This window comes from Buttiauxella sp. JUb87 (assembly GCF_004361975.1).
In the GTDB taxonomy this organism is placed as follows: domain Bacteria; phylum Pseudomonadota; class Gammaproteobacteria; order Enterobacterales; family Enterobacteriaceae; genus Buttiauxella; species Buttiauxella ferragutiae.
The window spans coordinates 57,672-115,342 of record NZ_SNVY01000005.1; the positions used below are offsets into that span (position 1 = coordinate 57,672).

General features: G+C 50.3%; 45 protein-coding genes, 1 pseudogene and 1 riboswitch (2 of these 47 cut by a window edge). Of the genes and pseudogenes, 26 read left to right on the forward strand and 20 right to left on the reverse strand.

Features of this window, described 5'->3' with window-relative positions; translation table 11 throughout:
- The 6 genes from EC843_RS17435 to EC843_RS17460 form a co-directional block, all read left to right on the forward strand.
- Positions 1 to 434, forward strand: partial view of a PTS fructose transporter subunit IIC gene (locus EC843_RS17435; protein WP_064540138.1) — the end only. The gene continues 688 nt to the left of window position 1, outside the view; only the last 434 of its 1,122 coding nucleotides appear in the window; its start codon lies off the left edge, out of view; it ends in the stop codon at positions 432 to 434.
- A gap of 136 nt (positions 435 to 570) precedes the next feature.
- Positions 571 to 3,159: a glycoside hydrolase family 38 C-terminal domain-containing protein gene (locus tag EC843_RS17440; RefSeq protein ID WP_133522723.1), complete on the forward strand. Its 2,589-nt coding sequence runs from the start codon at positions 571 to 573 to the stop codon at positions 3,157 to 3,159.
- A gap of 12 nt (positions 3,160 to 3,171) precedes the next feature.
- Positions 3,172 to 5,652 carry a phosphoenolpyruvate--protein phosphotransferase gene (gene ptsP, locus EC843_RS17445; RefSeq protein ID WP_133522724.1) on the forward strand — a complete coding sequence of 827 codons (2,481 nt, stop codon included), beginning with the start codon at positions 3,172 to 3,174 and terminating at the stop codon, positions 5,650 to 5,652.
- A 396-nt stretch (positions 5,653 to 6,048) separates the two neighbouring features.
- Positions 6,049 to 7,674, forward strand: coding sequence for a PTS transporter subunit EIIC (locus EC843_RS17450; protein ID WP_133522725.1), 1,626 nt, complete (start codon positions 6,049 to 6,051; stop codon positions 7,672 to 7,674).
- 12 nt (positions 7,675 to 7,686) lie between these two features.
- Positions 7,687 to 8,922, forward strand: coding sequence for a CehA/McbA family metallohydrolase (locus tag EC843_RS17455; RefSeq protein ID WP_133522726.1), 1,236 nt, complete (start codon positions 7,687 to 7,689; stop codon positions 8,920 to 8,922).
- Between the two features lie 12 nt (positions 8,923 to 8,934).
- Positions 8,935 to 11,535: a glycoside hydrolase family 38 C-terminal domain-containing protein gene (locus tag EC843_RS17460; protein ID WP_133522727.1), complete on the forward strand. Its 2,601-nt coding sequence runs from the start codon at positions 8,935 to 8,937 to the stop codon at positions 11,533 to 11,535.
- A 2-nt stretch (positions 11,536 to 11,537) separates the two neighbouring features.
- Here the strand turns inward: EC843_RS17460 and EC843_RS17465 are convergent, their stop codons facing one another.
- Positions 11,538 to 12,761, reverse strand: coding sequence for a multifunctional CCA addition/repair protein (locus EC843_RS17465; protein WP_121814340.1), 1,224 nt, complete (start codon positions 12,759 to 12,761; stop codon positions 11,538 to 11,540).
- Between the two features lie 67 nt (positions 12,762 to 12,828).
- Complete coding sequence (locus EC843_RS17470; RefSeq protein ID WP_064540122.1) at positions 12,829 to 13,449, reverse strand: TIGR04211 family SH3 domain-containing protein; 621 nt, start codon at positions 13,447 to 13,449, stop codon at positions 12,829 to 12,831.
- Positions 13,450 to 13,692: 243 nt separating this feature from the next.
- Between EC843_RS17470 and EC843_RS17475 the strand changes: the two genes are divergently transcribed.
- Genes EC843_RS17475 through hldE form a run of 3 tightly spaced genes read left to right on the forward strand, consistent with a single transcriptional unit; the run spans position 13,693 to position 19,371 of the window.
- Positions 13,693 to 14,991 (forward strand): inorganic triphosphatase, encoded by a 1,299-nt coding sequence (locus EC843_RS17475; RefSeq protein WP_064540120.1) that lies wholly within the window; start codon positions 13,693 to 13,695, stop codon positions 14,989 to 14,991.
- Between the two features lie 47 nt (positions 14,992 to 15,038).
- On the forward strand, positions 15,039 to 17,888 hold the full coding sequence (gene glnE, locus EC843_RS17480) for a bifunctional [glutamate--ammonia ligase]-adenylyl-L-tyrosine phosphorylase/[glutamate--ammonia-ligase] adenylyltransferase (protein WP_133522764.1): 2,850 nt from the start codon (positions 15,039 to 15,041) through the stop codon (positions 17,886 to 17,888).
- 55 nt (positions 17,889 to 17,943) lie between these two features.
- Positions 17,944 to 19,371 (forward strand): bifunctional D-glycero-beta-D-manno-heptose-7-phosphate kinase/D-glycero-beta-D-manno-heptose 1-phosphate adenylyltransferase HldE, encoded by a 1,428-nt coding sequence (hldE, locus tag EC843_RS17485; RefSeq protein ID WP_133522728.1) that lies wholly within the window; start codon positions 17,944 to 17,946, stop codon positions 19,369 to 19,371.
- A gap of 51 nt (positions 19,372 to 19,422) precedes the next feature.
- On the opposite strand, the gene EC843_RS17490 is transcribed toward hldE, so the two are convergent.
- Positions 19,423 to 20,328, reverse strand: a complete 906-nt coding sequence (locus EC843_RS17490; protein WP_133522729.1) for a prohibitin family protein — start codon at positions 20,326 to 20,328, stop codon at positions 19,423 to 19,425.
- Between the two features lie 318 nt (positions 20,329 to 20,646).
- Complete coding sequence (ubiK, locus tag EC843_RS17495; RefSeq protein WP_064540114.1) at positions 20,647 to 20,931, reverse strand: ubiquinone biosynthesis accessory factor UbiK; 285 nt, start codon at positions 20,929 to 20,931, stop codon at positions 20,647 to 20,649.
- Between the two features lie 134 nt (positions 20,932 to 21,065).
- Positions 21,066 to 21,213: riboswitch (FMN riboswitch) on the forward strand.
- A 98-nt stretch (positions 21,214 to 21,311) separates the two neighbouring features.
- Between ubiK and ribB the strand changes: the two genes are divergently transcribed.
- Positions 21,312 to 21,965, forward strand: coding sequence for a 3,4-dihydroxy-2-butanone-4-phosphate synthase (gene ribB, locus EC843_RS17500; RefSeq protein ID WP_121814337.1), 654 nt, complete (start codon positions 21,312 to 21,314; stop codon positions 21,963 to 21,965).
- A gap of 36 nt (positions 21,966 to 22,001) precedes the next feature.
- On the opposite strand, the gene zupT is transcribed toward ribB, so the two are convergent.
- The gene (gene zupT, locus EC843_RS17505) at positions 22,002 to 22,769 is read right to left on the reverse strand and encodes a zinc transporter ZupT (protein WP_064540110.1); all 768 of its coding nucleotides are present in this window, start codon (positions 22,767 to 22,769) and stop codon (positions 22,002 to 22,004) included.
- A gap of 198 nt (positions 22,770 to 22,967) precedes the next feature.
- Between zupT and ygiD the strand changes: the two genes are divergently transcribed.
- Positions 22,968 to 23,756, forward strand: coding sequence for a 4,5-DOPA dioxygenase extradiol (gene ygiD / locus EC843_RS17510; protein ID WP_064540108.1), 789 nt, complete (start codon positions 22,968 to 22,970; stop codon positions 23,754 to 23,756).
- Between the two features lie 38 nt (positions 23,757 to 23,794).
- Here the strand turns inward: ygiD and EC843_RS17515 are convergent, their stop codons facing one another.
- The 3 genes from EC843_RS17515 to tolC all read right to left on the reverse strand — a co-directional run bounded on the left by EC843_RS17515 (position 23,795) and on the right by tolC (position 27,280).
- Complete coding sequence (locus EC843_RS17515) at positions 23,795 to 24,955, reverse strand: glutathionylspermidine synthase family protein (protein WP_064540106.1); 1,161 nt, start codon at positions 24,953 to 24,955, stop codon at positions 23,795 to 23,797.
- 6 nt (positions 24,956 to 24,961) lie between these two features.
- On the reverse strand, positions 24,962 to 25,636 hold the full coding sequence (locus tag EC843_RS17520) for a DUF1190 family protein (RefSeq protein WP_064540103.1): 675 nt from the start codon (positions 25,634 to 25,636) through the stop codon (positions 24,962 to 24,964).
- 159 nt (positions 25,637 to 25,795) lie between these two features.
- Complete coding sequence (gene tolC / locus EC843_RS17525; RefSeq protein ID WP_064540101.1) at positions 25,796 to 27,280, reverse strand: outer membrane channel protein TolC; 1,485 nt, start codon at positions 27,278 to 27,280, stop codon at positions 25,796 to 25,798.
- 212 nt (positions 27,281 to 27,492) lie between these two features.
- Here tolC and nudF point away from each other — a divergent pair, with 212 nt between their 5' ends.
- The 5 genes from nudF to parE are packed head-to-tail and all read left to right on the forward strand — an operon-like array spanning position 27,493 to position 31,918.
- Complete coding sequence (gene nudF / locus EC843_RS17530) at positions 27,493 to 28,125, forward strand: ADP-ribose diphosphatase (RefSeq protein WP_064540100.1); 633 nt, start codon at positions 27,493 to 27,495, stop codon at positions 28,123 to 28,125.
- A 2-nt stretch (positions 28,126 to 28,127) separates the two neighbouring features.
- Positions 28,128 to 28,550, forward strand: a complete 423-nt coding sequence (locus tag EC843_RS17535; RefSeq protein WP_064540098.1) for a DUF1249 family protein — start codon at positions 28,128 to 28,130, stop codon at positions 28,548 to 28,550.
- Positions 28,551 to 28,575: 25 nt separating this feature from the next.
- On the forward strand, positions 28,576 to 29,403 hold the full coding sequence (cpdA, locus tag EC843_RS17540; protein WP_064540096.1) for a 3',5'-cyclic-AMP phosphodiesterase: 828 nt from the start codon (positions 28,576 to 28,578) through the stop codon (positions 29,401 to 29,403).
- Positions 29,403 to 29,978, forward strand: coding sequence for an esterase YqiA (gene yqiA / locus EC843_RS17545; protein WP_064540094.1), 576 nt, complete (start codon positions 29,403 to 29,405; stop codon positions 29,976 to 29,978). Before cpdA ends, yqiA begins: the two co-directional genes overlap by 1 nt.
- Before the next feature lie 44 nt (positions 29,979 to 30,022).
- Positions 30,023 to 31,918 (forward strand): DNA topoisomerase IV subunit B, encoded by a 1,896-nt coding sequence (gene parE / locus EC843_RS17550; RefSeq protein ID WP_064540092.1) that lies wholly within the window; start codon positions 30,023 to 30,025, stop codon positions 31,916 to 31,918.
- Between the two features lie 64 nt (positions 31,919 to 31,982).
- On the opposite strand, the gene EC843_RS17555 is transcribed toward parE, so the two are convergent.
- The 6 genes from EC843_RS17555 to qseB form a co-directional block, all read right to left on the reverse strand.
- On the reverse strand, positions 31,983 to 36,242 hold the full coding sequence (locus EC843_RS17555; RefSeq protein WP_166642074.1) for an autotransporter outer membrane beta-barrel domain-containing protein: 4,260 nt from the start codon (positions 36,240 to 36,242) through the stop codon (positions 31,983 to 31,985).
- Between the two features lie 281 nt (positions 36,243 to 36,523).
- Positions 36,524 to 37,444 carry a LysR family transcriptional regulator gene (locus EC843_RS17560; protein WP_064540088.1) on the reverse strand — a complete coding sequence of 307 codons (921 nt, stop codon included), beginning with the start codon at positions 37,442 to 37,444 and terminating at the stop codon, positions 36,524 to 36,526.
- Positions 37,445 to 37,565: 121 nt separating this feature from the next.
- A complete protein-coding gene (locus EC843_RS17565; RefSeq protein ID WP_064540086.1) occupies positions 37,566 to 37,883 on the reverse strand; it encodes a putative quinol monooxygenase in 318 nt (105 codons plus the stop codon).
- A gap of 31 nt (positions 37,884 to 37,914) precedes the next feature.
- A complete protein-coding gene (locus tag EC843_RS17570; protein ID WP_064540084.1) occupies positions 37,915 to 38,496 on the reverse strand; it encodes an NAD(P)H-dependent oxidoreductase in 582 nt (193 codons plus the stop codon).
- 120 nt (positions 38,497 to 38,616) lie between these two features.
- Positions 38,617 to 39,972 carry a quorum sensing histidine kinase QseC gene (qseC, locus tag EC843_RS17575; protein ID WP_064540082.1) on the reverse strand — a complete coding sequence of 452 codons (1,356 nt, stop codon included), beginning with the start codon at positions 39,970 to 39,972 and terminating at the stop codon, positions 38,617 to 38,619.
- The gene (gene qseB / locus EC843_RS17580; protein ID WP_133522731.1) at positions 39,969 to 40,628 is read right to left on the reverse strand and encodes a quorum sensing response regulator transcription factor QseB; all 660 of its coding nucleotides are present in this window, start codon (positions 40,626 to 40,628) and stop codon (positions 39,969 to 39,971) included. Before qseB ends, qseC begins: the two co-directional genes overlap by 4 nt.
- A gap of 193 nt (positions 40,629 to 40,821) precedes the next feature.
- Here qseB and EC843_RS17585 point away from each other — a divergent pair, with 193 nt between their 5' ends.
- The 5 genes and pseudogenes from EC843_RS17585 to EC843_RS17605 form a co-directional block, all read left to right on the forward strand.
- Entirely contained in the window at positions 40,822 to 41,226 is a 405-nt protein-coding gene (locus EC843_RS17585; RefSeq protein WP_133522732.1) for a NirD/YgiW/YdeI family stress tolerance protein, read from the forward strand.
- A gap of 161 nt (positions 41,227 to 41,387) precedes the next feature.
- Entirely contained in the window at positions 41,388 to 43,658 is a 2,271-nt protein-coding gene (gene parC / locus EC843_RS17590) for a DNA topoisomerase IV subunit A (protein ID WP_064540076.1), read from the forward strand.
- A 149-nt stretch (positions 43,659 to 43,807) separates the two neighbouring features.
- Positions 43,808 to 44,563: a 1-acylglycerol-3-phosphate O-acyltransferase gene (locus EC843_RS17595; protein WP_064540258.1), complete on the forward strand. Its 756-nt coding sequence runs from the start codon at positions 43,808 to 43,810 to the stop codon at positions 44,561 to 44,563.
- Between the two features lie 202 nt (positions 44,564 to 44,765).
- Entirely contained in the window at positions 44,766 to 46,178 is a 1,413-nt protein-coding gene (ftsP, locus tag EC843_RS17600; RefSeq protein ID WP_133522733.1) for a cell division protein FtsP, read from the forward strand.
- A 307-nt stretch (positions 46,179 to 46,485) separates the two neighbouring features.
- Positions 46,486 to 48,718, forward strand: a pseudogene (locus EC843_RS17605) (YgiQ family radical SAM protein); the annotation flags it as partial.
- 215 nt (positions 48,719 to 48,933) lie between these two features.
- Here EC843_RS17605 and dkgA read toward each other — a convergent pair.
- Positions 48,934 to 49,761, reverse strand: a complete 828-nt coding sequence (gene dkgA, locus EC843_RS17610; RefSeq protein WP_064540070.1) for a 2,5-didehydrogluconate reductase DkgA — start codon at positions 49,759 to 49,761, stop codon at positions 48,934 to 48,936.
- A gap of 130 nt (positions 49,762 to 49,891) precedes the next feature.
- Complete coding sequence (gene yqhD / locus EC843_RS17615) at positions 49,892 to 51,055, reverse strand: alcohol dehydrogenase (RefSeq protein WP_064540068.1); 1,164 nt, start codon at positions 51,053 to 51,055, stop codon at positions 49,892 to 49,894.
- Between the two features lie 190 nt (positions 51,056 to 51,245).
- On the opposite strand from yqhD, the gene EC843_RS17620 reads away from it, so the two are divergent.
- Positions 51,246 to 52,136 carry an AraC family transcriptional regulator gene (locus EC843_RS17620; RefSeq protein ID WP_064540065.1) on the forward strand — a complete coding sequence of 297 codons (891 nt, stop codon included), beginning with the start codon at positions 51,246 to 51,248 and terminating at the stop codon, positions 52,134 to 52,136.
- A 58-nt stretch (positions 52,137 to 52,194) separates the two neighbouring features.
- Here the strand turns inward: EC843_RS17620 and EC843_RS17625 are convergent, their stop codons facing one another.
- Positions 52,195 to 52,854: a DedA family protein gene (locus tag EC843_RS17625; RefSeq protein WP_064540063.1), complete on the reverse strand. Its 660-nt coding sequence runs from the start codon at positions 52,852 to 52,854 to the stop codon at positions 52,195 to 52,197.
- Between the two features lie 180 nt (positions 52,855 to 53,034).
- Positions 53,035 to 54,222: a cystathionine beta-lyase gene (metC, locus tag EC843_RS17630; RefSeq protein WP_064540061.1), complete on the reverse strand. Its 1,188-nt coding sequence runs from the start codon at positions 54,220 to 54,222 to the stop codon at positions 53,035 to 53,037.
- A gap of 188 nt (positions 54,223 to 54,410) precedes the next feature.
- Between metC and exbB the strand changes: the two genes are divergently transcribed.
- The 3 genes from exbB to fucR all read left to right on the forward strand — a co-directional run bounded on the left by exbB (position 54,411) and on the right by fucR (position 56,486).
- Complete coding sequence (gene exbB / locus EC843_RS17635) at positions 54,411 to 55,145, forward strand: tol-pal system-associated acyl-CoA thioesterase (protein ID WP_064540058.1); 735 nt, start codon at positions 54,411 to 54,413, stop codon at positions 55,143 to 55,145.
- Positions 55,146 to 55,149: 4 nt separating this feature from the next.
- Positions 55,150 to 55,575, forward strand: a complete 426-nt coding sequence (gene exbD, locus EC843_RS17640) for a TonB system transport protein ExbD (protein ID WP_064540055.1) — start codon at positions 55,150 to 55,152, stop codon at positions 55,573 to 55,575.
- 173 nt (positions 55,576 to 55,748) lie between these two features.
- Positions 55,749 to 56,486 (forward strand): L-fucose operon activator, encoded by a 738-nt coding sequence (fucR, locus tag EC843_RS17645; RefSeq protein WP_064540053.1) that lies wholly within the window; start codon positions 55,749 to 55,751, stop codon positions 56,484 to 56,486.
- On the opposite strand, the gene EC843_RS17650 is transcribed toward fucR, so the two are convergent.
- Entirely contained in the window at positions 56,465 to 56,851 is a 387-nt protein-coding gene (locus tag EC843_RS17650) for a hypothetical protein (protein ID WP_064540051.1), read from the reverse strand. The genes fucR and EC843_RS17650 overlap by 22 nt on opposite strands.
- A gap of 5 nt (positions 56,852 to 56,856) precedes the next feature.
- Complete coding sequence (locus tag EC843_RS17655) at positions 56,857 to 57,255, reverse strand: hypothetical protein (RefSeq protein ID WP_064540049.1); 399 nt, start codon at positions 57,253 to 57,255, stop codon at positions 56,857 to 56,859.
- Between the two features lie 103 nt (positions 57,256 to 57,358).
- Here EC843_RS17655 and EC843_RS17660 point away from each other — a divergent pair, with 103 nt between their 5' ends.
- Positions 57,359 to 57,671 carry the 5' portion of an RNA helicase gene (locus EC843_RS17660; protein WP_133522735.1) on the forward strand. The gene runs 191 nt beyond the window's last position, so only the first 313 of its 504 coding nucleotides appear in the window; the start codon lies at positions 57,359 to 57,361; its stop codon lies beyond the right edge, outside the window.

The following is a 57,671-nucleotide window of genomic DNA, read 5'->3' on the forward strand; positions in this document are numbered from 1 at the left end:
ACGACCCCAACACCGCGGCACAAGTGGCGATAATTATCCCGCCGATTGGCCTTGGCGTCGCAACTCTTATCTGGAAGCATCGCTTCCCAGAATCTCTGCAAGAAGCGGGCAAAGCCTCAACGTTAATGGGCTTGATTGGTGTTTCAGAAGGGGCGATCCCTTTCGCCTTAGCCAATCCAAAGATCATCATTATCAACGTGGTCGGTACAGCGACAGGGGCGGCGATGGCGGTTGGTTTAGGGGCGGTAAACCATGCGCCAATTTCCGGATTTTACGGTTGGTTAGCCGTTGATGGCTGGCCGGTTTACATCCTGTCTATTGCCGTAGGTTCAGCAATTGTCGCAATGGGTTCGCTGCTGGTGTTCAGTCAGTCGACACCTTCGGGCAATAAAGTAGAAAAAGCAGCTGCACCTAAATTTAAAGTGAGCCGTTAGCTTTTTATTTAATGGTTTGCTGATAGCGCAGTAATAAATATCAATGAGACTCATCAGTCTCAGGGTTTCCTGTATTTAAAATAAAGTCATGGCAGCTGGATTAAATATGCAGTCATTGTCATGATGAGGTTGAAATATGAAAATTGTTCATCTGGTACAGCATACCCATTGGGATCGCGAGTGGTATTTCACTGAGAACGATTCAAAAGCGGTACTTTATTATTTTATGGACGATCTTTTTCAGCGTCTGGAAGAAGATAAAACCTTAGGGCCATTTGTTCTCGATGGGCAAACGGTGGTTATAGAAGATTACTTGAGTGTTGCGCCTCATCAGGAAACCCGGTTACGACAGTTAATAGAGCAGGGGCGTATTGTGATTGGCCCGTGGTATACACAGAGCGATTTTCTGGTGGTTGGTGCGGAATCAATAACCCGAAACTTATTGCTCGGCCACGCCGACTGCCAGTGTTTCGGTGGCACAATGCCAATCGGTTATGTGCCTGATTCTTTTGGGCAAAGTGCACAACTGCCGATGTTTTTGCAGCAATTTGCGATCGACTACGCCGTTATCTGGCGCGGCTGGAGCGAACACAATGTCGCGCATAGCGAATTTAGCTGGCAGGCCGCCGATGGCAGCAAAGTCACCACCGCCGTGTTGCCGTGGGGCTATGGTTGCGCCAAATGGCTGCCTGACAATCCCCAAACGGCCCAAAAAACGCTGGAACCGATACTGGAAAAACAGACGCGTTTCTCCCTCACCGACCACGTTTTGCTGCCCAACGGTAACGACCAGTCGCCGTTTGAATATCGTGTTCCGGCAATGCTCCAGCAGCTTAACCCACAGCAGGATGACTACCGCTTTGTGCGCAGTAGTTTCAGCCAGTTTTTCCAGGCGCTGGAAAGCACCAACGTGACTCTGCCGGTTTATCAGGGCGAACTTCTCAGCCCGAAATATATGCGTATTCATCGCGGTATTTTCTCGACCCGCATCGACATCAAGCAACTTAACGCCCGCCTGGAACGGACGCTGAGCCAGCATCTGGAGCCGTTGCTGGCAGTCAACTGGCGACTGGGCCTGCCGTATCCGCAACATGCCGTCGATAATATCTGGCGTGAAGCGATGAAATCCCACGCCCACGACAGCATCGGTGGCTGCAATTCAGATCGGGTTAACGCGATGGTCAAAAATCGCCTTGAATCGGGTCTGGAAATGGCGAACCAGTTGATTGACCTGAATATGAAGATGCTGGCTGAAGGGATTACAGCGCAGCAAGATGGCAAGAAAATCATCATCTTCAATGCGCACCCGCAAATGAGTGCCGGGCTGCTCGAGCTGACAATATTCACACCGGAACAAGATTTCCGCGTGGTCGACAGCGAAGGCAAAGAGTGTCGCTGGCAGATTGTCGAAGAAGGCCGCCAGGATATGTCGATTATCGTTCAGGAGTTATCAAACAGCACCGAAACTACCTGGTATCGAAAATGTTGTTTGTTGCTGGAGGTCGCCAATATTCCTGCCTGTGGCTATCAAACGTTGTATCTGCAAGAGGGTATTAACGCAGGCTTTGAGCAGCAGGCTAAATCGATAAACAAACTGGAAAACGCCTGGCTGCGGCTGGAAGTTGACGAGCTAGGCATTTTGACGTTAACCGACAAGCACAGTCAGCAGAGCTATCACAATATTCTGCAACTGGTTGATGGCGGCGATGCAGGCGATAACTACAACTATTCGCCGCCGTTTGATGACTGGCTAATCAACAGTAATGGCTTCCTGGCGTCAATCAGCGGCACACAAGGGGCGCTGCAAAGTGCGCTGACGCTAAGCTGGAAAATAGCGGTGCCGCAGGATCTGGCGGCTCGCCGTGAACAGCGTGCGGATGCCGCACTCGATATCACCATGACTATCACGCTTGCCGACAGCAACGCCTGGCTGGATGTGGCAATTAGCGTCAATAACACGGTGCGCGACCACCGCTTGCAAGTGCTACTGCCGACTGCGGCTCAAAGTCATATTCATTTTGCCGATCAGCCGTTTGGCTTGATTGAACGCCAAAACTTGCCGTCGGAAATGGCGGTCTGGCAGGACGAGCAATGGACCGAAGCGCCGGTGGCGCTCTACCCGATGCAAAGCCAGGTGATGATGTATGACGCGCAGCGGGGATTGTGCGCTGTGACCGAAGGGTTGCGTGAATATCAAATTCCGCAAAACAGACAAGATGTTATCGCGGTGACTTTGCTGCGCAGCGTCGGTTGGCTCGGGCAGGCCAATATGCCTTACCGTCCAGGGCGGGCGTCCGGTATGGTTTTGCCTTCGCCTGATTCGCAAATACAGGGCATGCACTACTTCAAACTCAGTGTACTGGCGATGAATCACGGTGCGGATAACGCATTCTGGCGCAACGTTGAACGCGCGCGCGGCAACCTTCATGCGTGGCTGGCTACTGGCTGGTCGCGTTTTCGCACTAATCCTCATGGCCGCACTTTCCCGCCTCATTTCAGCGTCTTAAGTTGGGATACCGAACTGCATTTCAGCGTGCTGAAAAAAGCTCAGCATCGCGATGCGCTGGTGGTGCGTGGCTGGAATCCCTCAGCTCAACCGCTGCAGCGTGGCGTGCCTGAAACCCACGGCGAAATCATGCCAGCAACGCTTGCGGAAACCGCACTGGAAGCTCAGCCAGACACGGTGCCAACGTGCGCGCCGGCGACTTTTGTCATCACATTTTAGGGCGGGAAACACATGTTAACCCTCAACTTTATTTGTACTTTGCCTAACGGCATCCATGCTCGCCCGGCAAGCGAAATAGAACAGCGCACACAACCTTTTTCGGCGTCGATTACGCTTATCAACTTCAGCAAAAAGACCCAGGCCGATGCGAAAAGCGTACTGGGCATGATTGGTGCCGATATTACTAACGGCGACTCGTGCCAGTTTCTGATTGAAGGTGGCGATCAACAGGCAGCCTTTGAGGTGTTGCAGGCTTTTATGCGTGATGAGTTTGCCGATTGCGATGAGCCGCTGGCTTTCTCACTGGAAACCCACTCACAGCCGTTGCCGGTATTTATAGAACATGCGGGCGCGGACTATGTGCGTGGTAACGGAGTGAGTAAGGGAATCGGACGCGGTGTGCCGGTGCATATTAATTGCGTCGATCTCCATGAATTGTCGCGCCATGAACCTGCCGCTGACCTCGTACATCAGCATCAGCAACTGTCTGATGCCTGGGTTTTAACGAAGAATATGTTAGCCGAGTCGGATAGCGGTGCTGCGCAGGTGTTAGCCGCACAGCTTAAATTGCTGAGCGATCCAGCATTTAAATCCTGCTTGCTGTCACATACCTCGGCGCGCAATGCGTTGCAGGCCATCGCATTGACGGTGCAAACACTGAGCGAGTCTTTGCTGAAAAGCAGCAGCCAATATTTGCGTGAAAGGGTGATCGACATTCGCGATCTTTGCCAGAGCATTGCCGCAAATGTGCTGGGGCGGCCACTTGAAATTCAACTGACGCTCACCGAAGACAGCATCGTGATATGTAGCGGCGTACTGACGCCAGGGCAGTTCCTGCGGCTGCGCAACCCACATCTGCAAGGCATAGTGATGGGCGATGGCGGTGAAACGTCCCACACCGTGATTCTGGCGCGGTCATTTGGTGTGCCGTTGTTGTGCGGAGTGACGCAATCTGAGGCACTCGTGCGTAGCGCCAGCATGATGATTCTCGACAGCCGCCATGGTGTGCTGGTGGCCAATCCCAATGCCGCAATGGAAAGCTGGTATCGGCTGGAAACCGAAAAGCAGCAGGCGATTACGGCACGCAGTGCATCGCTGTGCGGGCAACAAGTTACGACGGTGGATGGCACATCGGTGAGCGTGCTGGCGAATATTGCCCTGGCTGTTGAAGCGCAGGAGGTGTTTAGCAAAGGCGCGGATGGCGTCGGCTTGTTCCGCACCGAAATGCTCTTCTGTGAACGCAGTCTGCCACCTGATGAAGAAGAACAATATCAGGCGTATAGCGAAGTGTTGCGTGCGGCGAAAGGCAAAAAAATCACCATTCGTACACTGGATATCGGCGGCGATAAACCTTGTGATTTTCTCGATTTACCCAAAGAAGAGAACCCATTCCTCGGCTATCGCGCAGTGCGCATGTATCCGCAATTTCATGAAATATTCACCACACAAGCGCGAGCTTTACTCAGATCGAGCGCGGTTGGCCCGCTAAATATTATGGTACCGATGGTGGCCACGCTTCAGGAAATTCAGTGGTTACACAGCCAGTTCCAGCACGTCGCGCACACCTTGCAGCAAGAAGATATCTCCGTCGGTGAATGGCATCTCGGTATTATGGTTGAGGTGCCATCTACGCTTTATTTACTGGAAAAAGCCGCGAAATACCTCGATTTTGTCTCTATTGGTAGCAATGACCTTACACAGTACTTCCTGGCGTGCGATCGCGGTAATCCACAGGTGCGTCACCTTTACGATTATCGCAACCCGACGTTTTTGGCACTTATGCGTGATATTACGCAACGTGCGCAGGCCGCCGGGCTGGCGATTAGCTTGTGTGGCGAAATGGCCGCAGATAAGCAAATGTTGCCGCTGCTGATTGGAATGGGATTAACGCAGTTAAGCATGGCGGTGGGAGCTATCACGCCGTGTAAGGAAGCGCTAACTTCGCTGGATATTGCGCAATGCCAACAACTCCTTGAAACAGCGATTGCCAGTGAGAGCGGCGAACAAGTGCTGGAACTTGTTGAGCAATTCATGCGAGCACAGTCGCAAAAAACGGTGCTGGCGGCGGAGTTGGTGTTGCTGGATAAAAGTGTGTCCAGCAAAGAAGAAGCCATCAAATTACTGACTGATAACCTTGAAGTGCAGCAGCGTGTCGTTTCCGGAGCACTAGTGGAAAGGGCTATCTGGGATCGCGAAGCCGTGTTTTCTACCGCACTCGGATTTTCAGTGGCGATTCCACATTGCAAATCAGCGCATGTATTGCACAGCAGTATTTCGCTTTTGCGGTTAAATGCGCCATTGAATTGGGGCGAAGATGTTGATGTGAAGCTGGTCATTATGCTGACAGTGAGCGAACAGGAACAAGATAATCACATGAAGATTTTCTCGCGCCTGGCTCGCAAATTGATGCACAGCGAATTCCGCGAACCGCTTCACACGTTGTCGAATGCTGCCGCGATCACCGAACTTTTAGCTATTGAACTGGCACTTTAACGGACTATAGCGAAATGAGCCTGTCCCATTAGACTATTTGTTTCATGAATGTATTTTGAAGTGTAATGGGATTATTTATCTCTGTTTTTTGTAGAGTAGATAACATAAGGAAATAATAAATCTTGCTAGGGTGGTTACTGTAATTACCCTGGATTTATTAATTGAGTGGTTTTATTTTATGGATGTAACAGGAAGTAATGGATATTGTTTGTTTCTAAATCTAAATGAGAGCAAAGATAACTTCACTATGACAGGGTTAATTAATCTGTGACTCCTGTCTTTTTTCTTTTTAACACAATGCATTATTTATATCCGTCATGATTCAACTGATTGGGTGCAGTCAGTGTAGGTGCCGCAGCGAATCTGTCTGATATATATGAATAAGAGGGATCTTCAATGAAGCAGCAGATGCAAATGGTCGGGCAGGCTATGTTAGTCCCTATTTCTATTATCACGATTGGTTCTATGTTAATGGGTTTTGGTAGCGCTTTTACAAATAAAGAGGTGATAGCAGCGCTACATCTGTCCTCCTTTATTTATGAGGGGTCTTTGCCATTTATTGGTTTCACAATTATGAAAGCGATGGGCGATGTGGTTTTCACTAATTTACCGCTTTTTTTTGCCTGTGGTGTCTCTTTTGGTTTGGCCAAAAAAGAGAAGGGCTGGGCCGCGTTTTCCGGTGTGGTTGGGTTTATGGCGATGCACTATGTCATAAGCACCATCCTCGGTTTAAACGGTTTATCCCCACAGACGACCAGTGCGAGTTATTTTCAACAAGTAGGCTTTGAGCAGGTGAGTGCAGTCCAAAAGGCTTCGATATATACCAACGAGCTTGGCATGTTTACCTATCGAATGAGTATTTTTGGTGGCCTGCTTATCGGGTTAGTCACCTCTTATTTGCATAACCGTCTTTATAACGTGAAGCTGCCCATCGTGCTGTCTTTTTTTGCCGGAACACGCACCGTGCCTATTGTGGCGCTGTTAACCGGTTCAATGTTGGGCATTGTTTTTTACTTTATCTGGCCTCCGATAGGCGGTGTGCTTGCCCAGTTCAGCAAATTGATCTGGAATTCCGGGTTGTTCGGGACATTCCTTTGGGCGGTGGTCGATAAATCGTTACTGCCAATTGGTTTACATCATCTGGTCACCACGCCGATTCGCTTAACCGAATTGGGCGGGTCAATGGAGATCTGCGGCAAGTTGGTTAGCGGGACCACGAATATTTATATGGCTCAACTCGCTTGCGAGGAAACAACTGAACTATTAGTGAGAGGTTTTCAGTCTGGTCGTTCCGTGATTCATTTTGGTGCTTTACCCGGCGCAGGTTTAGCTATCTATCAGTGTGCTAAATATAAACATAAAAAAGCGGTGGCGGGTTTACTGATTCCGGTATTAACGGCCATGGTTCTTTTTGGCGTGACGGAACCGATTGAATATACCTTTTTATTTGTCGCACCGTGGTTGTTTTACCTGGTGCATGTGCCATTAACTGGACTTGCCTTTGTGCTGACTGAGATGGCAGGTGTTTCCATTTATGGTGGAAGTATTAAAGATATTTTACCGGTGCTGCTACAGCCTTCAAAACTTAATTGTTGGGGCTATCTCTGGCTGATACCCCTGTTCTTTTGTATTTATTACGTGCTATTCAGGTTTCTCATTTTGAAATTTAATGTCATGACACCAGGTCGTGAGCCTGACGATGAAGAAAATACAGCAGAAGAAATAAAATTGTATACCAAGGCCGACTATAAAAATAAGCAACAAAGTACGCAGGGCGACATGCTAGCCCATCAAATCATTGAAGCCTTTGGCGGTGCGGAAAATATTGTTGCTTTTGATAACTGTATTTCTCGCTTACGGGTCGAAGTCAAAGATCCCGAAAAAGTGGCCGCTGATAATTACTGGAAGAAAAAATTACAGGCAAAAGGCGTCGTCCGCGTGGGTGATAAGGGCTACCAGATTATTTATGGCGCTGAGGTGGTAATGATTGCTGGCGATTGTAAAGAATTATTGGATTGTTAAGGGAAAAATATCATGACGATTCAGAAACCCACCGACACAGAATATATCGAACTCTTGCCGTTACATCTGACCGTATATCCAAAAGATCAGCAGCAGATCCAGCAAATTTCCTTTTGTGTGCCGGAAGGAATCGAACGACTGGAAGTTCGCTATCGCTATAGCCCCGGGAACACAGTTGATCTGGGAATGATGGCGAATGGAACGGTGCATGGCTGGAGTGGGGGGGCAAGAGATGCTGTGCGACTTAGCGAATGCTATGCAACACCGGGTTATCAACGAAGAGCCATTGCGCCAGGAAACTGGCACATCCTGCTTGGCCTGCATCACGTAACCAATACCTGCGATATTCATGTTGATATCACTTTTCACAAGAAACACTGGCGCTGGTTTAAAGGCGATACACACATTCATTCCCTGCACAGCGACGGGAAATTGAGTGTCGGGGAACTGGTTGAGCGAGCGCAGGCGTATGGCTATCACTACCTGTTTTTTACCGATCACAATACGTGCTCTCAAAACCGAGAAATTAGCGCCATCAACAGTGAGCTTTGCCTGATACCGGGAATGGAACTGACGACCACTCGCGGGCATGTCAACCTGGTAGGTTGCGATCGCCCGGTTCAGAATTTCATCCCCTGCGACAGTGAATCCGCTGTCTTTGCGCGCATCCACGAAGCGCGTCAAAACGGTGCGCGCATTGGTATCAATCATCCTTTTTGCCAGCATTGCCCGTGGCTGAGTGAAATCAAAGAGTTTGACTGGCTGGAAATTTGGAACGGTGAATGGGATAGCTGTACGCAAAATGAACAGGCCTTTCAGTTCTGGTATCAACAGCTTTGTGACGGGAAATTTTGTGTTGCGGTAGCCGGAAGTGATTTCCACCGTGAAAAAGGTCTGGCGCTTGCACATACCTGGGTGCGGGCCGAATGTTGCGAACGTGAAGCCATTCTCAGTGCATTACAGGCTGGCCGAGCATGGTTTCAGTGCGATGACACGGTGCTCGAAGAGTTTAGTGTCAGCGGGGCAGGGATTGGCGAGTCCACTTCCGGGCGGCAACTGGTGGTGAAACTTAAGACCGAGCCTGCGAACGAAATTCTGATCTATAGCAGCAGGGGCATCACAACGCTGGAAAGTGACAACGGAAATCTCTGCTGGTCCGGGGATTGTGAGGCGGAAGATTTTGTTTTCCTGCGTATTAATCGCGAGGGTCATGCTCGTTTAATTACCAACCCTGTCTGGCTTAGATAAAAGGAATATCCAATGAAAAAGAAGGATCGTCGCGTTATTCATGCTGTGTCGCATACCCACTGGGATCGCGAATGGTATTTCACTACCATCGATACCCAGGTGCTGGCAGTAAAAGCATTTACCGAACTGGTGGAGGCGTTAGAGGGGAACGAGCACTTTGACTACCATCTTGATGCACAAAGCTCCTTGCTGGTTGATTATTTGCAGATCAAACCGGAGATGACCGCACGGGTCAGGAAACTGGTGGCAGCCAAGCGTTTGCTGGTCGGGCCGTGGTACACCCAGCCGGATTTGTTTGCTATTAGCACCGAGTCAATGTTCCGCAACTTGCGGATTGGTATCTACCATGCAAAGCAAGCTGGCTACTGCATGGATGTCCTTTATTTGCCTGACACTTTTGGCGCGCATGCTCAAATTCCACAGCTCGCTAGCGCATTTGGTCTGAATAATATTTTGATCCGCAGAGGTTATGACCGCGATTTGATGGGGCCGCCAGAGTTGATGTGGCAGGCCGCCAATGGCGAGCAAGTTAAAACGGTCGTGATGCCTTACGGTTACATGCTGGGGCATCCTGAACGTGGGGCGCGATACCGCAATTTTGATATTAACCATTTTCATGTTGAAACCTTCCCGCTGCTGGAACGCATGAAACAGCTAAGCGATAGCGAACATCTGCTTTGCCCGATCGGTGGCGATCAGGTGAGCTGCGACAAGGATTTTGAAAAGCTGGTGGCGCAGGTGGGTTGTCACTCGGAGGATGACTGGCGGGTCAGTAACTACGAGGCTTTTATGGCCGCCATTGAGCCTGATTCATTGACGGTATACCAGGGGGAGTTTCGCAGCCCGCGTATGGCTCGGGTACACAAAAGTATCGGTTCTTCGCGTTATGACATTAAAAAGGCGAACTATGAGGCTGAGGCCTGTTTAATCACCCTTGTCGAACCGATGATTGCCCTGGCGCGGGCGAATGGTTTTCGCGTGCCGGATGAGATGCTCGAAAAAGCGTGGCGGCTGCTTCTGGAATCTCACGCCCATGATAGTGCGGGTGGGTGTAATAGTGACGAAACCAATCGTGATGTTGTGCATCGTTGCCGCCAAGCGCAGCAGATTGGTGAAGCACTTTATAATTTGTGCGCGCGCTTGCTGTTGCAAAATCATGATCGCCAGAATACCTACCGTTTTTTACTCACCAATGGTACCAGTAGCCCGCGCATTTACAGCCGCGACCAGGTGTTAATCTCGGCCAGCCCCGCATTTTCCATTCTCGACAACGAAGGTGCCAGCGTACCGTTTGTCTTGCTGGATCAGCAGAAGATCAATCGCCCACGTCATGTGCTGTTAACGCCAGATGGTGAAGTCGAAACCTTGAGCGACGAGTTTTATTATCTCAATCACATTGATATTCCTGATGTTGCCGTCCCGCCAATGGGTATGGCTCAGTTCAGGCTGGAGAGCGCCACGGCAGATTCAATGATCCCTATGCGGCCGCTAACTCAGAGCGCTATTGAAAACAGTCGCTACAAACTCACCTGGCGGGACGGAAATCTTGACCTGCTTGATAAATTCAGCGGCGACACCATTGAGCGGTTAATACGGCTGGCGGATATCGCGAACGATGGCGATTTATATGATTTCTCTCCGCTTGCTGGAGATGAAGAAAGGCTGTTTGACCAGTTTGAATGGCTCGGTGCCAGTCAGTGCGAACGCAAGCAGGAGCTGCGGTTATCTGCCACATTGCAACTGCCCGAAGCGATCAATTCGCAGCGAACAGAGAGAGTTTCGCAGCAGCGGCCAGTCGCCATTGAGCTGGTTGTGACACTGGAAGACGACGTAATACGCTTTGCGCTGGCGGTTGATAATCAGGTGCGCGAGCATCGTATGCAGGTACTGATTAACACCGGTAAGGCGATCACTTCCGTGAAAGCCGACATGCCGTTCGGCTGGATTGAGCGGCATAACCAGAACATCACCTCAGCTTCAGGCTATACAGAAATGCCAGTGGATACGGAGCCTTTTATGCACTGGCTCAGCGCCCACGAGGATTACCACGTGTATGCCCGTGGTCTGAAAGAGTACGAATATAGCGGGTCAGATCTGCGATTGACGTTGTTCAGAGGGGCGGGTTTTGTGGGGAAAGACGATCTGCTATATCGGCCAGGGCGCGCTTCCGGGCATGTGCTTGCGGCACCGGAGGCGAATTTGACCGGTTGGCTACATTTCGAATTTGCGCTTAGCCTTGGGAAAAGAAGTGCCGCTGCGGTGGTTATCAGCCAGCAAAAGTACAGTTTCAATGCTTTGCTCTGGCAGTGGCAGGAGGAAGAGAAGCACCTTCACCGGCTGGATAATTTCGATATGGAAATAACCCAAAAGCCGGTCACCGTCTGGAGCCTGATTGATGAGATTCCTCAAGGGCTGGTGTGGAGCGGAACAGACGTGTTGTATGGTAAAACCCTGCTACGGTTCTGTAATCCCGCTGCGCAACCGATAGACATTCCGCAAAGCTGGAAGTCATTGTTGTGTAACGCACTGGGAGAACCGATTAACAAGGACAGGCTCACGGCTTTTGATCATCTGACGCTACGCCTGGCGAACACCGAGGCTCAAAGCTGTTAGCGCTAGAGTGTCATTTTCCATGCCTGAATAGCGGCAATACGGCGACGCGTTAACTCATCGCGGATCGCCGGGCCGCTAAAACCAGCATCAATGACCTCTTTGTTGGTGACGCTTTGTGCTGCAACCCAGGCCGCACGCAGCAATCTGCCCTGAGGATAGTCATTGGCTTCAAAACCTGTGCGCCCGCGGGCATCAGCTTCGCTGGTTAAAGCGACTTGCTCAATGCGCTGCGGTTTGCGCCAGGCATCAATGGCATCGAATAACTTGATGATGGTTTTTGGCTGTAAAATAGCGAAGGTGTGAATCAGGTCGTGGTATTCAGCGACCAGTTTGGCAAGGTCGCGAATTTCATTAGGCACACGCATTCGCTGGCACATTCGTTCGACGAGTTTTACCCCCGCCGGGCCATGCCCGTGATGACGCGGCCAGAACTCTTTTGGCGTCAGCCCTTTCCCCAGATCGTGGCATAAGGTGGCAAAGCGTACGTCGACTTCAGGGCTGAGTTGCGCGGCAATCGCCAGCGTCATCAAAACGTGAATGCCAGTGTCGATTTCCGGGTGCCATTTTTCTGGCGCAGGGACACCAAACAGCGCATCAATTTCTGGAAACAGAATTTTCAGTGCGCCGCATTTGCGCAGTACATCGAAATACACTTGTGGATTGCGGGTGGTGAGCGCATTTTCTGTTTCTTTCCAGACGCGTTCCGGTGTCAGATGCTCAAGCTCGCCATTGGCGGCCATCGACGACATCAATGCCATGGTTTCAGGAGCAATCTGGAAATTTAGGTGAGCGTAACGTGCAGCAAAACGCGCGACGCGTAAAACACGTAGTGGGTCTTCATTAAAAGCGGGAGAGACATGGCGCAGCAGGCGTTTTTCGATATCGGCACGCCCGTTATATGGGTCGATAAACTCGCCGTGTTCGTCCTGTGCAATGGCGTTGATGGTGAGATCACGGCGCAGTAAATCTTGCTCAAGCGTGACATCAGGCGCGGCGTAGCAGGTAAAACCTGTGTAACCCTGGCCTGATTTTCGCTCGGTGCGCGCTAATGCGTACTCTTCACGCGATTGGGGATGCAGAAACACCGGGAAATCTTTGCCCACCTGCTGATAACCCGCATCGAGCATTTCTTGTGGAGTTGCCCCCACAACCACCCAATCTTTATCTTTGACCGGTAATCTCAACAACCCATCGCGTACTGCACCACCGACCAGATAAATCTTCACGCTTCAATGCCCCTGCATCTGTTAACCAATTACGATAATACCTAAGTGTAGGATACAGGGATGGCGATCAGTTCATCCAGCGATCTTTCTTCTTCCGGCTTGGAATCATGTGTGGCAGTAACAGGCCAAGCAGCAAGCCGAAACCTGCAACACCGCCGCCGTACATAAACCATTGCATGATGATGGCGCGTTGCTTGTCGTCCAATTGAACATTCGCGGCTTCAACTTTTTTCTTCGCGACGATCAATTGGTTTTTAAGTTCTTGATTTTCATCTTTTAGACCGCTGATAACGCTGTCGCTCTGCGCGACTTTCTGCTGCATATCAGCAGTACGCTGATTCCAGGTGGTGTCGATATTAGTCAACTTGTCCGTCAGCGTTTTAACCTGGTTTTCCAGGTCTGGCACTCGAATACGCAGGCTTGGCGTGGTGCTCAGTTGCGCCAGAGGAATCCAGGATGTACGGCCATTGCTATCGCGCACCTGACCGTATTTGCTTTCTTCATTGCTCTGCAACAGAGTCACTTCTTCCCCGGCATTGACGGTGCCAAGTAAGCGATAATTGTCCCCAGGGCCACTACGTACCCAGGTATTTAGTTCGTCCGATACGTAACGTTTTTCTTCGGCATGAGCCACAACGGAAACGCTAAGAGAAAGCAAAGTAAGGCAAATTAGGCGGAATTTGTGCATGATTTCGTCGTTATTGTCATAAATAGTGGAACGATAGTAGTGGCATCAGTCTGACGGTGCAATCCGTAAACCTGAATGAGAATCATCCTGGTGTTAATTTGACCACTTACTCGCGATTAGTGGCCCGTCGAAATACGCGCCACTCATGGTAATTTGGTGAAAAATATTATCTACTGACCACCAGTTAAAGATTAAGTTCGCCGGGTGTAAACCCGATGTGACCCAAATAAAAGTAAAAAGACGATGACCCAAGAAATCGAGCTCAAATTTATTGTTAATCCAGCTGAACTGGATTCCATTCGTAACACTTTAAATTCGCTGGAAAGCCAGCACAGCGAACCTCGCCAGTTGCTCAATATCTACTATGAAACTGCCGATAACCAACTGCGCCGTCATGATATGGGGCTGCGTATCCGTGGCGATAACGGCCACTATGAAATGACGATGAAAATCGCGGGACGTGTCATTGGCGGGCTGCATCAACGCCCGGAATACAACGTTGAGCTGACATCACCGGAACTGGCACTTGCGCTGTTGCCGGCAGAAGTCTGGCCGGAAGGTATTTCCCCTGACGAAATTCAGTCACAGCTTAATCCTTTATTCAGCACTGATTTTGCCCGTGAAAAATGGGTCGTTACGCACGGTAACAGCCGTATCGAACTGGCGCTGGATTTAGGTGAAGTGAAAGCGGGCGAACAGGTTGAACCTTTATGTGAGCTGGAGCTTGAGCTGCTGGAAGGCGAAACGGCGGATGTGCTGGCTTTTGCTAAACAACTGGTTGCACAACCGGGTATACGGCAGGGTAGCTTGAGCAAAGCCGCGCGTGGATACCATCTGGCACAGGGAAATGTGGACCGCGAAATTAAGCCGTTAACCGTATTGCGAGTGCCACCGAAAGCAACAGTAGAGCAAGGTCTGGAAGGATCTCTGGAGCTGGCGCTTTCCCACTGGCAATACCACGAAGAACTGTGGTTGCGTGGCAACGGCAAAGCGAAAGCTCAGGTGCTGGAGGCGGTTGGCCTTGTGCGACACGCACTGGCGCTGTTCGGCGGCATCGTTCCACGCAAAGCAAGTACAGAACTGCGTGAATTGCTGGCAACCTACGAAGCGATGCTTCCACAAGAACTGAAAGCAACTGAACTGGCATTCAGCGAACAAAGCAGCCAGGCCAAACTGGCGCTAACTGAATGGCTGGTTGGGCGTCAGTGGCAGAAATTTAGCGACGACAAAGCCAATGTCAAACTGGCCGGTTCGTTTAAGCGCTTTGCGGATACCCATCTTTCGCGTCATGCCGCAGAACTGAAAGAAACTTTCCAGCGTCCATTGGGCGATAGCTATGCTGATCAGTTGCCGCGTCTGGCACGTGAAACTGGCTCCATTCGCCTGCTGGCAGGCGTTTATGACGATGCGAAAACGCAACCGTGGCTGGATAATTGGCAAGGGTTGCGTCATGCCATTGTGACTCGCCAACAAGTCGAAATTGAACATTACCGTAATGAAGCGATCTCGCAGGCTCCTTTCTGGTTGCATAGCGGGAAGTAACTTTACCCATTATTTAGAGCATATCGTTTGTAAGGGACACACCCATGATGTCGCAAGCGCCACTTTTACAGCAGCATATGCAGGCGGCGCTGGCGCGTCTGCCACAGGATATTGACCGCCAGACGCTAAGCCAGGAGGCTCAAGCTGTGTTGGCGTTTAGTGATTTTGTTTGTGACAGCATGGCGGCTTATCCCGCATGGATAGCGGAGCTTGAGCAATCACCTCCGCTGGCCGACGAATGGCAGCACTATGCCGCCTGGTTGCAGCAAGAGTTACACGGTGTCGATAGCGAACCCGCGTTAATGACCGCCCTGCGCCAGTTCCGCCGCCGTATCATGGTGAGAATTGCCTGGGCGCAAACACTGCAACAAGTCCCTACCGAAAGCTCTCTCCAGCAATTGAGTGTATTGGCCGAAACGTTAATTATTGCCGCTCGTGACTGGTTGTATGCCGCGTGCTGCCGCGAGTGGGGCATACCCTGTAATCAGGCTGGAGTCGCACAGCCGCTGATGATTCTCGGCATGGGTAAACTGGGTGGGGGGGAACTTAATTTTTCCTCCGATATCGACCTGATTTTTGCCTGGCCAGAAAACGGCTCGACACAGGGCGGACGGCGGGAACTCGATAACGCACAGTTCTTTACTCGCCTGGGTCAGCGGCTGATTAAAGTCCTCGACCAGCCAACACAAGACGGCTTTGTTTACCGTGTTGACATGCGCCTGCGTCCGTTTGGCGACAGTGGCCCGTTGGTGGTGAGCTATGCCGCACTGGAAGATTATTACCAGGAGCAAGGCCGCGACTGGGAACGCTACGCGATGGTTAAAGCCCGAATTATGGGCGATAACGACGACGTCTGGAGCCAGGAGCTGCGCAACATGCTGCGGCCTTTTGTTTTCCGTCGCTACATTGATTTCAGCGTCATTCAGTCGCTGCGCAATATGAAAGGGATGATTGCCCGCGAAGTGCGACGCCGTGGGCTGACCGATAACATTAAACTTGGCGCGGGTGGCATTCGCGAAACCGAGTTTATCGTCCAGGTCTTCCAGCTGATTCGCGGTGGCCGTGAGCCTGCTTTACAGTCCCGTTCATTATTGCCGACCCTTGAAGTTATCCAGCAATTACATCTGCTGCCCGAATCTGATGCGGTTAAATTGAATGCGGCCTATTTATATCTGCGTCGCCTCGAAAATCTGTTGCAGAGCATCAATGACGAGCAGACTCAAACCTTGCCTGGTGATGATTTAAATCAGGCTCGCTTGGCGTGGGGCATGAACGCGCAGAATTGGGATTCCCTGCAAGAAACCCTGCAACAGCATATGAATGCCGTGCGGCAAGTATTTAACGAATTGATTGGCGACGATGAACCGGAACCCGGTGAAGATAAGCTCGCCGAAGCGTGGCGCGAACTGTGGCAGGATGCGCTGGATGCTGATGCCAATACGCCAGTGCTGGAGCATTTAACGCCGGAAGCGCGTAGCGAAGTGTTACGTCTGGTGAGTGATTTCCGCCAGGACACTGATAAGCGCACCATTGGCCCGCGTGGCCGCCAGGTGCTGGATCAGCTCATGCCGCGTTTGCTGTGTGAAGCTTGTTCGCGCCACGACGCGCCACTGCCATTATCACGCCTGACGCCGCTGCTGCTCGGCATTGTCACGCGTACCACCTATCTTGAGCTGCTGACGGAATATCCTGGAGCACTGAAGCATTTGATCACGTTGTGTGCGGCATCACCGATGATTGCCAGCCAATTAGCGCGTTATCCGTTGCTGCTCGATGAACTACTCGACCCGAACACGCTTTATCAACCGACCGCGACGGACGCTTATCGTGACGAGCTACGCCAGTATTTACTGCGCGTGCCTGAAGACGATGAAGAGCAGCAACTGGAAGCATTGCGTCAGTTTAAGCAGGCTCAGCTGTTACGTGTGGCGGCGGCTGACATTACCGGTACATTGCCGGTGATGAAAGTCAGTGACCATCTGACCTGGCTTGCTGAAGCGATGATTGACGCGGTTGTTCAGCAGGCCTGGGCGCAAATGGTCTTGCGATACGGCCGGCCAAAACACTTACAGAACCGTGAAGGGCGTGGTTTCGCGGTCGTCGGCTACGGCAAACTAGGTGGCTGGGAACTGGGTTATAGCTCTGATTTGGACCTGGTATTCCTGCATGACTGCCCGTCGGATGTGATGACGGATGGTGAGCGTGAAATCGATGGCCGCCAGTTCTATTTGCGCCTCGCACAGCGTGTGATGCACTTGTTCAGCACCCGGACGTCATCAGGCATTTTGTATGAAGTGGATGCGCGTTTACGCCCGTCTGGTGCGGCTGGCATGCTGGTAACGACTGCCGAAGCCTTTGCTGATTATCAGCAAAATGAAGCCTGGACCTGGGAGCATCAGGCTCTGGTTCGCGCGCGTATTGTGTATGGTGACCCGCAGTTGCAGCGGGAGTTTGATGCCATCCGCCGCAATATTTTGTGCCTTGGGCGTGAAAGCGAAAAACTACAAACTGAAGTACGAGAAATGCGTGAAAAAATGCGTGCGCATTTGGGTGGGAAAAATATCGAACGCTTTGATATTAAAGCTGATGAAGGTGGTATCACCGATATCGAATTTATCACTCAATACCTGGTTTTACGTTATGCGGCGCAGGCCCCAAAACTGACACGTTGGTCAGACAATGTGCGCATTCTGGAATTAATGGCGCAAAACGACATCATGAGTGATGACGAAGCGAAAGCGCTGACGCATGCTTATGTCACGTTGCGCGATGAACTCCATCACCTGGCATTGCAGGAACTGCCCGGGAATGTGGCAATGGATACTTTCACTCAAGAACGCGAGCAGGTACTAAAAAGCTGGCAAACGTGGCTGAGTGAGCCGCAAACATGCGCTTAACACTAATTGTGATATTATCCGCGACAAAATTTTATCCCTCTCTGGAGAGTCAGGAATGAAAGTAACGCTGCCCGAATACAGCCGTGCAGGCGTCATGGTAGTTGGTGATGTGATGCTGGATCGCTACTGGTATGGCCCTACAAGCCGCATTTCCCCGGAAGCTCCGGTGCCAGTGGTGAAAGTCGACAACATTGAAGAACGGCCTGGTGGTGCGGCAAACGTGGCAATGAACATTGCCTCGTTAGGCGCAAATTCTCGCCTGGTTGGCCTGACAGGGATCGATGATGCCGCGCGTGCGCTCAGCCAAACGCTGGCTGGCGTGAACGTTAAATGCGATTTTGTTTCCGTGCCGACACACCCGACAATCACCAAACTGCGTGTACTTTCCCGTAACCAGCAACTGATTCGCCTCGACTTTGAAGAAGGCTTCGAAGGTGTTGACCCAGAACCAATTCATGAACGCATTAGCCAGGCTTTGCCGCATATTGGCGCGCTGGTGCTGTCTGACTATGCAAAAGGTGCCTTGGCAAGTGTTCAGCACATGATTCGCCTTGCGCGAGCAGCCAAAGTGCCAGTGCTTATCGATCCAAAAGGTACTGACTTTAATCGCTATCGTGGTGCAACACTGCTGACGCCAAATCTCTCTGAATTTGAAGCGGTTGTTGGTAAGTGCAAGAATGACGAAGAGCTGGTGGAGCGCGGCATGAAACTTATCGCGGAATACGATTTTTCCGCGTTGCTGATCACCCGTTCTGAACATGGCATGACGCTGTTACAGCCGGGTATCGAGCCATTCCATCTGCCGACTCAGGCGCAAGAAGTTTACGATGTGACCGGTGCTGGTGATACGGTAATTGGCGTGTTGGCGGCAACCCTTGCCGCAGGCAACACCCTGGAAGAAGCGTGCTACTTTGCGAATGCAGCCGCAGGCGTGGTGGTCGGTAAACTGGGTACTTCTACCGTTTCCCCAATTGAACTGGAAAATGCTGTGCGTGGCCGTGCCGATTCAGGTTTTGGTGTAATGACCGAAGCTGAACTGAAAGTAGCGGTGGCGACGGCGCGCAAACGTGGTGAGAAAGTCGTCATGACCAATGGTGTGTTCGACATTCTTCACGCCGGCCATGTTTCGTATCTGGCCAACGCCCGTAAGTTGGGTGATCGCCTGATTGTTGCAGTAAATAGTGATGCTTCAACTAAACGCCTGAAAGGGGAGACCCGTCCGGTGAATCCGCAGGATCAACGTATGATCGTGTTGGGTGCACTGGAAGCCGTGGATTGGGTAGTGCTGTTTGAAGAAGACACACCACAACGCTTAATTGGGCAGATTTTGCCAGATTTGTTGGTTAAAGGCGGTGATTACAAACCGGATGATATTGCCGGGAGTAAAGAAGTCTGGGCCAATGGCGGTGAAGTGATGGTGCTGAACTTTGAAGATGGGTGTTCAACCACCAACATTATTAAGAAGATTCAGGAAAATAGTTAAATAAATTGCCAGCCTTGCATAGAGCATGGGCTGGCAATTTTAACTGCAATATTAATGGCCTGATTTACCTGGCGTGGTATCAATAAACGGTAACGTGCCAGAAGGTAATACGGTTGTTGGTAATACACCGTTCCAGCGTTCGGCTTTGGTCAGTTCAATCAGGTTTTGATTACTGGCTAACGCGTCGGCGCGAGCTTTAATTGCTTCGGCTTCTGCCTGGCCGCGCAAACGAGTCGCTTCGGCTTCTGCTTTGGCGTTGGCTAATTGGGCATCAGCTTCTGCCTGAGCCTGAGTGACACGGATTTGGGCCTGAACCTGTTCGGTCGCCAATTCTTGTTCCCGTGTTTTAACCTGAACTTCAGCCGTCATTCTGGCCTCTACCGCTTTTTCATACGCATCACTGAAATCGATATTTTCCACCTGAACGCTATCAATAATAATCGGACCAATAACATTTTTCTTAATAGCGTTGGAAATATCGTTAACCAATTGCAAGCGGTGCTGTACAGCATCAACCGCAGTATAACCGCCAAAGACATTCTCAACCTGAGTAGGGACCTGGCGGCTGATTAGACGATCATTGAGAGAAGATACATTTTGATACTGGCTATAGACTTTCGTGACATCCGATGGTGGAACATGCCAGGAAACGGAAACTTTAAGTGTCGCAGATTGCTGGTCTTTACTGTAAGCCTGTAATGAATCATAAACGGTGACCTGGCTTTGAACGGAAATGATTTTTACGCTTTCAATAAACGGGATTTTGAACGACAAGCCTGGGTCAATAGCTTCGACTACCGCGCCGTTACGTAATAAAACACCACGTTCCGTTTCATCAATGGTGTACCACGACCCTAATAGTGAGCCTAAAATAACGAAGGCCGCCACTGCACCACCTACTATTTTTATTTTCGAGCCAGTTCCATTTTTTAAATCAGGAATAAGTTGGTTTATCATTTTAACTTCCACTGTAGATGGGCTGAATATGGCATGATGAAATGCTTTTTTGTGTACTAATTTAAGTGTTGATGCAGGTGTGGAAATGTATGAAAAATAAAACCTTAAATCAATGAGTGATGAAAATAGCTATTTCAGATGTGGAGGTTATTGTTTTTTAAAACAATACGTTGCTTTTTTTGTATGTTTTAATAAGTATTATTTCGGATTATTCGGAGGTGAAATATCTGACAATAAAATCTAAAGATATTTATTTAATATATGTAGGCAGGGCGATATATTAAGACTCTCCTGCGAACAGGAGAGTAGTGTTATTCATTATTCTTGCGATTCTGTCGGCGGAGTCACAACAGGCGCCTGAACGCTACGATTTTCCAGTTCGGTTAAACGTTGTTCCAGCAAAGCCAGTTTTTCTCTGGTGCGTAACAGTACTTGAGTCTGTACATCAAACTCTTCACGGCTAACGAGATCCAGACGGGTTAATTGAGATTGCAGAACCTGGCGTACTTTTTTCTCAACATCATCCCCGAACTCACGAATCCCTTTCGGCATTGACTCGTGGACCTGGCGTGCGATCTGTTCAATTTTTTTCGGGTCAATCATAGTGGCTTCCATAATCTTACGGGATTGTCTTGCGCGATTAACACTAATTGTAATGCCTGTGAGGCCGGTTAGAAACCCGAAATGTTCTAAGGTTTGGCGTTGCCAGAGAAAATCATCGGCGTTATAGTAAGTCTGCTTATTCTCAGGGCGGGGTGTAACTCCCCACCGGCGGTAAATCAGTGAACGCTGAAAGCCCGCGAGCGCTCCAGAGCAATCTGGAGGTCAGCAGATCCGGTGTAATTCCGGAGCCGACGGTTATAGTCCGGATGGGAGAGAGTAACGACTAAGCTCAAGCTTTAGTAAGCTTGCACACGTTATTTTTTTAGCTCCTAAGACTGCCCTGATTCTGGTAACCATAATTTTAATGAGGTTTTTTTACCATGAATCAGACGCTCCTTTCTGCATTTGGCACTCCTTCCCAGCGCGTGGAACATGCTCTTGAAGCATTACGTGAAGGTCGTGGGGTAATGGTTCTTGACGATGAAGATCGCGAGAACGAAGGCGACATGATTTTCCCAGCCGAAACCATGACCGTTGAGCAAATGGCTCTGACCATTCGCCACGGTAGCGGTATTGTTTGCCTGTGCCTGACTGAAGAACGCCGTAAACAACTCGAATTGCCAATGATGGTTGAGAACAACACCAGTGCTTATGGCACAGGGTTTACTGTGACTATCGAAGCCGCAAAAGGCGTGACCACCGGTGTTTCTGCCGCAGACCGTATTACCACGGTGCGTGCCGCGATTGCTGATGGCGCAACACCAAGTGACCTGAACCGCCCGGGCCACGTGTTCCCGTTGCGCGCTCAACCGGGTGGCGTGTTAACCCGTGGTGGCCACACAGAAGCCACTATCGATTTGGTGACACTGGCAGGCTTCAAACCTGCAGGTGTGTTGTGTGAATTGACCAACGATGATGGCACCATGGCGCGCGCGCCTGAATGCATCACCTTTGCACGTGAACACAATATGGCTGTGGTGACAATTGAAGATCTGGTGGAATACCGTCAGACTCACGAACGCAAAGCCAGCTAAAATGCAAAAAGCCCGGTGATTAAACCGGGCTTCTCCTCAACCAATGCCGCTGGTTTGCAGCAGCGTCAGACTAAACCCCATCACCGCCATACCGCAAAGCACGCCATAACTTGGGTTGTTATGGGGATCAATTTCTTTGGCAAGCGGCATCAGTTCATCAACCGATAACGCCACCATAATCCCTGCGACGGCAGCCATGATAGCCGCCATGATGACTGGCGACACCATTGTGCCCAGAATCAGCCAGGCCAGCACACCACCAAGAATTTCGGCAAGACCCGAAATCCCTGCCCAGAAAATAGCTTTGCGTTTCGATCCCGTTGCCGCGTACACCGGGCCTGCAACCGCTAATCCTTCTGGGATGTTGTGCAACGCAACGGCGAGCGCAATTCCCATCCCTAACTCCAGGTTACTGCTTGCCGTCACAAATGTCGCAACACCTTCCGGGAAGTTATGCAGACTAATGCCGAGGGTCAGTAGCAACGCGGTACGCCGTAAATTGCGAGGCTGCGGTTTACTGTCCATTAAATCTTGCGGATGTGCATGGGGTAGGGCGCGGTCAAGAGCGAAATAGCCTAACAAACCCAACATAAACATGCCGTAACCTAAAACGGGTGACATTCCTTGTGTGTGAAGTGCTGCGGGTAACATCTCCATTAACGAGATAAGCAGCATAATTCCCGCTGCAAAACCGAGAGAAAATGCCAGCACACGGTTTGAAGGTTTCTGGCCGATAACGCCAAGAAAGGCACCTATAAAAGTGGCTCCCCCTGCTAACAGGGTCAGAATCAAGGGTACTGACATTCATTGCTCCTTTTGATAATGATTCTCATTTATATTAATGGGCGGTGTGATAAAAATCGAGAGCCAGATGGGAAGCTTTACACATCGCTTACATTCAAATTTCCTGAAGATCTTCATCATGCTTATCTGAGTTCTTCATTGTGCAAAAGCGCGTACTGTAGTTTTCATAAACTGAATGACCTGATTAAAGGACACACCATGACAACTCAACGAATGCCTGCGCTATTCCTCGGACACGGTAGCCCAATGAACGTGCTGGAAGATAATCACTATACCCAAGCCTGGCGTCATTTGGGAGAAACCTTGCCGCGGCCAAAAGCTATTGTGGTGGTCTCAGCGCATTGGTTCACTAAAGGCACGGGTGTCACCGCGATGGAAACACCAAAAACTATTCATGACTTCGGTGGTTTCCCACAAGCGTTATATGACACGCATTACCCGGCACCGGGTTCGCCTGAACTGGCGCAGCAGTTAGTTGATCTTCTGGCACCTGTCCCAGTAATGCAGGATAAAGAAGCCTGGGGGTTTGACCATGGCTCCTGGGGTGTATTGATCAAGATGTACCCCAATGCTGATATCCCGATGGTGCAACTGAGTATCGACAGCACGAAACCAGCAGCCTGGCATTTCGAGATGGGTCGAAAACTGGCAACACTGCGCGATCAAGGCATCATGCTGATTGCCAGTGGCAACGTGGTTCATAACCTGAGAACCGCACGCTGGCACGGCGAAAACACACCATATCCATGGGCCGAGTCGTTTAACCAATACGTTAAAGACAACCTCACATGGCTTGGGCCGGTCGCTGAGCACCCGCTGGTGAACTTCTTAGATCATGAAGGCGGATCGTTATCTAACCCAACGCCGGATCACTACCTGCCGTTGTTGTATGTTCTGGGAGCGTGGGATGGTAAAGAGCCGATTACGTTACCTGTAGACGGCATAGAGATGGGATCGTTGAGTATGCTTTCGGTACAAATCGGCTGATATGTTTCTCCCTCTCCTTTAGGAAGAGGGAGAAACAATTATTCTACGAACACATGCGGATAGAAGCGTGAAAGATCCTGGGTGATTAACTCGCGATCTTCACGAATACCAATACCTGCAGGTTGATCGTTGATAAGCCAACTGCCGATCAGCACATAACTGTCGCCAAATTTTGGTAACTGATAGAACTGCTGGACGATCATCCCTTCTTCACCGTAAGGGCCATCGACACGGGCAATTTCTTCGCCGTTTTCGATGATCTTCACATTTGCACCTTCGCGAGAGAAGATTGGCTTCACCACGTATTTATCCATCGGCGGATAGTTATCTTCGGCAAAATATGAAGGTAGCAGATTTGGATGATCCGGGAACATTTCCCACAGCATTGGGAGCAATGCTTTGTTGGAGATAATGCTTTTCCAGGCTGGTTCCAGCCAGCGTACACCCGCATCTTCCAGCTTGGTGGAGAACATCTCACGCAGCATGAACTCCCACGGGTACAGTTTGAACAGGTTGCTAATCACCTGATCCTGCAGATCGGTAAACTGGCCTTTTTCGCCCAGACCGATATCTTCCATGTAGACGAATTCGCTCGCCACTTCGGCTTCAGCCGCGCAGTCTTGTAGATACTGAACGGTACCGCGATCTTCTTCTGTGTCCTGGCAGCAAGCAAAATGAACCAGATTGAAACCGTGTTGCTGTTTCAGCTCAGCAAAACGCTCAATGATCTTCTCTTGCAGGCTGTTGAACTGATCGCTTTCTGCTGGCAGGTTACCGGCCTGGATCTGATCTTCCAGCCAGATCCACTGGAAGAATGCTGCTTCATACAAAGAGGTTGGTGTGTCGGCGTTGTTTTCCAGCAACTTGGGTTCACCTACGCCATCCCACGCGATATCCAGGCGTGAGTAAAGCGACGGTTGCTGGGTACGCCATGACTGACGCACAAATTCCCAGGTGTGTTTAGGAATGCGGAATTTGGCCAGCAGTTCATCGCTGCTCACGACTTTTTCCACTACCTTCAGGCACATTTGATGTAATTCAGCGGTGACCTCTTCCAGGCGTTCTACCTGCGGAAGCGTCAGCTTGTAATATGCGTCTTCACACCAGTACGGCTCGCCGTACATGGTGTGAAAATTGAAACCGTATTCTGTGGCTTTCTCGCGCCAGTCCGGGCGCTCAGTAATCGCGATTCTTTCCATAATTTCTTAGCCACCCATGGAACGAGAAGAACCTGTTGCGCTGCTACTGCGCTGCATAGTCGATTGTTTAGCCACTGAGTCACCGAAACCGCCGCGTGTCACAGTGCTGGTGGTGGCAGGTTTAGGTGCCATTGCCGTTTTCGGTACGGTTGTCGTACGGCCTGGTGTCGCGGCACCATAGCTCTTACCGCTGGCATCGGCATATTTACCGTAAGCAGGGCTTGCAGGGTTCTTCGAAGTAAACAGAGGTTGCTGCGCAAAGCCCGCCCCGCCGCCCATCAATCGGCCCATCATGTAACCGGCCATCAATGGCATCCAGAAGCTGCCGCTTTGCTGCGGTTGTGCCTGAGCTTGTTCACCTGCCACGCTGGCTTGAGCTGGTGCTTGCTGGCATTGGCCTTCACCAAACTCAGCGATACATTCTTCACGCGAGGCGTATTTTGGCGCTGTACGTTCTGCTTCTTTTAGTGCGTTGTTAAAGGAAGTCGTACATTCTGCACTTTTGCCAGGGTTGGCTTGCGAACAGTCATCCGCATTTTGATACATGGAGACTGTTTCGTCATTTTGTTCGCAACCGGCTAGCATAAACACAGCGGTAACAGCCAATGCGACTGGCGTCAAATGGCGGGCGTTCCAGCTTTTGCGGAACGATGCGTGGTTTATGATTTTTGTCCGTTTCATTTATCTGTCCTGAGCCCAGTGGTTATGGTGCTTAGGATAGGGGATGAATGGTTGAAATTAAAGCGATGACGGATGTTTGAAGGGAGATCTTTACTCTGCCTTACGTTCGCATGCGTAAGTTGTGATGGGGGCATGTTGCCACACCCCCAAAATATCTGATCAGTTGCCGAATGGGTTAGCTGATTTGCTGCTAGTCGCAGAAGCTGGAGTCGCTTGTGCTGGTGTTGTAGCAGTCGTTGCTTCGCTATCCGCTGTATAACCATCCGCGCGAGCATTTTGGTCTGGCGTTTCTGGAGCCACGCTGTCAGCCGTGGTTGGTACTGGTTTACCCAGTGTTGCATTCAACGCTACAAGATCCTGTTCGTTAAGCGTACCCAGTGCTGATTTAATATTCAGCTGGTTGATTAGGTAGTTATAACGAGCGCTGGAGAGCTGTTGCTTGGCGTTATACAGCGTCGTGGTCGCATCTAACACATCAACGATGGTACGAGTACCGACGGAATAGCCTGCTTCCATGGCATCCAGGGAGCTTTGTGCAGACACAACCGCTTGTTTATAAGCGTTGATGGTACTGATGGACGCATTAACGTTGTTGAACGAAGAGCGAACTGTTTGCACTACGCTACGATGCGCGCTTTCAAGCTGCTCACTTGCGCCAACAAAGTTGTATTGCGCTTGTTTCACTTGAGAGTTAACAGAACCGCCAGTGTACAGTGGCAAGGAGAAGTTCAGGCCGATTTTATTCTGGCCCATATCGCTGTCGTTGTACTGAGAACTATTGGTTTTAGAACCACTGTAGCTGGTATCGGAAACACCAGTAGAAGCGGTCAAACCCACGGTTGGCATGTGGCCAGTTTCTGCGTAGCGAATTTGCTCGCGAGCCAGGTCCTGAGACAGACGTGCTTGCAACAATGCCAGGTTACGTTTTTCCGCTTCTTTCAGCAGATTATTCACGCCATCCGGTTTGTTGGTTTTGAAGCCGTCTACATTCAGTGATGCCAAAGATGGATAGTAATTACCGGTCACCTGGCGCAGCGTTTCTACCGCGTTATCCAGATTGTTTCGTGCAGTGACTTCGTTTGCTAATACGTTATCGTATTGCGCACGGGCGTTCTGTACATCGGTAATGGCGACCAGGCCAACGTTAAAGCGCTGAGTGGTTTGATCCAACTGACGATAAATAGCCTGTTTCTGTGCTTCAGTGAAGGACAGTGCATCAATCGCACTCAATACATTAAAGTAGGCTGTTGCAGTATTCAGAATCAGTGTTTGTTGGTCTGTCTGATAAGTGACATCTTGAATACCGGCTGATTTCTCTTGCAGGGTAAGCGCACGCCATTTCGACATATCAAAAATGGTTTGCGTCAATTGCAAAGAGGCACTCGCTGCCCTGGAGTCGATGCCATTCGCATCGCTAAAACCATTGGTGTATTCATAATCAGCACCAAGGCCAAGTTGTGGCAGTAACGGGCTACGTGCTTCGTTAATTTTTTCGAATGCGGCATCACGGTCAGCAGCGGATTTGCGCAAGTCCGGGTTGCTTAAACGTGCCTGCTGATAAACCTGCATCAGGTTTTCTGCCTGGCTCATGGCACTGAAACCCGTTAGGCTCAGACCGATAAGAATTGGGAGCAGTTTCTTCATTTGCATTCCTTGTTGTGAAGCAAAAAATTATTTGTAAGCGCTGACAAGAGCCGGAAATGATCGTCGATTTTAGCAGAGTCCGCCAGCTCAGGTGCTTGGCGTAATGTGCCATTGACTCTTAATTTTCATCAATCTATCACATAGGAAATGAAACGGCAGTCAAACTGGCTTGAAATTACTCATTTCATAACCATCAAAATCAGGAACCCATCATGACTAAGCAAAACAGTCAACTCGTCACATTAGCCAAAAACGATGTTGAAATTATTGCACGGGAAACGCTTTATAGCGGTTTTTTTTCTCTGGATCTTTATCGCTTCCGCCATCGCTTGTTTAATGGCGAAATGAGTGGCGAAATTTGCCGTGAAATTTTAGAACGCGGGCACGCCGCAGTACTGCTACCCTATGACCCTGTGCGAGACGAAGTTGTCTTAATTGAACAGATTCGGATTGCCGCGTACGACACCAGTGAAAGCCCGTGGCTGCTCGAACTTGTTGCGGGAATGATTGAAGAAGGTGAAAGCGTCGAGGACGTTGCGCGTCGTGAAGCAACTGAAGAAGCTGGAGTGATTGTCGGTCGTACCAAACCGGTTATCAACTACCTGGCAAGTCCTGGGGGGACCAGCGAGCGTTTATCGATCCTGGTTGGGGAAGTCGACGCTACCACCGCGAATGGCATACATGGTCTGGCAGATGAAAACGAAGACATTCGTGTTCATGTCGTAAGCCGGGAACAGGCTTATCAGTTAGTAGAAGAAGGGAAAATCGACAACGCGGCTTCAGTCATTGCACTGCTTTGGCTGCAATTGCATCATGAGAAATTAAGAGAAGAGTGGAATCGATAAATATGAAGCGCTATACACCTGACTTCCCTGAAATGATGCGCCTGTGCGAAACCAATTTCGCGCAACTCCGACGCTTGCTTCCTCGTCATGATGAAGTGGGTGAAAAAGTCACTTATCAGGTAAGTAGCGCTCAATATCGACTCTCTATCCTTGAGTCGACACGTTACACGACACTAGTACAAATCGAACAAACTGTTCCGGCGATAAGCTACTGGAGCTTACCGTCGATGTCGGTCAGGCTTTATCATGACGCCATGGTCGCGGAAGTGTGTTCAAGTCAGCAGATCTTTCGTTTCAAAGCACGGTATGATTATCCTAATAAAAAGTTGCATCAACGCGACGAAAAGCATCAAATTAATCAGTTTCTAGCCGATTGGCTGCGGTATTGTTTAGCGCATGGAGCGATGGCGGTTCCGGTTTGTTAGTGAGGGTGAAACCTAAGGACACCATTTGGAAAGCCTGTTAAATCTTCCTGTGGCCGGTGGGGGCCAGATCAGGATCTTGCAAATTACCGATACCCACCTGTTCTCTGGAAAGAACGAAACGCTGCTTGGTATCAATACCTGGATGAGCTATCAGGCTGTTATTGCCGCCATCCTCGCTGAGCAGCGTCAGTATGACCTAATTGTAGCTACTGGGGATTTAGCCCAGGATCACAGTGCGCAGGCCTACCAGCATTTTGTTGAAGGCATTGCGGAGATTCCTGCGCCCTGCGTTTGGCTGCCAGGCAATCACGATTTCCAGCCAGCCATGTTTAGCTCGTTGCTGGAAGCAGGGATTTCACCTGCGAAGCAAGTTTTCCTCGGTGATAACTGGCAAATCCTGCTGCTCGACAGCCAGGTATTTGGCGTCCCACATGGTGAACTGAGCGATTATCAGCTCGACTGGCTGGAGCGTAAACTCGCCGCTGAACCTGAACGCCATACGCTGCTATTGCTGCATCATCATCCTGTTCCTGCGGGTTGTAGCTGGCTTGACCAACATAGCCTGCGCAACGCCGCAGAGTTGGATAACGTTCTGCAAAAATTCCCGAAAGTGAAAACTCTGGTGTGCGGTCATATTCACCAGGAGCTAGATTTGGACTGGAACGGCAGACGAATGCTGGCGACGCCATCCACTTGTGTGCAATTTAAGCCGCACTGCTCAAACTTCACGCTCGACACTATTGAACCAGGTTGGCGTTGGCTGGAACTTCATCCAAACGGTGAAGTGACCACTGAGGTTTGCCGCCTGAAAGGTGCGGTGTTCAACCCAGATACCGCTTCAGAAGGGTATTGATGTCAACGCTACTTTACTTACACGGTTTCAACAGTTCGCCGCGTTCCGCTAAGGCTACCAGCTTGCAGGCCTGGCTTGCGCAGAACCATCCGCACATCAATATGATTATCCCAGAGCTCCCTCCGTATCCTGCCGATGCGGCAGAGCTGCTGGAGTCGCTGGTACTCAAGCATGGCGGTGAACCTCTGGGGGTTGTTGGCTCCTCTTTAGGTGGTTATTACGCCACCTGGTTAGCGCAATGTTTTATGCTGCCAGCGGTAGTGGTAAACCCTGCGGTACGGCCTTTTGAATTGCTTGTCGATTATCTGGGCACCAACGAGAACCCCTACACCGGGCAGCAATATGTGCTAGAGTCACGCCATATTTACGATCTTAAAGTCATGCAAGTTGACCCGTTAGAAGCGCCAGATCTCATCTGGTTGTTACAGCAAACGGGTGACGAAGTGCTTGATTACCGCCAGGCGGTGGCGTACTACACCCCCTGTCGACAGACGGTAGAGTCCGGTGGCAATCACGCCTTTGTAGGCTTCGAAGATTATTTCTCACAGATCATCGACTTCCTGGGCCTGCATTAATGCCTGATGTCGAATTCCTGTTTCGCAATCTGAACGAATAAACCATGACGCAATCCAGTTATAACGCCGATGCCATTGAGGTACTCACCGGGCTTGAGCCTGTTCGCCGCCGTCCCGGGATGTACACCGACACCACCCGTCCAAACCATTTGGGCCAGGAAGTCATTGATAACAGCGTGGATGAAGCGCTGGCAGGCCATGCGAAGCGTGTTGATGTTATTCTCCATGCCGATCAGTCATTAGAAGTCATTGATGACGGGCGAGGCATGCCGGTAGATATCCACCCGGAAGAGGGTGTTCCGGCTGTAGAACTCATTCTTTGTCGTCTGCACGCGGGCGGTAAATTCTCCAATAAAAACTACCAGTTCTCTGGTGGTTTGCACGGTGTTGGCATTTCGGTGGTTAACGCCTTGTCAAAACGTGTCGAAGTCACGGTGCGTCGTGATGCGCAGGTTTACAGCATCGCTTTTGAAAATGGCGATAAAGTCGAGGAACTGGCGGTGGTCGGGACCTGCGGCAAACGTAATACCGGCACCAGCGTTCACTTCTGGCCAGATGCCTCATTCTTCGACAGCCCACGTTTTTCCGTTTCCCGTTTAAGCCATTTGCTGAAAGCCAAAGCAGTATTGTGCCCTGGTGTTGAAATCACTTTTACTGACAAAGTGAACAATACCGAGCAGCGTTGGTGTTATCAGGATGGCCTGAAAGATTACCTGTGCGAAGCGATTAACGGCTTACCGACGCTTCCTGAATCACCATTTGTCGGCAATTATGCCGGTGATGTTGAACAGGTTGATTGGGCGCTGTTATGGCTGCCAGAAGGCGGCGAACTGCTGACAGAAAGCTACGTTAACCTGATCCCAACCATGCAGGGCGGTACTCACGTCAACGGTCTGCGTCAGGGGTTGTTGGATGCGATGCGTGAATTTTGCGAATACCGCAACATTCTGCCGCGCGGCGTGAAACTCTCAGCGGAAGATATCTGGGAACGTTGCGCCTACGTGCTGTCAGTGAAAATGCAGGATCCGCAGTTTGCCGGGCAAACCAAAGAGCGCCTCTCATCACGCCAGTGTGCCGCCTTTGTTTCCGGTGTCGTTAAAGATGCCTTCAGCTTGTGGCTGAACCAGAATATTCAAGTGGCGGAACAACTCGCAGAACTGGCGATTTCCAGTGCTCAACGCCGTATGCGTGCCGCTAAAAAAGTGGTGCGTAAAAAGCTAACCAGCGGCCCGGCATTACCTGGAAAACTGGCCGACTGCTCCGCGCAAGATTTGAGTCGTACTGAATTGTTCCTGGTGGAAGGGGATTCTGCAGGCGGTTCTGCCAAGCAGGCCCGTGACCGCGAATACCAGGCGATCATGCCGCTGAAAGGTAAGATCCTTAATACCTGGGAAGTATCTTCCGATGAAGTGCTTGCATCGCAAGAAGTGCACGATATTTCGGTAGCGATCGGCATCGATCCGGACAGTGAAGATCTGAGCCAGTTGCGTTACGGCAAAGTTTGTATCCTGGCGGATGCGGACTCCGATGGTCTGCACATTGCAACGTTGTTATGCGCGCTGTTCGTGCGCCACTTCCGCTCTCTGGTTCGCGGGGGTCACGTCTATGTGGCGATGCCACCGTTGTACCGCATCGATTTGGGCAAAGAGGTTTACTACGCGCTGGACGAAGAAGAGAAAGCCGGCGTGCTCGAGCAACTTAAACGTAAGAAAGGGAAACCGAACGTGCAGCGCTTTAAAGGGCTGGGTGAGATGAACCCACTGCAATTACGTGAAACGACGCTCGATCCCAATACTCGCCGCCTGGTACAGCTTACGATTGACGATGAAGATAACGATAAAACCATGGCAATTATGGATATGTTGCTAGCTAAAAAGCGTTCTGAAGATCGACGCAATTGGCTGCAAGATAAAGGCGACATGGCTGATATTGAAGTCTAATTATCGTATCAGGCGGGTGATGCAATACATCCCCGCCTGATAAAAACGCCAGTTCTTTCCCTTATCAGAACTTAATTTTTACACCCGCAATCCCGCCGTAATTGATGCTGTCCCCTTCAAACGACTTCTCTACGCTTAAAGAACCGGTGAGTGAAACTGACTCATTGATCTGATGATCAACGCCCGCATTTAATTGACCCCATGTTCCGGCGCTGTTGGTGACGAATGGAATGTCGCCTTGTTGAGAAGAAAATACGGTCTTTGTTTCTCCTCTGAATTCATGCAGGATCCCCGGACGTACCCAGGCCGTCGTTCTGGTGCGCTCCTCCTCCACTTTTTGTTTATCATCATGATGCCAGGTCTGATGGACGCGCAGGCTCAGACGCCCGGTCAGGGAATCTGCGTTACCGAATTTAACCGCAGATGCCTCGTCATGGGTGTTATCCAGTTTCACTTTTGAGTAAATCAACTGGGCCTGAGGCTCAATAAAGCGCTGTACGTCAGCGTCCGGCTGCCACGGATAACCCGCTTCCAGCGAGGCACTTAAACCATATCCTTTGGTTTTCATTGGGCTGAGATCGGTGGGGTTGGATTCAACATACAGTCGGTTGTATTGGGCGACGGCATCCAGATAGCTTCCCTTTGGTGTGAAGTGCGTCCAGTAACCGCCTAACCCCCATGATTTCAGGGTATTACGCCCGGCAAACTCGTTGTCAGTATCAGTGACTTTGCTGCTCATTTTGCCGATATTACCAAGCACTCCAGCAAAATTTGAACTCCCGTCATCTTTACTTTCACGATACAAATCAATGCCTAACTGAATGGCGCTCAATGAGAATCGAGACTGCGGGCCATCAAAGTCGGATTTCCCATTTTTAAAAATCACCCGTCCCCAACTCATATGTGGCGATTCGGTTGCCTCAGTGATTTTCTCCACGCTGGCAAACTGTTCGCCAGTTCGCTCATGCAGGCTATCGACCAGCATCCGGCTATACAGTAATGCCTGTTGAGGAATGACCTGATACAGCGATGTTTCTGCCCGATAATCTGGCACAGCAATCGGCTGTTGAGGAGCCGCAGGCGCTTCGGGTTTAAGATTATCAACTGGCGGTTCTTCTACTGGCGTGAAATCAGCTGGCGGTGGTGATGGCGGCAGAGGAAGAGGAAGCTCGCTATCGTCAATGATGCCAGGCAACTGCTTATGCGAGCGCAGATACCAGGCTTCTTCATTGCTGCCATCAACACTTGAACGGTAAAGCGAGTATTCATACGGTCCTGCTTTCACTTTGCTGAGCAGGCTAAAAGCTTCTGTTGCCGTTGTCGCACCGCTAATGGTATCTACAACTTTGATACCGTTACCATGAGTGAGAGCGCCACTGCCATCGGTATTGGTGATTTTTAGGCTGGTGGAGCCGTCGGCATGGCCGCCATCGACAACTAATTGATCCGATGGTGAATTATCGCTGTGCAAATGGGTGTTTAACGCAATCGTTCCGTTGTCGCCGTGATAGTTATTCACCGTCAACGTCTTGTAGCGGTTATTTTCTGGTGTACTGAAGTTGATCAGGCTTTGATTATTCGTCAACTGGCTGAGCACCGAATTGCCTGTCAAAAACCACAGGCTGGTATTGTTTAATGAAACATCAGAAAACGCATTTTCCTCGGTTAGTGCAGCCCCCGTGAAGAGACTTCCTGACGCGTTGATGCTGGCATTTCCTGGCAACATCACCCCATTTTTTACCTGCAACCACTGGCTTTCCCCCGTCACACGGCTATTTTGCATTTCAATATCTGCATAACCCGTGGTTTCAATACCATGGCCGTGCTCGCTGGTCAGAATGCTGTTATTGAGGGTGGCTAACCCTGGATTAGTGGCTGTACCCTGGGCTGCCAGGGCAGCAGAACTATCACCATGGGTGGCGACAGAAATATTATCGCCCTGAACATACCCGCCATTGCTGGCGAGAATACCGGCAGCATGAGCACCTTCGGTTTGAACCACGGTATTTTTAGCGTGTAGATTGGCTCCTGCTTCCGCCCAGAGACCGCGCGAGTTATCGCCGTGGGTATTTAGCGTGACGTTATCCAGCGCCATCTCAGCGGTTTCTGCTTTATATTTGCGGCCGACAAATGCGCCGCTCGCATTATTGCCGAGTGTCTCGATCGTAACATTACTGGCTGTCAGGCTAACGTTACCGGGTTTTGCCGCACCAATTCCGGCATACAAACCGATGGAGTTATCACCCTCAGTTTTGACGGTTGTATTCTTCAGAATAATATTCCCACCGTCATCTGCCGTTGCGCCATAAGCCTGCGTGCCTTTTGTCTGCAGGGTGGTGCCATCCACCGTCAGCAAAGAACCGGCGTTACGGGAAGCCACGGCATGCGGGAAGGTGAGGTTGGATTGCACAGGTGAGCCATTGCCTGTTGTCATCACACTTCCTCCCGTCACATTCACCGTTGCGCCAGCATCAGCCACAATTCCCATCGCATTATCGTTACCCGAAGTATTGATATGGGTGTGGGTGATTGACGCGGTGCTATTTGCGACCCCAATTCCGGTGCCGTAATTACCCGAGGTGGTAATTCGTGAGCTGTTCACCTCAAGCTGGCTACCGTTACTGGCGCTAATACCACTACTGGGATTCTGCGTGGTGAAGACTTCGCTGTCTGTTAAAATCAGTGAGGACCCCGCACCTTGCAGCAAGATCCCTGGAGACCACGGCCCGATAGCGTTAGGAGCGGCGGTGGCGGTTATTTTGCTTTCGCTAATCTCGGCTGTAGCGCCATCAACAATATTCATTCCAGAGCTGCGTGCGCCGCGTGTTTCTATCGTTGTACCACTGACCTGCGTATGCGAACCGGAACCTTCTACTGAGATACCGTGGCTTTGCATCCCGGAAGTACTGATTTGGGAGTTTATGACAGAAACAGAGGCGCCAGCCATGGCCCGCGCAGCTGCTGTTGAGTGCAACGCATTTCCCTGGCCGCTGACGTTGATAGTGCTATTAGCAAGGGAGATGGCACTGTTTTCCCCTTCAGCGCGGCTCCCACCCTGGTTTACGCCAGAAACGTTTATTGTCAGATTTGAACCAGAGATGTTTGCGCCAGAAAGCGCATGCAGCGCGGCGGTTGTGGTTGTGCTCGAGGCATTGCCGGTACTTTCTATCGTACTATCCTGCAAGCTAATACGGGCATTGTCTTCAGCTCTTGCGGCGCTGGCACTCGCTGCGGTGGTGGTGAGTTGTAGACCCTTTCCGCGGATAGATGTCGCGCTGTCACTTGCCAACAACACATGACTTATACTGAGGGACTTTTCATTATCCACTGGCGTGGTTGCTGACGCTGCGGCACCGGCAGTGGTGATGGCCGTGCCATCATGCAGCGTAGCCGTTGCGCCAGTTCTTGCCCAGACACCGACTGCACCTTTGCCTGCTGTTTGAATCGAACCGCCATCAATGTCGCCGTGCGTTGTTGCCCCATCTAAAAGTACGCCGTGGCCGTAAACTCCTGCTGTATCAATGGCAGTTTCTTGGAGAGTAATTTGGCTGCTGTCTTGTGCTTTGATTCCGTAGGCTGAAGCTCCAAGTGTGCTGATGGTGGCATTTTCAGCATTTAGCCTGCTATCCGTGCCGCTGACATACACACCGTGGCTTCCTCCAGTTGTTGTACTTCTGGCTCCCGTGGTCAGGACTTCACTGCTATTAGTCAGCTTGACTGCACCGCCTTGTGTCACCGTGATGCCCACCGTTCCCCAGGAGGCAGTTTGTACTTTGGAATGATCCAGCACGGCCTGCGAACCAGCTCCTGACACCACAACGGCGCGGTTATTATTTCCCTTCGCCCCGCCGCCTACGGTGACTGCCGAGTCTTTGAGGTTGAGATGCCCCCCTGATTCCACCAGCATTGCGGTCATATCATTGGCGGTGATGGTTGCACCTGCCAGCGTTTTGGGGTCGAGCAATACCTCGGTTTCCAGTAAATCGACACCGCTTGTAGAAAATACGTGCACACCGATTTGGTCTTTGGAACCTGCAGCCGAAACGGCATTATTCTTGATGCTACCTCTGGCCAGTGAAACAATCCCGCCGTCGCCCATTTTGATGCCTGCGGTATTGGCAACGCTCATTTTTATCGTTTCATCATTGTACAAACCCCGGGTACAAATCCCGGCAGTACCAATAGTATTCACCAACCTTTCGGTAGCACTGACGTCAACACAACCAAAACTCAGCACACCAACGATTAATCCGGCGGAGGTTTTAAGCACAATTTTGTGGCGGTTATGGGAGATGTTAGCGGGCGATATCTTAATAATTTTCATACGAGTGCCTCTACGATAGTCTGGTTTGAATATGCCGGGCCTCGCTAAGGGAATGTCATTGTTCTCCGCGGTAAATCGGCAGTAATTCATTGCATGACAGTTGCACGGTATTAAATAGAAATAAAACCGTGTCAGGGAATGGAAGTGATTGATATTTATCTGTCTGGGACGCAGGCATTATACGGCCAGTAATTAGATATGGGATTACTCGGGTTTAATTGCGGATTTAGTTTTATTATTGCGCTGTTGTGTTGTTTATTAATGGCATTGCTTTCAATAACCTAATTATTCTTCATTGCCTCCAAAAACTGCATGAAACTGGCTTTCTTCTCCAGTTCTTTTCGATAGACCAGATAGACGCTAATTTTCTGTACCGGGAATAAGGGTGTTAATTGCCTTAATTTGAAAATATCCCGATAACGAGTAAAGGCATCCTGGGTGATGAAGCCAATACAATCGGTTTCCGACAGTAGGGTGAGAAGCATCAATATCGAATTAGTTTCAAAGGCAACCTGGGCATTTTTCAAGGTTGCCAGCAAAGATTGTTTACGCTGATAAATCATTTCATCACCGGTGAGATGGGTGACCATATCCATATTTTTTAAATCGTCAATGCTAATCGATGTTTTTTGAAAAGGATTATCCTGGCGGCACACTAGCACTGGTGTTAATTCACAGAATAAGACGCAGGTTAATGTGGTACTGACGACCGGTGCACCTGAGAAAACTAAATCAGCTTTACGCAAATTAAGCAAACCCACAGCATCGGGAATGCCGAGAATAGTTTCGATGTATTTTATTTTAAAGTTAAGTTTTGCCAGCTTTATTTTAATTAATGCAGATGACAAGTTATGCACAGCGACAGAGAATGGAGAATAGATAACCCATGTTTCTCGTTTATTGGTTTGCTTACTTCTGGCTATGGAATCACTCATTATTTCTAAAGTTTGTTTTAGCTGAGTGTAAAGGTCATCGGCAAATACTGTGGGGGCGATGGTGTTTCCATGGCGAATAAATAAAGGGTCTTCGAAATGAAGACGTAACTTTCGTAAGGCATGGCTAACAGACGGTGGGGTGACCTCAAGAATTTCAGAGACTTCAGTAATGCTTCGTGTCGAGTAAATCAAACAAAAAGTGGTTAACAGATTAAGATTAAAACTGGCTAGTTTTAGAACTTTATCGGAAACCATATTCGTTTTCATTTCTTGCCTCGCTACAAACTTGGGGTAAAAGGTAGCTTAGCAGATATTAAGAAATGCGAATCTTGCAGCCAAAAAAAGGAGCAGGTGTAAACACCGCTCCCGTTATTTCGTCGTCAGCTGATTACTTAATCGCGTCTTCCAGAATATGGATATGAACATCCAGAACATCGTCTTTGACAGCGGCACTGTGAGCTTTCATATGCGGGGTTTGCAGATGGGCTTCAAGGTGAGCCACAGTTTCCCATTTTTCCAGCATAAACACGGAATCTGGTGCGGCTGTCTGGAAGGCGACTTGCGCATTATGATCCACCAGCGGCGCATAACCGAAGCAACCTTCTTCTTCGAGCACAGTAGGAATAATTTTTGCAAAAGCATCTATCACCGCCTGGCGATGATGGGCGCCTGGACGGGTACGAATTTCAGCTATTACTGTTAGCATGACTGACTCCTTCATTTAAACACGGCAACAGTTAAGCAAAAATTTGGCCGAGATGCTCGCGGTATTCTGCGATAAAACGCGGAACATCAGGGACTTTCATCACATCGTTAGCGATAAAGGTCGGCAGGCCTTCCATACCGAGGAACTGGTTAGCTTTATGGAATGGCAGATAAACGCCATCAACACCCACGCCATGGAAGAACTGCTCTTTGTCTTCAAAGGCTTGTAACGGGGCGTTCCAGGTCAGGGAAAGCATATAAGTTTTGCCCTGAATCAGACCACCGGAACCGTATTTTTTCTCAGCGTCTGAACGGGTACGGCCATCGCTGGCATACAGAGAACCATGACCCTCAGTAAATACATCATCGATGTATTTTTTCATGGTCCACGGCGCGCCCATCCACCAGCCCGGCATTTGGTAAATCACGGTATCGGCCCACAGATATTTTTCGACTTCTTCTTTGACGTCGTACTCGCTGTCGGTACGCGTAACCAAAACATCATGCCCGAGGTCGCGCAAAAAACTTTCCGCGACGTCGGTCAGGGTGTCATTAAGTTGGCCGTTTGAGTGGGCGAATTTTTTCGCGCCATTGATAATCAGAATGTTGCTCATAGTTAGTCCTCGAATTATTGCGTATGGCGCGGAGTGTACCGTGATCAATGTCACTGTAAAATGCCACATACAGGCAAAGACTTTTGCTAAAAACGCAATAATCCGAATGTGAAACCCTTTTTACCAACGTATCCGAACCTCGAAACCGCCGTTACTGGTGTTCATAAAGAGAGCTTGCATTCCATGCAAAGAAGCAATGCGCCGCACTATAGATAACCCCAGCCCGCTGCCGGTTTTTTCCTGTCCTGGTGGGCGGAAGAACCGTTCACCCAATGAAGTTAAAAACTCCGGACTGACGCCTGGCCCGTTGTCAGTAATCGTTATTTCGTGACTTTGCAGAACGACGTCTACCACGCAACCGCGCGGGCTGTAACGTATAGCGTTATCCAGCAAGTTTCTGACCATTAAACTTAGCAACAACGGTTGCCCCTGACGTTTCACGCTCGGGTCTTGTACATCAAGACGAATATCAATGCCTGCACGTAGTGCCTCGTGCCAGGCGTCCATCACGGCATTTTGCAGCAAGAGTTGAAAGGCGACTTCCTGCACATCATCCAAACTCGCTAAAGAGTCCAGGCGTGATAGCGTCAGCAACTGATCAACCAGGCGAGTGGCGCGATCGATTCCCGCACTGAGATTATTGAGGGCATGATCGCGTACTGGCTCGTCATGCTGCGCAAGCTGCGCGACTTCGGCCTGCACTTTTAATGCGGCAAGAGGGCTGCGCAGCTCGTGTGCTGCATCGGAGGTAAAACGCCGTTCGCGCTGCATCAATTCCCCGGTGCGCGAAAAGAGCTGATTGAGTGCAATAACCAGTGGCCGCACTTCTTGTGGCAAGGTTTGGGTCGGGAGCTCGCGGTCATCGTCAGGTTTGCGGGTACGTAACTGATTCGCTAGTTTGTGAAGTGGGGCAAGGGCGCGGCTAACCAACCATACGAGTAGTAGTAAAATCAGCGGTAGCGCGATAAGCCATGGGGTGATTTGCGACAATACAATATCCAGCGCCAGATCTTCCCGATACTCCCATTCCTGTCCCACCACAATCCGATATTTCCCATCTGGTGTGGTGACCCACACCATGCGCCACATATCGTCGTCGCCAGCTAGTTTTCCGTCTGTAAATCCGTCGCGCTGGTAGCGCCAGATGAGGTTGCGGCCATTGTCTCCATCGTTGAGTAACAGCTTTCCATCAGCGGTATATATGGCGAAGGCCAGCGTGTCGTCGTCTTGCTTACCACGATGGTTGGAAATCATGGTTTTAGTGCGCGGTAATTGTGCATCACCTTGCACGCCATCCAGTTCTAATGCACTCAGGCGTTTAGCAAACAGCACCTGCTGAGTGTCAAACAGTTTGTTTAGCGTTTTACTGGTTTGATGCCAGGCGGCAATGCTTGCGCCAACCCATGCTACAAGGGTCAGCAAAATGTACCCGGCAATTAATCTGGCGCGTAAACTTTGAGTCAGTGTTTTTATCATTCTTCGCCCAACGTATAACCAATTCCGTGCACTGTGCGAATAAAGCCGCTACCGAGTTTGCGGCGTAAATGATGGATGTGTACTTCCAGAGCGTTTCGGGAAACGTCGTCATCCCAGTTATAAAGTTTTTCTTCAATAAGTGTGCGTGGTAATACGCGCCCGGCGTTACGCATGAATAATTCCAGCAAGGCAAACTCTTTGGGTTTTAACTGCAACGGCCCTCCATCGCGAGTGACGGTTAATTTAATCGGGTCGAGCTCAACCCCTGCATGGAATAACGTCGATTGTGCTTGCCCATGATTGCGACGAATTAAAACCTGCAGCCGGGTGGCAACTTCTATTAACGCAAAGGGTTTACACAAGTAATCATCGGCACCGAGCTGCAACCCCTCAACCCGTTGTTCCAGCGTGTCTCTGGCAGTTAGAATGAGTACCGGTTCAGTTTGGCCACTACGACGCCATGTTTTTAGAATATCCAGCCCGTCGATTCCTGGCAGGCTTAAATCGAGAACTGCTGCATCGTAAGGAGCCAGACCAAGTGCCGACTGGCCTTGCTGGCCATCGGTGAACCAGTCGACAGTAAAGCCCATTTTGGTGAGTCCAGCTTTTAATCCATCACCAATGAGCTTATCGTCTTCAATGAGTAATACGCGCATGCGTTGTCCCTTACTGTCTATTTAGCGGAAGTTAATAACTTTTGCGCAGGTGTGTACAGGGGAAAAATACGATGCTTCGGCAAGCTGCGCAATTTTCTAAAAAATACGATTTCTCAGGGAGAAATTAAGATCGCGTTAAGATCTCTCCGGTTAAATAGCATTCAGAAATTCATTCATATAAGGAAAATAAACGATGAAAAAAGTAGCCGCTATTTTGACTATTCTCGCAATCACCGCAGCACCTGCACTAGCTGCAAATCAAGGCGGGTTCTCTGATCCGAATACCGCTCCGGCCGCCACACAAACTCAAGCCGCGGGCGGCTTTGTCGGTCCAAGTGGCAGCAATACCACGGCGGCACAGGCGAAGTCATTGTCTGATGATACTTGGGTCACTTTGCGCGGTAAGATTGAGTCCCGCATCGGCGGTGACCACTACATCTTCCGCGATACCTCCGGCACAATTAACGTCGATATCGACCAGAAACGCTGGAACGGCCAGACCATCACCCCACAAGATAATGTTGAAATTCAAGGGGAAGTGGACAAAGACTGGAACTCCGTTGAAATCGACGTGAAACAAATTACTAAAGTGAAATAATTCTCTGTAATGAGCCGCAATTTGCGGCTCATTTCTTATCGCTGTGCTTCACCTAAAGATACTCACTCCTCTGTGACTACGACTGCCAGATAAGGTACTATCGGCGGCAATTACGCCGTTTGTGGCCACATGCGGCTCGTCAGTTTGAGGATGAATAATTAATGAGTGATTTAACTCATGATGGTGCAGAACGCCTTGCGCTGCACGAATTCACGGAAAATGCGTATCTCAACTATTCCATGTACGTCATTATGGACCGCGCTCTGCCGTTCATTGGTGATGGCTTAAAGCCGGTACAGCGTCGCATCGTCTATGCGATGTCAGAGTTGGGGTTAAGCAACAGCGCTAAATTCAAAAAATCAGCCCGTACCGTCGGTGACGTTCTGGGTAAATACCATCCGCACGGCGATAGTGCCTGTTACGAAGCGATGGTTCTGATGGCGCAGCCGTTCTCTTACCGCTACCCGTTAGTTGACGGGCAGGGGAACTGGGGGGCTCCGGATGATCCGAAATCCTTCGCTGCGATGCGTTATACCGAGTCGCGACTGTCAAAATATGCGGAAGTCTTGCTGGGTGAGTTAGGGCAGGGGACGGTCGACTACGTGCCGAACTTTGACGGCACCATGCAGGAGCCGAAAATGCTACCTGCGCGCCTGCCTAATATCCTGCTCAATGGCACCACTGGCATTGCAGTCGGCATGGCAACAGACATCCCGCCACATAACTTGCGAGAAGTGGCGAAAGCCGCAATCACCCTGATTGACCAGCCGAAAACCACGCTCGATGAGCTGTTGGATATCGTGCAGGGGCCGGACTACCCAACCGAAGCCGAAATCATCACCCCGCGTGATGAAATTCGTAAAATCTACCAGAATGGCCGCGGTTCTGTGCGTATGCGCGCAGTCTGGAAAAAAGAAGATGGCGATGTGGTGATTACCGCGTTACCTCACCAAGTTTCCGGCGCGCGCGTGCTGGAGCAAATTGCCAATCAGATGCGTGCTAAAAAGCTGCCGATGGTTGAAGACTTGCGCGATGAGTCGAACCACGAAAACCCGACGCGCCTGGTGATTGTTCCACGTTCCAACCGTATCGACGTCGAACAGGTGATGAACCACCTGTTTGCTACTACCGATCTTGAGAAAAGCTATCGCATCAACCTCAATATGATCGGACTGGATAATCGTCCATCGGTGAAAAACCTGCTGGAAATCCTGACTGAGTGGCTGGTTTATCGTCGCGAAACGGTGCGTCGTCGCCTGAGTTATCGTCTGGAGAAAGTGCTCAAACGCCTGCACATCCTTGAAGGTTTGCTGGTCGCGTTCCTCAATATTGACGAAGTGATTCACATTATTCGTACCGAGGACGAACCCAAGCCCGTGTTGATGTCGCGTTTCGAATTAAGCGAAACGCAGGCTGAATCTATCCTCGAGCTGAAATTGCGCCACCTCGCAAAACTCGAAGAGATGAAAATTCGCGGCGAGCAGAGCGAGCTGGAAAAAGAGCGTGACCAATTGCAGGGCATTCTGGCGTCCGAACGCAAAATGAATACCTTGCTGAAGAAAGAGTTGCAGGCCGATTCAGATGCTTATGGCGACGATCGTCGTTCACCGCTGCGTGAACGTGGTGAAGCGAAAGCCATGAGCGAACATGATATGACTCCGTCCGAACCGGTCACCATTGTGCTCTCACAAATGGGCTGGGTGCGTAGCGCTAAAGGCCATGACATTGACGCGCAAGGACTTAACTATAAAGCAGGCGATAGCTTCCTTGGTTCGGCTAAAGGGAAGAGCAACCAGCCAGTGGCATTTATTGACTCCACCGGACGCAGCTACGCACTTGACCCAATAACGTTACCATCGGCACGTGGCCAGGGTGAGCCGCTGACCGGTAAACTCACGCCACCACCGGGTGCGGTTGTCGAGCATGTCTTAATGGCGCCAGACGACCAAAAACTGCTGATGGCATCTGATGCGGGCTACGGTTTCGTTTGTACCTTCAACGATTTAGTGTCGCGTAACCGTGCGGGTAAAACGCTGATTTCATTGCCGGAAAATGCGAAAGTGATGCCGCCGATGGAAATCTCAAGCACTGACGATATGCTGCTGGCGATTACCGCTGCAGGCCGCATGCTGATGTTCCCGGTCGCTGATTTGCCGCAACTTTCCAAAGGCAAAGGGAATAAAATTATCTCTATTCCTTCTGCGGAAGCGGCAAAAGGTGATGACAAACTGGCACATTTGTTTGTCTTACCGCCACAAAGCACGGTCACGCTGCATGTTGGCAAACGCAAAATTAAACTCCGTCCAGAAGAACTGCAGAAAATCACCGGTGAGCGCGGTCGTCGCGGTACGCTGATGCGTGGTCTACAACGCATTGATCGTGTTGAAGTTGATTCACCTCAGCGTGCTAGTGCGGGCGACAGCGAAGAGTAATCGAATTCTGGCGGTCGTCAGGCCGCCGGAACGATGTGTTTTGTGCTAAAGCAGGTCATATATCCGCGATATTTCAGGTGCAGGTGGGGCGACTGCTCCTCCTGGAATTTAGGGTATACTTGTCAGCGGTTTTGGCTTTTGAGGTTGTTATGCTATCCATCGTACGTTTTATAATCGTAATAATTTATTGCCTGCTGGTGTGCATTTTTGGCTGCATTTATTGCTTGTTCAGCCCACGTAACCCACGCCATGTTGCTACGTTTGGTCATCTTTTTGGGCGTCTTGCGCCTGTCTTTGGTTTGAAAGTTGAAACCCGTTTGCCTGAGGGCGTAGAAAATCATCCGACGGCGATTTATATCTGTAACCATCAGAATAATTTCGACATGGTGACGGCGGCTAGTATTGTGCAGCCACCGACGGTGACCGTTGGGAAAAAAAGCCTGTTGTGGATCCCGTTCTTTGGCCAAATTTATTGGCTTACCGGGAATATGCTTATCGACCGTGATAATCGTACCAAAGCGCTCAGCACCATTTCCCAGGTTGTGGCGCAAATTCAGAAACGTAATGTGTCGGTGTGGATGTTCCCGGAAGGGACTCGCAGCCGTGGCCGTGGCCTGCTGCCATTTAAAACCGGTGCATTCCATGCCGCAATTGCTGCTGGCGTCCCAATTATTCCGGTGTGTGTTTCCAACACCAGCAATAAAATTAAACTGAACCGTTTGAATAATGGTTTAGTTATTGTCGAAATGCTGCAGCCGATTGATATCAGCCATTACGGTAAAGACCAGGTGCGTAAACTTGCCACCGATTGCCGTGAAATTATGATGGCAAAAATCGATGAACTAAATAAAGAAGTCGCGGAGCGAGAAGCCTCCGGTCGAGTTGAAAGCAAACAAGCGAACTGAACCGGATTGTTGACAAAGGTCACTAAACCGGTGCTGTAGGGTGGATAAGCGGTCGCGCCATCCACCATTTTCGCCAGTTTTGTCGGATGGCGCTGTGCTTATCCTACCTACGAAGAGGTTTGTCATCCGTTTCACCGAGCGCTTTTATTTTGGCGGTACGTGTTGTGCCGCCCCACGTTAGTCAGTTTCACATGGAGTTATTATGTCACTCAGTCGGCGTCAGTTTTTACAGGCATCAGGAGTCGCACTATGTGCAGGCTCGGTGCCACTGAGGGCAAATGCGGCAGGTATGCAGCAACCTTTACCCGTTCCTCCTTTACTGGAGTCTCGCCGTGGTCAGCCTTTATTCCTGACGTTACAACGGGCACATTGGTCATTTACTGGCGGCGCTAAAGCACCCGTTTGGGGCTTGAATGGACGTTATCTTGGGCCGACTATCCGCGTATGGAGCGGCGATGACGTGAAGATGATTTACAGCAATCGTCTGCAAGAAAACATCGCCATGACGATTGCCGGTTTGCAAGTGCCAGGCCCGTTAATGGGGGGGGCGGCACGAATGATGTCGCCAAATGTAGACTGGGCTCCTGTTCTGCCAATTCGCCAGCAGGCTGCTACATTGTGGTATCACGCTAACACCCCAAACCGCACCGCGAAACAGGTCTACAATGGCCTGGCGGGGATGTGGCTTATCGAAGATGAAGTCAGCAAATCGTTACCTATTCCCAACCATTATGGCGTCGATGACTTCCCGGTAATCATTCAGGATAAGCGTCTTGATAACTTCGGGGCGCCTGAATATGAAGAGCCGGGTAGTGGTGGTTTTGTGGGGGATACGCTGCTGGTGAATGGTGTGCAAGGGCCGTATGTCGAGGTCTCTCGCGGTTGGGTGCGTTTGCGTTTGCTTAACGCCTCGAACTCGCGCCGCTATTTGCTACAAATGAGCGATGGCCGTGCGATGCACGTGATTTCAAGCGACCAGGGTTTTCTCCCGGCACCTGTTGCTGTTAAGCAACTTTCACTGGCACCGGGCGAGCGTCGCGAGATTCTGGTTGATATGACCGACGGCAAAGAGGTGTCGATAACCTGCGGTGAAGCCGCCGGTATCATGGACAGGATCCGTGGCTTCTTTGAACCCTCAAGTATTCTTATCTCCACGCTGGTTCTCACCCTTCGTGCAACCGGTTTGCTGCCTTTGGTAACCGATACGTTACCAATGCGTCTGCTACCGGAAGAGATTATCAACGGTAACCCATCACGTAGCCGTGATATTGCGCTGGGTGATGACCCTGGTATTAACGGCCAACTGTGGGATATGAAGCGCATTGATATTCAGACTCAGCAAGGCACCTGGGAGCGCTGGACGGTGCGTGCTGATATGCCGCAATCTTTCCATATCGAAGGTGTGAGCTTCCTGATTAAAAACGTCAATGGTGCGGCACCGTTTGGTGAAGACCGAGGCTGGAAAGATACGGTTTGGGTTGATGGGCAAGTCGAGCTACTCGTGTACTTTGGCCAACCTTCCTGGGAACATTTCCCGTTCCTTTATTCCAGCCAAACGCTGGAAATGGCGGACCGTGGCTCTATTGGGCAGTTGTTAGTGCAGCCTGCGCCGTAAACCACCCTCACCCTGGCCCTCTCCCTGAGGAAGAGGGAAGATTCGGTATCCACCCTCGATCACTGAGGGAGAGGGACGATTCGGTGTCCGCCCTCGATCACTGAGGGAGAGGGAAGATTCGGTATCCGCCCTCGATCACTGAGGGAGAGGGAAGATTCGGTGTCCGCTCTCGATCACTGAGGGAGAGGGAAGATTCGGTGTCCGCCCTCGATCACTGAGGGAGAGGGAAGATTCGGTGTTCCCCCTCTCCTGAGGGAGAGGGTTGGGGTGAGGGCAAGAAAACATTGATCGCCCGCAATAATCCTTCATTTATTACCCAATAAAAGCGTATAATCGCCGGCTTTGGTTATTTTTAAATCATTTTTTATTCATTTTTCGGAAGCATTATGAGCTCTATAAGCTTGATCCAGCCCGATCGCGAACTCTTTTCGTGGCCTCAATACTGGGCAGCCTGTTTTGGCCCGGCACCGTTTTTACCCATGTCACGTAAGGAAATGGACGATTTAGGCTGGGATAGCTGTGACATCATTCTGGTTACCGGAGATGCTTACGTTGACCATCCAAGTTTTGGTATGGCGATTTGTGGCCGTATGCTGGAAGCCCAGGGTTTCCGCGTGGGGATCATCGCCCAGCCTGACTGGAACAGTAAAGAAGACTTCATGCGCCTGGGTAAACCGAACCTGTTCTTCGGGGTGACTGCGGGTAACATGGATTCGATGATCAACCGCTATACCGCTGACCGCAAACTGCGTCATGACGATGCGTATACGCCTGATAACGTGGCAGGTAAACGCCCGGATCGCGCCTCACTTGCTTATACCCAACGCTGCAAAGAAGCCTGGCGTGATGTGCCGGTTATCCTTGGCGGTATTGAAGCGAGCCTGCGCCGTACAGCGCACTACGATTACTGGTCTGATACCGTTCGTCGTTCCATTCTGGTGGATGCCAAAGCCGACATGTTGATTTTCGGCAACGGTGAACGTCCGCTGGTGGAAGTGGCTCATCGCCTGGCAATGGGCGAGAAAATCGACGAAATCGGCGATGTGCGTAACACCGCGATGATGCGTAAAGAAGCGATGCCAGGTTGGTCTGGCGTGGATTCTACGCGTCTGGATATGCCTGGTCGTATCGACCCCATTCCACACCCTTACGGTGAAGATTTGCCTTGTGCAGAAACCGGTAAACCGGAAAAGCCAATCAACGAAGCGAAAGCGATTGTTGTGAAGCCTGCACCGATGAAACCGTGGGAAAAAACCTACGTGTTGCTGCCGTCGTACGAAAAAGTTAAAAACGACAAAGTTCTCTACGCGCACGCTTCACGTATTTTGCACCATGAAACCAACCCTGGTTGTGCTCGTGCGTTGATGCAAAAACACGGTGACCGTTACATCTGGATTAACCCGCCAGCCATCCCGCTTTCCACCGAAGAGATGGACAGTGTGTTTGCTCTGCCTTATAAGCGCGTTCCGCATCCTGCGTATGGCAAGGCGCGTATTCCTGCGTATGAGATGATTCGCTTCTCGGTGAATATCATGCGTGGTTGCTTTGGTGGCTGTTCGTTCTGTTCCATCACCGAACACGAAGGCCGCATTATTCAGAGCCGTTCTGAAGATTCGATCATCAGCGAAATTGAAGCGATGCGCGATACGGTGCCTGGCTTCACCGGCGTGGTTTCCGATCTGGGTGGCCCAACAGCTAACATGTATATGCTGCGCTGCAAATCGCCACGTGCGGAACAAACCTGCCGCCGTCTGTCGTGCGTCTATCCGGACATTTGTCCGCACATGGACACAAACCATGAGCCGACGATCAACTTGTATCGCCGCGCCCGTGAGATTAAAGGTGTTAAGAAGATCCTGATCGCTTCCGGTGTTCGTTACGACATCGCGGTAGAAGATCCTCGCTATATCAAAGAACTGGCGACGCACCACGTTGGTGGATATCTGAAGATTGCCCCGGAACATACCGAAGAAGGGCCGCTTTCTAAGATGATGAAACCGGGTATGGGCAGCTATCAGCGCTTCAAAGAGCTGTTTGACACCTACTCTAAACAAGCTGGAAAGGAGCAGTACCTGATTCCGTATTTCATCTCGGCGCACCCTGGTACGCGCGATGAAGATATGGTGAATCTGGCGCTATGGCTGAAGAAAAACCGTTTCCGTTTGGATCAGGTACAGAACTTCTATCCGTCACCGCTGGCGAACTCCACCACCATGTATTACACCGGCAAGAACCCGCTGGGTAAGATCAGTTACAAGAGTGAAGAAGTTGTGGTGCCGAAAGGTGACCGCCAGCGTCGTCTGCACAAAGCGCTGCTGCGTTATCACGATCCTGCTAACTGGCCGATGATTCGTGAAGCGCTGGAAGAGATGGGTAAAAAGCACCTGATCGGTGGCCGTCGTGAATGTCTGGTGCCTTCGCCAACGCTTGAGGAGATGCGTGAAGCGCGTCGCTACAATCGTGGTGCTCGTCCGGCACTGACAAAACATACGCCAATGACACATCAGCGTCGTGCTCCGCAAGCGGGCGCGAAGCCTGCTGCGGGTGCGAAACCTAACGTGGGTGCAAAACCAGCGGCTAAAGCTGCGTCGAAGCCTGCGAACAGAAAGCGTCCGGCATAGTTAATGCCCTCACCCTAACCCTCTCCCACAGGAGAGGGGACTGCTCGGTTTTCTCCCTCTGCCCCAGAAGAGGATTACCACGGTTTTCTCCCTCTCCATCAGGGAGCGGGCCGGGGTGAGGGCCGTACTAAACGTTAACTCCCAAACACATCAGGGTCTGGTCCCAGACGCTTACTGCTATCCAACTTCGCAATCTCGCTTAACTCGTCTTTATCAAGACGGAAATCAAACACGTTAAAGTTCTCAGCAATACGCGCTGGCGTCACCGATTTCGGGATAACCACCAGACCGCTATCCAGGTGCCAGCGAATCACAATTTGTGCCGGTGTTTTGCCGTATTTATCGGCCAGGTCGCGGATGATTTTCTTATCGAACACACCGTCACCACCCTGAGCCAGCGGGCTCCAGGACTCGGTCTGAATCTTGTGTGTGGCATTCCAGGCATGAAGTTGACGCTGTTGCAGCAACGGATGGAGTTCTATCTGGTTGATTACCGGTGAGACACCCGTTTCATCAATCAAACGCTGAAGGTGGTTGAGCTGGAAGTTACACACGCCAATGCTTTTAACCAGGCCTAGTTTTTGCAGCTCAATCATCCCTTTCCAGGCTTCAACATAATGATCTTTGCTCGGCACCGGCCAGTGCATCAAATAGAGGTCGACATAATCCAGTTGCAGTTTTTCGAGGCTATCTTCCAGCGCCTGGCGTGGACGTTGTTGATCGTCGTTCCACAGTTTGGTGGTGATAAACAGCTCTTCACGCGGAATGCCCGCTTGTTTTAGCGCACTGCCCACGCCGTCTTCATTCTTATACGCGGCGGCGGTATCAATCGATCGATAGCCGACTTCCAGCGCTTTATCGATGGCAATCAGAACTTGCTCGTTGCTGGCTTGCCAGACACCGAGGCCCAATTGCGGCATTACATTTCCATCCTGGAGCTTGATTACAGTTGGAGTCGCCATGTATTCCTCCTTAATGATTAAACTCACATAATTCAAGTTGCAGGGGCGTTGGCTAATCCTGCAACCTGAATTATTTAGGGTTTAAGTCTGGACCAAATACTCAAAAACGAGAACCAATTGACTAAATTACTTAGCGTGCAGCTTCGTAAATACGACGGCTCACGTCCAGAGTAATGTCCTGGCGCTCACCCAATTTAGTCATGCCTTTTTCTTCCAGTTTTACCAGCAGAGCCGGAATGGTGCTGCCATCCAGACCGTAGGCAGACAGGCGAGTTGGCGCGCCCATTTGCTCGAAGAAATTGCGCGTTGCAGCAATCGCCGCATCAATACGTTCTTCTTCAGAACCTGCAGTGATATTCCACACGCGCTCAGCATATTGCAGCAGTTTGCCGCGTTTCTCGTTACGTTTTTCGTTCAGCAACGATGGCAGAACCACCGCCAGAGTTTGCGCGTGATCCAGTCCGTGCATCGCGGTCAGTTCGTGACCCAGCATATGAGTTGCCCAGTCTTGCGGTACGCCAGCACCAATCAGGCCGTTTAACGCCATGGTCGCCGCCCACATTACGTTGGCACGAACGTCATAGTTTTCAGGTTCTTTCAGCGCTTTCGGGCCATCTTCAACCAGAGTTAACAGAATGCCTTCGGCAAAACGGTCCTGCACTTTGGCGTTTACCGGATAAGTAATGTATTGCTCAACGGTATGCACAAACGCATCCACCACACCATTTGCGACCTGACGTGGTGGCAGCGTGTAGGTATAAACCGGATCAAGCACCGCAAAGACAGGCTGCACGTGTTCAGACATAAATGCCTGTTTGTCGCCTGTAGTACGGCGAGATACGACAGCACCTTTGTTAGATTCAGAACCGGTTGCTGGCAGTGTCAGAACAGAGCCCATTGGGATGGCGCTTTTCACATCATTGCCGTGAGTCAGCAGAATATTCCATGGGTCGATATCAGCCGGGTAGTTGGCTGCCGCGGCGATGAACTTAGTACCATCCAGCACAGAACCACCGCCGACGGCTAACAGGAAAGTGACTTTCTGCTGGCGAACGATTTCGACTGCTTTCATCAGCGTTTCGTAAGTCGGGTTCGGTTCGATACCGCTAAACTCCAGCACGTCCAGCCCTTCAAGTTGGGAGTAAACCTGGTCCAGTACGCCATTTTTCTTCACGCTGCCGCCGCCGTAGGTAATCAGAACGCGGGCACCTGCTGGAATTTGTGCACGCAGTTCGGAAACAGCGCCTTTACCAAACAGGATGCGAGTCGGGGTGTGTAGGTTGAAGTTGTTCATTATTGGTTCCCTTTGCTTGGGTAAACAGAGATTGCTTATCGCATTTGATGGTAGCCATTGTCGGCCTCGGGTGGCTATCTCTCAATGCTTATTCCTGCCTTTATCTTGCCTATTTCTCCTGGGTGCTGGAGAAATGAAAGAATTAGTTGCACACTGACATCGGTAGAAAAGCCATGCGGAGCGCAGGAAAATGAAGCGGAAGGCGATTTGTCAGCAGTTAACTAACAAAATTAATTTATTGATACAAAAAGAAAATAGTGGCCTGAGTTCTCTGCCAAACGTTAGCTTACTGTATGGCACGAAACCCTATGCGCGCACGCCAGTTATGTATGAGCCGGGGATCATTATTCTCTTTTCCGGCCATAAAACGGGTTATCTGAATGATCGCGTGTTTCGCTATGATGCCAACGAATACCTGCTATTGACCGTCCCACTCCCTTTTGAATGTGAAACCTTTGCTACCCCTGAAGTACCGTTGGCCGGACTGCGCATTAATATTGATATTTTGCAGCTTCAGGATTTGCTGATGGATATCGGCGAAGATGATTTATCGCACCCGCAAACCTGCTCGACCGGGATTAACTCCGCCCAGCTATCTGAAGAAATCCTTTGTGCTGCCGAGCGCTTGCTGGACGTGCTGGAACACCCGCTCGATGCGCGTATCTTGGGCAAACAAATTATCCGCGAGATTCTCTATCACATTCTGGTGGGGTCATGCGGTGCGGCACTGCTGGCGCTGGTTAGCCGGCAGACGCATTTCAGCCTGATAAGCCGGGTGCTCAGGCGCATTGAAACGCAGTACACAGAAAACCTGTCGGTGGACCAACTCGCCGCAGAAGCGAACATGAGTGTTTCGGCGTTTCATCACAACTTTAAGTCGGTCACCAGCACCTCGCCGCTGCAATATCTCAAGAGTTACCGTTTGCACAAAGCGCGAATGCTGATTTTGCATGATGGGATTAAAGCCAGTACCGCGGCGATTCGTGTCGGGTACGAAAGTGCATCGCAGTTTAGCCGCGAGTTTAAGCGTTACTTTGGTGTGACGCCGGGGGAAGATGCTGCGCGGATGCGGGTGATTTAAAGGAAAGTGAACAGCGTTAGCGGGGTGGATAATGTCACGTTATCCACCCTGTAATGTCTTATGCCGGGTTAAATTTTTTCTTGATGACCACAAACAGAGTACCCACAAGTCCTGCTACCAGCAGCGCCATCGGTAGCACCATCAGGCAAGTCATCACCTGATCTTCATGGCGTTTCACAAATGGAATCATGCTCAGGGCAAAGCCCAGACTCGTCACACTGCCGACCCATAACAGTCCACTTAACCAGTTAAACACCTGGAAGCGACGATTGCTGAGCCCAGAAATCCCCGCCATGGTAGGCAATAACGTGCGGACAAACGCTAAAAAGCGGCCCGCTAACAAAGCGGCTAACCCGTGCCGGTCAAACATCACCGTCGCCCGCTGGTGGTATTGCGGTGGTAGTTGCTTCAGCCAGCTTTTCACTATTTTGGTATTACCGAGCCAGCGCCCTTGTGCGTAGCTCAACCAGCAGCCAAGGCTCGCCGCCGCGGTGAGGATCAATAAGGTGGGGACAAAACCCATCACCCCTTTCGCCACTAAGGCTCCCGCGAGTAACAGCAGACTGTCGCCCGGCAAAAATGAGGCGGGTAGTAATCCATTTTCGAGAAACAGCGTCGCAAACATGACGCAATAAACCACTCCAACAACATGAGGGTCCGCGAGTGCAGCAAAATCATGTTGCCAAAGCGCCTGAACAATATTGTGTATAACAGCCATGGCAAATCCTGTGGAACCGCTTTATTGGGCGCACCTAAATCTAAAGTCATTAGCTTAGGCGCACCTTAATTTTAGGGACATAGTGTAACGCTAAATGGCCTGCGACACCTTGATCACAGGCTCAACAAATCACCATGAAAGCAAAAAAACTGTTCTTTGCGGTGTCCACATTTGGCAATTTTAGGCGATACGCTGGAAACCTGCGTCCAGATCGGCAATCAGGTCGTCCACATTCTCCAGCCCGATATGAACACGCACCAGCGTTCCGGTGAAGTCTATTCCCCCGGCAGGGCGAATCTCCGCCAGTTCTTCTGGCTGGTTGGCCAGAATCAGCGATTCATATCCGCCCCATGAATAGGCCATACTAAAGTAGTTGAAATTGTCCAGGTAGCTTTGATACTGGTCATTATTCAAACGCTTTTTAAGCACAAATGAGAACAAGCCGCTGCTCCCTGTAAAGTCTCGTTTCCAAAACTCGTGGCCTTTGCTGCCTGGCAATGCAGGATGATTGACGCGCTCAACCTGCGGATGTTGCGCCAGCCATTCGGCAATTTTCAGGCTGCTTTCATGATGTTGACGCAGACGCACGCCTAATGTGCGCAAACCACGGCTGGTCATATAAGCAGTATCTGCATCCAGCATTTGCCCCATCAGATACGAGTTCTCACGCAACTGATCCCAGCAGCGGGCGTTTGATACCGCCGTTCCGACCATCGCATCCGAATGGCCAATCAGGTATTTGGTTCCCGCCTGAATTGAAATATCAATGCCGAAATCCAGCGCTTTAAACAAAATGCCCGCCGCCCAGGTGTTATCGATCATGATGATGGCGTCAGGGGCCACGCTGCGTATCGCCTGAACAATGGCTGGAACGTCATGTACTTCCATTGTTATCGAACCAGGCGATTCCAGAAATACAACTTTAGTATTGGGTTGCACGAGTTGGGCAATGCCTGCGCCAATCATCGGGTCAAACCAGGTGGTCGTGACGCCGAGTTTAGCGAGGATTTTGGTGCAGAAATCCTGGCTGGGTTCGTAGGCGGAGCCGGTCATCAGCACATTATCGCCATGTTCGACAAAGGCCAGAATCGCATTGGCGACGGCTGCGGCACCGCAAGGGTAAAGTGCGCAACCCGCACCGCCTTCCAGTTCGCACATGGCTTCTTGCAACGAGAAGTGGGTCAGGGTGCCACGGCGACCATAAAACAGCTCGCCTTTCGCGCGGTTTGCCGTGGCCTGTTTTTTGGCTTCGACGGTTTCAAAAACCAATGATGACGCGCGTTGAATGACGCTGTTAACCGAACCCTGGGTGAATTTTTTATCGCGCCCGGCATTAACCAGCGCCGTTTCAATGTGCTTGTCAGTCATGTTCACTTTGCCCTATTTAACCATCTGGATGTCCAAAACTAACTTATCATGCTTTTGCTGCGTAAACGCAAGGAATCCATGGACAATTTAAGGCACTCTTTAAATACTAATGAGAACTACTATCAATTCGATGTCGTTTTGATATTATTGCGCACAGTTTTAGTATTATTTCGCGGTGGAGAGTAAGAGTGACGAATAATTTGATGCAGACAGATCTCTCTGTCTGGGGCATGTATCAGCATGCTGACATCGTGGTAAAGATTGTGATGATCGGCCTGATTCTGGCCTCTGTCGTCACCTGGGCAATCTTCTTTAGCAAAAGTGTTGAGCTGATGTCGCAAAAGCGCCGTCTGAAGCGTGAACAACAACATTTAGCTCATGCCCGCTCTCTGGATGAAGCCAGCGAAATGGCCGAAACGTTTGATGCAAAAAGCCTGAGCACGATGCTTATTAATGAAGCGCAAAATGAGCTTGAGCTTTCCACAGGTAGCGAAGATAACGAAGGCATTAAAGAGCGTACCGGTTTTCGCCTTGAGCGCCGAGTTGCGGCGGTGGGTCGCCACATGGGGCGCGGTAATGGCTTTCTGGCGACTATTGGTGCCATTTCCCCGTTTGTCGGTCTGTTTGGTACCGTCTGGGGCATCATGAACAGCTTTATTGGTATCGCACAGTCACAAACTACTAACCTTGCTGTTGTTGCACCAGGTATTGCCGAAGCCTTGCTGGCAACGGCTATCGGCCTGGTGGCAGCGATTCCGGCGGTTGTTATCTACAACGTATTTGCTCGGGTGATTGGCGGTTACAAAGCTTCTCTGGGCGACGTTGCTGCTCAGGTTTTACTGCTGCAAAGCCGTGACCTCGATTTAGCAGCCAGTTCTCTTGCTCGCCCGGTTCGTACCGCTCAGAAACTGCGTGTAGGTTGATCCCATGGCTTTGCGTCTTAACGAAAATCTCGACGATAACGGTGAAATGCACGAAATCAACGTGACACCTTTTATCGATGTCATGTTGGTATTGCTGATTATCTTCATGGTGGCAGCGCCGCTGGCGACCGTCGATGTGAAGGTTAACCTTCCCGCGTCTTCAAGCCAGCCGCAGCCGCGCCCGGAAAAACCGGTCTACCTGTCTGTCAAAGCCGATCACACGATGTTTATCGGCAACGATGAAGTGACCAAAGAGAGCATGGTCAATGCTCTGATTGCTGCGACAGAAGGCAAGAAAGACACCACGATTTTCTTCCGTGCCGACAAATCAGTTGATTACGAAACGATGATGAATGTGATGGATACGCTGCATCAGGCAGGGTATTTGAAGATTGGCCTGGTTGGGCAAGAAGTCACGAAAACCCAATAAGCATCAATTTTCCTTTCTCTCCATCGCATCACATATATAGAGCGGCCTGCTGGTTAAACTAGCAGGCCGCTTTTTCATAAAGCGAATGAGCGACAGCTGGCGATTTCCGTGTTTCGCCTGGCACGAATGGTTTTGCTGGGCTAATCTCGGGCATTGCCAGGAGACACGCGCTAATGAAAACCGAACGCCACCAGCAACTGGTTCAACTTGTCGAGCAGTACAACAATCTGACCACACAACAGCTGGCGCAGTTATTAGGCGTGAGCCAGGAAACTGTGCGGCGCGATCTGCGTGTACTACAAAAGCAGGGGAAAATTGTTCGCCAACATGGGCGGGCAAAGCGCATTAATCGAGGCGCAGACGAAAGCGGTGATCCTTTCACCGCCCGCCTGAAAAGCCATCTCAATAGCAAAGCGGATATTGCTCATCGTGCTCTGGCCTGGATTGTGCCGGGCATGGTGATTGCACTGGATGCCAGCTCAACGTGTTGGTATCTGGCGCGATTACTGCCAGATATTCCTCTCACTGTTTTCACCAATAGTGAACGTATTTGCCAGGCGTTATCCAGGCGCGAGCATATTAAGCTGATTAGCACTGGCGGTCTTCTCCAGCGCAAATATGCCTGCTATATCAATGCCCCGCTGGCAGCGCATCTTAAATCGATGGATATCGACTTGTTCCTGTTTTCCTGCGAGGGAGTGGATAGCGACGGAACGTTATGGGACACGCGCAGCTGGAATGCTGAATATAAAACGATGTTGCTCAAGCGATCAGCGCAGTCCTTGCTGTTGATCGACAAGAGTAAATTTGACCGGGTGAGTGAAGTTCGGATCGGGGAGCAGGCTGATGTGACCGAAATTATTAGTGAAGGCGAGCATACTTTAACGCCTTACAAATGCGGAGTTTTGTAGTTGTTTTCCAGCAACGCACGCGTGCACGACAAACTTTGCGCCTCTTCATCTCTTAGTTTCTGATAAACCACTTCAAGCCGGGCAAGGATCTCGTTTTTCCACCGCGGCTGGTGGGCGATGATTTCACAGAGCACCGCTCCGTAAACTTCTTCTTTTACCCGCCAGGGAAAGATCTGGTGGCGGTTATGCCATTTCTGTTCAACCAGTGCCGAGGTGATATTGAGCTGGCTTTGGGTAAAGCGTGCAATATTTCCATTTTTAATCTGCACTAGTGCTGCAATATTTTCGCGTAATAAGGTGTTATCGGATTCTGCACCCACAGGTGAATCGTAACTGTGCAGAACCTCAGGAAGTTCTTCAGACATTGAGATTACTCGTCCAGTGAATAAAACATCGGCCAGCTTTTTTCCTGGGTGAGTTGATTGACCCAGATTTGCTGTGAATGGTGACTTATCTGCAATTCTTTATCTTCTATTAGCATTTGCAGGTCGGCAGGACTGATCTTTTCTTGCTCAATTAATTCATTTAATACGGTGACCAGCGCTTCAATTTTAAGCGCGCAAAATAATCGGTCTTTTAAATGTCGGTCGCTTTCTTCAAGCAGAGTATTTTTCGCCTGCCCAGCGTAATGATTTGCGCTAAGAACCGTTTTCTCGAGCGATAAAATATTATCCTGGGGATTTAGTGTTAGAGCGCTATCTTCTGCTAATGGTATAAATGCAACCTGCATAGCAGGAAGCATTCCTGGTACCATGTTTTTAGGTAACATATATAAATATCCTGTTATATCAATAGAATGAGATGCGTAGTCACCAAGAATAGCGTTGACAACATTTTGCCTCAAAATTACTATAAAAAAAACAGGAGTCCCCATGCAAAGTGTCTTTTATTCAATTGTATTAATACTATTGTTGCTGTGCGGCGTATTGATGCTAATGCGTGAAAAATCCCATTCCAGCGTCAACCCCATCCCTCAGGCTTCCCCTAAATTAAATTTCTCGCAGAGTGATGAACATGAAGATTACTTTGCGAAATTAATTTTAAAAATCACCCCTGATTATTATTGGCGAGTAAGCCATGAATATGCAGATTTTAACCACGCCACTATTAAGCGTATGAGTATCGATATGCTTAGCGCCGATCCCAAACTCTTTAGTGCCCAACGGCGATGCAGCGATTTAAATT

Bases quoted from the DNA above. Each gene is read 5' to 3' on its own strand.
- EC843_RS17440 (WP_133522723.1), top strand. From the start codon at position 571: ATGAAAATTGTTCATCTGGTACAGCATACCCATTGGGATCGCGAGTGG.
- ptsP (WP_133522724.1), top strand. From the start codon at position 3,172: ATGTTAACCCTCAACTTTATTTGTACTTTGCCTAACGGCATCCATGCT.
- EC843_RS17450 (WP_133522725.1), top strand. From the start codon at position 6,049: ATGAAGCAGCAGATGCAAATGGTCGGGCAGGCTATGTTAGTCCCTATT.
- EC843_RS17455 (WP_133522726.1), top strand. From the start codon at position 7,687: ATGACGATTCAGAAACCCACCGACACAGAATATATCGAACTCTTGCCG.
- EC843_RS17460 (WP_133522727.1), top strand. From the start codon at position 8,935: ATGAAAAAGAAGGATCGTCGCGTTATTCATGCTGTGTCGCATACCCAC.
- EC843_RS17470 (WP_064540122.1), bottom strand. From the start codon at position 13,449: ATGCACAAATTCCGCCTAATTTGCCTTACTTTGCTTTCTCTTAGCGTT.
- EC843_RS17475 (WP_064540120.1), top strand. From the start codon at position 13,693: ATGACCCAAGAAATCGAGCTCAAATTTATTGTTAATCCAGCTGAACTG.
- glnE (WP_133522764.1), top strand. From the start codon at position 15,039: ATGTCGCAAGCGCCACTTTTACAGCAGCATATGCAGGCGGCGCTGGCG.
- hldE (WP_133522728.1), top strand. From the start codon at position 17,944: ATGAAAGTAACGCTGCCCGAATACAGCCGTGCAGGCGTCATGGTAGTT.
- EC843_RS17490 (WP_133522729.1), bottom strand. From the start codon at position 20,328: ATGATAAACCAACTTATTCCTGATTTAAAAAATGGAACTGGCTCGAAA.
- ubiK (WP_064540114.1), bottom strand. From the start codon at position 20,931: ATGATTGACCCGAAAAAAATTGAACAGATCGCACGCCAGGTCCACGAG.
- ribB (WP_121814337.1), top strand. From the start codon at position 21,312: ATGAATCAGACGCTCCTTTCTGCATTTGGCACTCCTTCCCAGCGCGTG.
- zupT (WP_064540110.1), bottom strand. From the start codon at position 22,769: ATGTCAGTACCCTTGATTCTGACCCTGTTAGCAGGGGGAGCCACTTTT.
- ygiD (WP_064540108.1), top strand. From the start codon at position 22,968: ATGACAACTCAACGAATGCCTGCGCTATTCCTCGGACACGGTAGCCCA.
- EC843_RS17515 (WP_064540106.1), bottom strand. From the start codon at position 24,955: ATGGAAAGAATCGCGATTACTGAGCGCCCGGACTGGCGCGAGAAAGCC.
- EC843_RS17520 (WP_064540103.1), bottom strand. From the start codon at position 25,636: ATGAAACGGACAAAAATCATAAACCACGCATCGTTCCGCAAAAGCTGG.
- tolC (WP_064540101.1), bottom strand. From the start codon at position 27,280: ATGAAGAAACTGCTCCCAATTCTTATCGGTCTGAGCCTAACGGGTTTC.
- nudF (WP_064540100.1), top strand. From the start codon at position 27,493: ATGACTAAGCAAAACAGTCAACTCGTCACATTAGCCAAAAACGATGTT.
- EC843_RS17535 (WP_064540098.1), top strand. From the start codon at position 28,128: ATGAAGCGCTATACACCTGACTTCCCTGAAATGATGCGCCTGTGCGAA.
- yqiA (WP_064540094.1), top strand. From the start codon at position 29,403: ATGTCAACGCTACTTTACTTACACGGTTTCAACAGTTCGCCGCGTTCC.
- parE (WP_064540092.1), top strand. From the start codon at position 30,023: ATGACGCAATCCAGTTATAACGCCGATGCCATTGAGGTACTCACCGGG.
- EC843_RS17555 (WP_166642074.1), bottom strand. From the start codon at position 36,242: ATGAAAATTATTAAGATATCGCCCGCTAACATCTCCCATAACCGCCAC.
- EC843_RS17560 (WP_064540088.1), bottom strand. From the start codon at position 37,444: ATGAAAACGAATATGGTTTCCGATAAAGTTCTAAAACTAGCCAGTTTT.
- EC843_RS17565 (WP_064540086.1), bottom strand. From the start codon at position 37,883: ATGCTAACAGTAATAGCTGAAATTCGTACCCGTCCAGGCGCCCATCAT.
- EC843_RS17570 (WP_064540084.1), bottom strand. From the start codon at position 38,496: ATGAGCAACATTCTGATTATCAATGGCGCGAAAAAATTCGCCCACTCA.
- qseC (WP_064540082.1), bottom strand. From the start codon at position 39,972: ATGATAAAAACACTGACTCAAAGTTTACGCGCCAGATTAATTGCCGGG.
- qseB (WP_133522731.1), bottom strand. From the start codon at position 40,628: ATGCGCGTATTACTCATTGAAGACGATAAGCTCATTGGTGATGGATTA.
- EC843_RS17585 (WP_133522732.1), top strand. From the start codon at position 40,822: ATGAAAAAAGTAGCCGCTATTTTGACTATTCTCGCAATCACCGCAGCA.
- parC (WP_064540076.1), top strand. From the start codon at position 41,388: ATGAGTGATTTAACTCATGATGGTGCAGAACGCCTTGCGCTGCACGAA.
- EC843_RS17595 (WP_064540258.1), top strand. From the start codon at position 43,808: ATGCTATCCATCGTACGTTTTATAATCGTAATAATTTATTGCCTGCTG.
- ftsP (WP_133522733.1), top strand. From the start codon at position 44,766: ATGTCACTCAGTCGGCGTCAGTTTTTACAGGCATCAGGAGTCGCACTA.
- dkgA (WP_064540070.1), bottom strand. From the start codon at position 49,761: ATGGCGACTCCAACTGTAATCAAGCTCCAGGATGGAAATGTAATGCCG.
- yqhD (WP_064540068.1), bottom strand. From the start codon at position 51,055: ATGAACAACTTCAACCTACACACCCCGACTCGCATCCTGTTTGGTAAA.
- EC843_RS17620 (WP_064540065.1), top strand. From the start codon at position 51,246: ATGAAGCGGAAGGCGATTTGTCAGCAGTTAACTAACAAAATTAATTTA.
- EC843_RS17625 (WP_064540063.1), bottom strand. From the start codon at position 52,854: ATGGCTGTTATACACAATATTGTTCAGGCGCTTTGGCAACATGATTTT.
- metC (WP_064540061.1), bottom strand. From the start codon at position 54,222: ATGACTGACAAGCACATTGAAACGGCGCTGGTTAATGCCGGGCGCGAT.
- exbD (WP_064540055.1), top strand. From the start codon at position 55,150: ATGGCTTTGCGTCTTAACGAAAATCTCGACGATAACGGTGAAATGCAC.
- fucR (WP_064540053.1), top strand. From the start codon at position 55,749: ATGAAAACCGAACGCCACCAGCAACTGGTTCAACTTGTCGAGCAGTAC.
- EC843_RS17650 (WP_064540051.1), bottom strand. From the start codon at position 56,851: ATGTCTGAAGAACTTCCTGAGGTTCTGCACAGTTACGATTCACCTGTG.
- EC843_RS17655 (WP_064540049.1), bottom strand. From the start codon at position 57,255: ATGTTACCTAAAAACATGGTACCAGGAATGCTTCCTGCTATGCAGGTT.